The sequence below is a fragment of the Vibrio barjaei genome, from assembly GCF_001639065.2.
GTDB classification, from domain to species: Bacteria; Pseudomonadota; Gammaproteobacteria; order Enterobacterales; family Vibrionaceae; genus Vibrio; species Vibrio barjaei.
The window spans coordinates 1-57547 of record NZ_LQXO02000036.1 but is presented as its reverse complement, the minus strand read 5'-3'; the positions used below and the strand labels follow the sequence as shown (position 1 = coordinate 57547).

Annotated in this window: 59 protein-coding genes and 1 riboswitch (1 of these 60 cut by a window edge); of the genes, 36 read left to right on the top strand and 23 right to left on the bottom strand. The window is 45.9% G+C overall.

Features of this window, described 5'->3' with window-relative positions:
- The 9 genes in view from flgE to AWH66_RS17655 are tightly spaced (at most 40 nt apart) and all read left to right on the top strand, a layout consistent with a single transcriptional unit that may run on beyond the window.
- Positions 1–146, top strand: partial view of a flagellar hook protein FlgE gene (gene flgE / locus AWH66_RS17695; protein ID WP_038228686.1) — the final stretch only. It extends 1051 nt beyond the left edge of the window; the window shows 146 of its 1197 coding nt (coding positions 1052–1197); the start codon falls outside the window, past its left edge; it ends in the stop codon at positions 144–146.
- Positions 147–156: 10 nt separating this feature from the next.
- Positions 157–888, top strand: coding sequence for a flagellar basal body rod protein FlgF (locus tag AWH66_RS17690; protein ID WP_006072116.1), 732 nt, complete (start codon positions 157–159; stop codon positions 886–888).
- Between the two features lie 23 nt (positions 889–911).
- Positions 912–1697, top strand: a complete 786-nt coding sequence (gene flgG / locus AWH66_RS17685; RefSeq protein ID WP_006072118.1) for a flagellar basal-body rod protein FlgG — start codon at positions 912–914, stop codon at positions 1695–1697.
- Positions 1698–1737: 40 nt separating this feature from the next.
- Positions 1738–2412, top strand: coding sequence for a flagellar basal body L-ring protein FlgH (gene flgH / locus AWH66_RS17680; protein ID WP_006072121.1), 675 nt, complete (start codon positions 1738–1740; stop codon positions 2410–2412).
- Complete coding sequence (locus AWH66_RS17675; protein ID WP_063604213.1) at positions 2412–3533, top strand: flagellar basal body P-ring protein FlgI; 1122 nt, start codon at positions 2412–2414, stop codon at positions 3531–3533. Before flgH ends, AWH66_RS17675 begins: the two co-directional genes overlap by 1 nt.
- A 9-nt stretch (positions 3534–3542) precedes the next feature.
- Positions 3543–4097 (top strand): rod-binding protein, encoded by a 555-nt coding sequence (locus AWH66_RS17670; protein ID WP_063604214.1) that lies wholly within the window; start codon positions 3543–3545, stop codon positions 4095–4097.
- 2 nt (positions 4098–4099) lie between these two features.
- A complete protein-coding gene (gene flgK, locus AWH66_RS17665; RefSeq protein WP_063604215.1) occupies positions 4100–5473 on the top strand; it encodes a flagellar hook-associated protein FlgK in 1374 nt (457 codons plus the stop codon).
- 9 nt (positions 5474–5482) lie between these two features.
- Positions 5483–6382 (top strand): flagellar hook-associated protein FlgL, encoded by a 900-nt coding sequence (gene flgL / locus AWH66_RS17660; RefSeq protein WP_006072129.1) that lies wholly within the window; start codon positions 5483–5485, stop codon positions 6380–6382.
- Positions 6383–6413: 31 nt separating this feature from the next.
- Entirely contained in the window at positions 6414–7451 is a 1038-nt protein-coding gene (locus AWH66_RS17655) for a hypothetical protein (RefSeq protein WP_063604216.1), read from the top strand.
- A 293-nt stretch (positions 7452–7744) separates the two neighbouring features.
- Here AWH66_RS17655 and AWH66_RS17650 read toward each other — a convergent pair whose 3' ends face one another.
- The 18 genes from AWH66_RS17650 to AWH66_RS17565 all read right to left on the bottom strand — a co-directional run bounded on the left by AWH66_RS17650 (position 7745) and on the right by AWH66_RS17565 (position 22986).
- On the bottom strand, positions 7745–8038 hold the full coding sequence (locus AWH66_RS17650) for a hypothetical protein (RefSeq protein WP_063604217.1): 294 nt from the start codon (positions 8036–8038) through the stop codon (positions 7745–7747).
- Between the two features lie 90 nt (positions 8039–8128).
- Positions 8129–9118, bottom strand: coding sequence for a flagellar motor protein MotB (locus AWH66_RS17645; RefSeq protein ID WP_063604218.1), 990 nt, complete (start codon positions 9116–9118; stop codon positions 8129–8131).
- Positions 9118–9975 carry a flagellar motor stator protein MotA gene (motA, locus tag AWH66_RS17640; RefSeq protein ID WP_063604219.1) on the bottom strand — a complete coding sequence of 286 codons (858 nt, stop codon included), beginning with the start codon at positions 9973–9975 and terminating at the stop codon, positions 9118–9120. The genes AWH66_RS17645 and motA overlap by 1 nt, the downstream gene beginning before the upstream one ends.
- A 9-nt stretch (positions 9976–9984) precedes the next feature.
- Positions 9985–10713 (bottom strand): FliA/WhiG family RNA polymerase sigma factor, encoded by a 729-nt coding sequence (locus tag AWH66_RS17635; protein WP_006072137.1) that lies wholly within the window; start codon positions 10711–10713, stop codon positions 9985–9987.
- Between the two features lie 9 nt (positions 10714–10722).
- Positions 10723–11211, bottom strand: a complete 489-nt coding sequence (locus tag AWH66_RS17630) for a flagellar basal body-associated FliL family protein (protein ID WP_006072139.1) — start codon at positions 11209–11211, stop codon at positions 10723–10725.
- Positions 11212–11246: 35 nt separating this feature from the next.
- Positions 11247–12296: a flagellar hook-length control protein FliK gene (locus AWH66_RS17625; protein WP_063604220.1), complete on the bottom strand. Its 1050-nt coding sequence runs from the start codon at positions 12294–12296 to the stop codon at positions 11247–11249.
- Positions 12297–12300: 4 nt separating this feature from the next.
- Positions 12301–12612 (bottom strand): LafD, encoded by a 312-nt coding sequence (locus AWH66_RS17620; protein ID WP_083400066.1) that lies wholly within the window; start codon positions 12610–12612, stop codon positions 12301–12303.
- On the bottom strand, positions 12596–12982 hold the full coding sequence (fliS, locus tag AWH66_RS17615; RefSeq protein ID WP_006072145.1) for a flagellar export chaperone FliS: 387 nt from the start codon (positions 12980–12982) through the stop codon (positions 12596–12598). The genes AWH66_RS17620 and fliS overlap by 17 nt, the downstream gene beginning before the upstream one ends.
- Before the next feature lie 18 nt (positions 12983–13000).
- A complete protein-coding gene (gene fliD / locus AWH66_RS17610) occupies positions 13001–14338 on the bottom strand; it encodes a flagellar filament capping protein FliD (RefSeq protein ID WP_063604221.1) in 1338 nt (445 codons plus the stop codon).
- A gap of 457 nt (positions 14339–14795) precedes the next feature.
- Entirely contained in the window at positions 14796–15662 is an 867-nt protein-coding gene (lafA, locus tag AWH66_RS17605) for a lateral flagellin LafA (RefSeq protein WP_063604222.1), read from the bottom strand.
- A gap of 238 nt (positions 15663–15900) precedes the next feature.
- The gene (locus tag AWH66_RS17600; RefSeq protein ID WP_063604223.1) at positions 15901–16713 is read right to left on the bottom strand and encodes an EAL domain-containing protein; all 813 of its coding nucleotides are present in this window, start codon (positions 16711–16713) and stop codon (positions 15901–15903) included.
- Positions 16706–18799 (bottom strand): flagellar biosynthesis protein FlhA, encoded by a 2094-nt coding sequence (gene flhA / locus AWH66_RS17595; protein ID WP_006072152.1) that lies wholly within the window; start codon positions 18797–18799, stop codon positions 16706–16708. Before flhA ends, AWH66_RS17600 begins: the two co-directional genes overlap by 8 nt.
- A gap of 33 nt (positions 18800–18832) precedes the next feature.
- On the bottom strand, positions 18833–19960 hold the full coding sequence (gene flhB, locus AWH66_RS17590; protein ID WP_031493095.1) for a flagellar biosynthesis protein FlhB: 1128 nt from the start codon (positions 19958–19960) through the stop codon (positions 18833–18835).
- Positions 19957–20733, bottom strand: coding sequence for a flagellar biosynthetic protein FliR (gene fliR, locus AWH66_RS17585; protein WP_006072156.1), 777 nt, complete (start codon positions 20731–20733; stop codon positions 19957–19959). Before fliR ends, flhB begins: the two co-directional genes overlap by 4 nt.
- Entirely contained in the window at positions 20733–21002 is a 270-nt protein-coding gene (gene fliQ / locus AWH66_RS17580) for a flagellar biosynthesis protein FliQ (RefSeq protein ID WP_006072158.1), read from the bottom strand. Before fliQ ends, fliR begins: the two co-directional genes overlap by 1 nt.
- A gap of 11 nt (positions 21003–21013) precedes the next feature.
- Positions 21014–21727, bottom strand: a complete 714-nt coding sequence (gene fliP, locus AWH66_RS17575) for a flagellar type III secretion system pore protein FliP (RefSeq protein WP_050798619.1) — start codon at positions 21725–21727, stop codon at positions 21014–21016.
- Between the two features lie 75 nt (positions 21728–21802).
- Positions 21803–22171, bottom strand: a complete 369-nt coding sequence (fliN, locus tag AWH66_RS17570; RefSeq protein WP_038228711.1) for a flagellar motor switch protein FliN — start codon at positions 22169–22171, stop codon at positions 21803–21805.
- On the bottom strand, positions 22168–22986 hold the full coding sequence (locus AWH66_RS17565) for a FliM/FliN family flagellar motor switch protein (RefSeq protein WP_063604246.1): 819 nt from the start codon (positions 22984–22986) through the stop codon (positions 22168–22170). The genes fliN and AWH66_RS17565 overlap by 4 nt, the downstream gene beginning before the upstream one ends.
- A gap of 518 nt (positions 22987–23504) precedes the next feature.
- On the opposite strand from AWH66_RS17565, the gene AWH66_RS17560 reads away from it, so the two are divergent.
- From AWH66_RS17560 to tatC, 15 genes are all read left to right on the top strand, one after another.
- Positions 23505–24374, top strand: a complete 870-nt coding sequence (locus AWH66_RS17560) for a MotY family protein (protein ID WP_063604247.1) — start codon at positions 23505–23507, stop codon at positions 24372–24374.
- The gene (locus tag AWH66_RS17555; protein ID WP_063604224.1) at positions 24375–25703 is read left to right on the top strand and encodes a sigma-54-dependent transcriptional regulator; all 1329 of its coding nucleotides are present in this window, start codon (positions 24375–24377) and stop codon (positions 25701–25703) included. It abuts the gene before it with no gap.
- 12 nt (positions 25704–25715) lie between these two features.
- A complete protein-coding gene (fliE, locus tag AWH66_RS17550) occupies positions 25716–26072 on the top strand; it encodes a flagellar hook-basal body complex protein FliE (protein WP_063604225.1) in 357 nt (118 codons plus the stop codon).
- 3 nt (positions 26073–26075) lie between these two features.
- On the top strand, positions 26076–27824 hold the full coding sequence (gene fliF / locus AWH66_RS17545) for a flagellar basal-body MS-ring/collar protein FliF (RefSeq protein WP_063604226.1): 1749 nt from the start codon (positions 26076–26078) through the stop codon (positions 27822–27824).
- Complete coding sequence (locus AWH66_RS17540; RefSeq protein ID WP_006072174.1) at positions 27790–28806, top strand: flagellar motor switch protein FliG; 1017 nt, start codon at positions 27790–27792, stop codon at positions 28804–28806. Before fliF ends, AWH66_RS17540 begins: the two co-directional genes overlap by 35 nt.
- 3 nt (positions 28807–28809) lie before the next feature.
- A complete protein-coding gene (gene fliH, locus AWH66_RS17535) occupies positions 28810–29559 on the top strand; it encodes a flagellar assembly protein FliH (RefSeq protein WP_063604227.1) in 750 nt (249 codons plus the stop codon).
- Positions 29552–30898, top strand: coding sequence for a flagellar protein export ATPase FliI (gene fliI, locus AWH66_RS17530; RefSeq protein ID WP_063604228.1), 1347 nt, complete (start codon positions 29552–29554; stop codon positions 30896–30898). The genes fliH and fliI overlap by 8 nt, the downstream gene beginning before the upstream one ends.
- Before the next feature lie 28 nt (positions 30899–30926).
- Complete coding sequence (gene fliJ / locus AWH66_RS17525) at positions 30927–31358, top strand: flagellar export protein FliJ (protein ID WP_063604229.1); 432 nt, start codon at positions 30927–30929, stop codon at positions 31356–31358.
- 172 nt (positions 31359–31530) lie between these two features.
- Complete coding sequence (gene rmuC, locus AWH66_RS17520; protein WP_420882868.1) at positions 31531–32940, top strand: DNA recombination protein RmuC; 1410 nt, start codon at positions 31531–31533, stop codon at positions 32938–32940.
- Between the two features lie 45 nt (positions 32941–32985).
- Complete coding sequence (ubiE, locus tag AWH66_RS17515) at positions 32986–33768, top strand: bifunctional demethylmenaquinone methyltransferase/2-methoxy-6-polyprenyl-1,4-benzoquinol methylase UbiE (protein ID WP_063604231.1); 783 nt, start codon at positions 32986–32988, stop codon at positions 33766–33768.
- Between the two features lie 10 nt (positions 33769–33778).
- Positions 33779–34423 carry a ubiquinone biosynthesis accessory factor UbiJ gene (locus tag AWH66_RS17510; RefSeq protein ID WP_063604232.1) on the top strand — a complete coding sequence of 215 codons (645 nt, stop codon included), beginning with the start codon at positions 33779–33781 and terminating at the stop codon, positions 34421–34423.
- The gene (ubiB, locus tag AWH66_RS17505; RefSeq protein ID WP_063604233.1) at positions 34420–36054 is read left to right on the top strand and encodes a ubiquinone biosynthesis regulatory protein kinase UbiB; all 1635 of its coding nucleotides are present in this window, start codon (positions 34420–34422) and stop codon (positions 36052–36054) included. Before AWH66_RS17510 ends, ubiB begins: the two co-directional genes overlap by 4 nt.
- Before the next feature lie 54 nt (positions 36055–36108).
- Positions 36109–36363 (top strand): Sec-independent protein translocase subunit TatA, encoded by a 255-nt coding sequence (gene tatA, locus AWH66_RS17500; protein ID WP_006072188.1) that lies wholly within the window; start codon positions 36109–36111, stop codon positions 36361–36363.
- Positions 36364–36366: 3 nt separating this feature from the next.
- Positions 36367–36768 (top strand): Sec-independent protein translocase protein TatB, encoded by a 402-nt coding sequence (tatB, locus tag AWH66_RS17495; protein ID WP_063604234.1) that lies wholly within the window; start codon positions 36367–36369, stop codon positions 36766–36768.
- Positions 36769–36850: 82 nt separating this feature from the next.
- On the top strand, positions 36851–37606 hold the full coding sequence (gene tatC / locus AWH66_RS17490; protein WP_038228730.1) for a twin-arginine translocase subunit TatC: 756 nt from the start codon (positions 36851–36853) through the stop codon (positions 37604–37606).
- Positions 37607–37765: 159 nt separating this feature from the next.
- Here tatC and AWH66_RS17485 read toward each other — a convergent pair whose 3' ends face one another.
- Entirely contained in the window at positions 37766–38527 is a 762-nt protein-coding gene (locus tag AWH66_RS17485; RefSeq protein ID WP_063604235.1) for a TatD family hydrolase, read from the bottom strand.
- Between the two features lie 142 nt (positions 38528–38669).
- Between AWH66_RS17485 and hemB the strand changes: the two genes are divergently transcribed.
- From hemB to spfP, 4 genes are all read left to right on the top strand, one after another.
- Complete coding sequence (gene hemB / locus AWH66_RS17480) at positions 38670–39707, top strand: porphobilinogen synthase (protein WP_006072195.1); 1038 nt, start codon at positions 38670–38672, stop codon at positions 39705–39707.
- A 92-nt stretch (positions 39708–39799) separates the two neighbouring features.
- Positions 39800–40228 carry a GNAT family N-acetyltransferase gene (locus AWH66_RS17475; RefSeq protein ID WP_063604236.1) on the top strand — a complete coding sequence of 143 codons (429 nt, stop codon included), beginning with the start codon at positions 39800–39802 and terminating at the stop codon, positions 40226–40228.
- Between the two features lie 651 nt (positions 40229–40879).
- Positions 40880–43678, top strand: coding sequence for a DNA polymerase I (gene polA, locus AWH66_RS17470; RefSeq protein ID WP_063604237.1), 2799 nt, complete (start codon positions 40880–40882; stop codon positions 43676–43678).
- 193 nt (positions 43679–43871) lie between these two features.
- Positions 43872–43919 (top strand): small protein SpfP, encoded by a 48-nt coding sequence (gene spfP / locus AWH66_RS26350; protein ID WP_438356636.1) that lies wholly within the window; start codon positions 43872–43874, stop codon positions 43917–43919.
- Positions 43920–44320: 401 nt separating this feature from the next.
- On the opposite strand, the gene yihA is transcribed toward spfP, so the two are convergent.
- Complete coding sequence (gene yihA, locus AWH66_RS17465) at positions 44321–44980, bottom strand: ribosome biogenesis GTP-binding protein YihA/YsxC (RefSeq protein ID WP_206360058.1); 660 nt, start codon at positions 44978–44980, stop codon at positions 44321–44323.
- Positions 44981–45175: 195 nt separating this feature from the next.
- Between yihA and AWH66_RS17460 the strand changes: the two genes are divergently transcribed.
- From AWH66_RS17460 to dinF, 3 genes are all read left to right on the top strand, one after another.
- A complete protein-coding gene (locus AWH66_RS17460; protein ID WP_031493056.1) occupies positions 45176–45793 on the top strand; it encodes a c-type cytochrome in 618 nt (205 codons plus the stop codon).
- 752 nt (positions 45794–46545) lie between these two features.
- A complete protein-coding gene (locus AWH66_RS17455) occupies positions 46546–47358 on the top strand; it encodes a class I SAM-dependent methyltransferase (protein ID WP_038228738.1) in 813 nt (270 codons plus the stop codon).
- 95 nt (positions 47359–47453) lie between these two features.
- The gene (gene dinF / locus AWH66_RS17450; protein WP_063604238.1) at positions 47454–48800 is read left to right on the top strand and encodes an MATE family efflux transporter DinF; all 1347 of its coding nucleotides are present in this window, start codon (positions 47454–47456) and stop codon (positions 48798–48800) included.
- Positions 48801–48844: 44 nt separating this feature from the next.
- Here the strand turns inward: dinF and sthA are convergent, their stop codons facing one another.
- On the bottom strand, positions 48845–50245 hold the full coding sequence (gene sthA, locus AWH66_RS17445) for a Si-specific NAD(P)(+) transhydrogenase (protein ID WP_063604239.1): 1401 nt from the start codon (positions 50243–50245) through the stop codon (positions 48845–48847).
- 395 nt (positions 50246–50640) lie between these two features.
- Between sthA and fabR the strand changes: the two genes are divergently transcribed.
- Both fabR and AWH66_RS17435 read left to right on the top strand, forming a co-directional pair.
- Positions 50641–51282, top strand: a complete 642-nt coding sequence (fabR, locus tag AWH66_RS17440) for an HTH-type transcriptional repressor FabR (protein WP_006075522.1) — start codon at positions 50641–50643, stop codon at positions 51280–51282.
- The gene (locus AWH66_RS17435) at positions 51282–51653 is read left to right on the top strand and encodes a YijD family membrane protein (RefSeq protein ID WP_006075523.1); all 372 of its coding nucleotides are present in this window, start codon (positions 51282–51284) and stop codon (positions 51651–51653) included. Before fabR ends, AWH66_RS17435 begins: the two co-directional genes overlap by 1 nt.
- Before the next feature lie 72 nt (positions 51654–51725).
- On the opposite strand, the gene trmA is transcribed toward AWH66_RS17435, so the two are convergent.
- Positions 51726–52835 (bottom strand): tRNA (uridine(54)-C5)-methyltransferase TrmA, encoded by a 1110-nt coding sequence (gene trmA, locus AWH66_RS17430; protein WP_031493059.1) that lies wholly within the window; start codon positions 52833–52835, stop codon positions 51726–51728.
- Positions 52836–52989: 154 nt separating this feature from the next.
- Positions 52990–53199: riboswitch (cobalamin riboswitch) on the top strand.
- A 55-nt stretch (positions 53200–53254) separates the two neighbouring features.
- On the opposite strand from trmA, the gene AWH66_RS17425 reads away from it, so the two are divergent.
- The 3 genes from AWH66_RS17425 (at position 53255) to murI (ending at position 56697) form a co-directional block, all read left to right on the top strand.
- Positions 53255–55105, top strand: a complete 1851-nt coding sequence (locus AWH66_RS17425) for a TonB-dependent receptor domain-containing protein (RefSeq protein WP_063604240.1) — start codon at positions 53255–53257, stop codon at positions 55103–55105.
- Between the two features lie 49 nt (positions 55106–55154).
- Positions 55155–55826 carry a Dph6-related ATP pyrophosphatase gene (locus tag AWH66_RS17420; protein ID WP_063604241.1) on the top strand — a complete coding sequence of 224 codons (672 nt, stop codon included), beginning with the start codon at positions 55155–55157 and terminating at the stop codon, positions 55824–55826.
- Positions 55827–55896: 70 nt separating this feature from the next.
- On the top strand, positions 55897–56697 hold the full coding sequence (gene murI / locus AWH66_RS17415) for a glutamate racemase (protein ID WP_063604242.1): 801 nt from the start codon (positions 55897–55899) through the stop codon (positions 56695–56697).
- On the opposite strand, the gene AWH66_RS17410 is transcribed toward murI, so the two are convergent.
- Positions 56651–57106, bottom strand: coding sequence for an RNA recognition motif domain-containing protein (locus AWH66_RS17410; protein ID WP_006075693.1), 456 nt, complete (start codon positions 57104–57106; stop codon positions 56651–56653). The two genes, murI and AWH66_RS17410, sit on opposite strands and share 47 nt — an antisense overlap.
- Positions 57107–57547 lie beyond the last annotated feature (441 nt).

Sequence of the window (57547 nt, the reverse complement as noted above, 5' to 3'; positions counted from 1 at the left end):
TGACACCGGGTGCATTAGAAGGCTCGAACGTTGACCTGACCTCAGAGTTGGTGAACTTGATGACAGCACAGCGCAACTATCAAGCTAACGCCAAAACCATCTCAACCTCTGACAAGCTCACTCAAGCTCTGTTTAACGCAGTATAAGGTGTAGAGCATGGATAGCTTGTTATTCACAGCAACCACAGGGGCGAGCCGAGTACTCAAAGCGCAACACGTTCGCTCCAACAACTTATCGAACGCGGACACTGCAGGTTTTCGCGCCGATATGGAACGCGTTAAAAGCATTCCCCTACAAGGTTCTGGTTTTGATGGCCGCACTATGGTGGTCACCAACTCGGCTGCGACACGCTTTGATGCTGGCGATGTGGTGAAAACGGGTCGAGCGCTAGACATTGCCATCATGGGCGAAGGCTATATCAGTGTACAAACCCCTACCGGCAATGAGGCATACACTCGTGCCGGTAACATCAAAGTCGATGAACTGGGTGCGATGAGCATCAATGGTTTTGCCGTGGTTGGTGATAATGGCCCGATGGTGCTGCCTGAGTTCCAAAAGGTAGAGATCAGTGAACGTGGTCGTGTTTCGGTGATTCCTCCAGGTGGTGGTGCCGAAGTGGAAGTGGGCACATTGAAGTTGGTCAAACCGGATATGAATCAACTGCAAAAGGAAAGCGATAGCTTGCTGCATAGCCTTGATGGTCAACCTTTTGCTGCTGATCCAACGGTAAACCTCGCCCCTGAACATATCGAAGGCAGTAACGTGTCAGCCATTGATGAGCTGCTTAGCGTTATGTCACTTACCAGAAACTTTGAGATGCAAATCCGCATGATGAAAACAGCGGAAACCCTTGCGCAATCCGGCAACAAATTAATGAGCGCGAGCTAATCGCTCGCGCCAAGGAGTAAACCATGCATTCAGCATTATGGGTCAGTAAAACAGGGATGGCCGCCCAAGATACAAAAATGACGGCGATTTCCAATAACCTTGCCAACGTAAATACCGTAGGTTTCAAACGCGATCGAGTGGTGTTTGAAGACTTGTTTTATAGCATTCAGCGCCAGCCAGGCGCGCAAGTCGACCAAGTGAACCAACTGCCAACTGGGGTTCAGTTGGGTAGTGGTGTGCGAGTTGTGGGCACTCAAAAAGTCTTTACTCAAGGCAGTGCGCAAAATACGGGTCAAGATCTAGACCTTGCTGTGATGGGACAAGGCTTTTTCCAAATTGAAAACTCTGATGGCCAGATCATGTATACCCGAAATGGTCAGTTCCATGTCAACTCAGAAGGTCTGATGGTAAACAGCCAAGGTTTGCCATTGGAGCCACAAATTCAGATTCCCGATAACGCTTTGACACTCTCTGTTGGTGTGGATGGCACGGTGACGGCGACCACGGCTGACGGTCCTGCACCACAGGATCTAGGACAAATCACCCTAGCGAAATTTGTTAACCCCGCCGGCCTAGAGGCCATTGGTGGTAACTTGTTTAAAGAGACCGAAGCCAGTGGACAAGCGGAAGAGCTGATTGCTGGTGAAGAAGGGGCGGGCAGTATCAAGCAAGGCGCATTAGAAGGCTCAAACGTGCAAGTAGTTGAAGAGATGGTCGATATGATCACCACCCAACGTGCTTATGAAATGAACGCCAAGGTAGTCTCGGCTGCCGATGACATGCTGAAGTTCGTCGCACAAGCGGTGTAGGTCAGTAAAGTTGGGAATTAACGGAAAAGGGATAAGTGGTATGAAATGGCTTTCTCGCTGGGGAGTGGTAATTGGGCTACTCGTGCTTACTGGCTGTGCAGCTCGACCAGAGTTTGTACCGCCAGAGCCGGATGAACAAAAGTATGCGCCGCCTGAGCTCAATTACGCGCTGCCACAAGCAACGGGAGGAAGCCTCTATCGCCACCAATATAACTTAACCTTATTCCAAGACCGTCGAGCGTACCGAGTGGGTGATGTTCTGACGATTTTGCTGGTGGAAGAAACGCAATCGAGCAAGAAAGCGGATACCAAATTCGGCAAGACGTCTAAAGTGGATTTTGGTGCGGCAACCGTTGGTGGAAACACGTTTGACGAGACGGCGGTGGGCCTTAATGGCAGTCGGGCTTTTGATGGCAGTGCCGCTAGCTCCCAAGGTAATAAGTTAGAAGGTGCTATTACGGTCACGGTACATGAAGTGATGCCCAATGGCGTACTTAAAATTAGTGGTGAGAAATGGATTCGTCTTAACCAAGGCGATGAATTTATTCGCGTCACCGGCATTATTCGTGCCGACGACGTGGACCGTTACAACCAAGTGTTTTCCCATCGGATAGGGGATGCGCGTATCACCTACTCTGGACGTGGTGCTTTAGCTGACAGCAACTCTGCTGGCTGGCTCACTCAGTTCTTCACCAGCCCATGGATGCCGTTCTAATGACTCAACAACGCTATTTCTTTACTTCAATTCTACTGGCATTTTCTCTCGGTATGATGTCATCAGCCAGAGCCGAGGTGGAAATCCCAATTATGGATCTGGTGGACGTACAGGGCGTGCGTACTAACCAGCTTGTTGGTTATGGTTTGGTTGTGGGTCTCGACGGCCAAGGTGACCGCAACCAAGTGAAGTTTACCGCTCAGTCTATCACCAATATGCTGCGCCAATTTGGGGTACAAATCGGTGATGATGCGAATCCAAAATTGCGTAACGTCGCTTCGGTGAGTGTCACGGCTTCGGTGGATCCGATGGCAGGCCCTGGCCAAATGTTGGATATAGTGGTCTCGTCAATTGGTGATGCCAAAAGTTTACGTGGAGGCACGTTACTCTTAACGCCATTGCGAGGTGTGGATGGTGAAGTCTACGCAGTCGCCCAGGGCAATGTGGTGGTTGGTGGTGTGTCTGCGGAAGGACGCAGCGGTTCTAAAATTGCTGTGAATACTCCCACTGCGGGACGAGTGCCTAATGGCGCCACTTTGGAACGTGAGATCCCGTCGGACTTTAACTCTCGCTCTCAAATCACGTTGAACCTGCGTAAAGCCAGCTTCACCACGGCAAAAAATATCGCTCGTGAAATCAATGGTACGTTTGGTCCAGATGTGGCGATAGCGATTAACAAAGTGCGCGTCGATATGCGTGCGCCGAAAGACACTCAGCAGCGTGTGACCATGATGTCGATGCTAGAAGAAATGAGTGTAGTAGAGGGACGTAAACCTGCTCGAATCGTCTTTAACTCGCGTACCGGTACAGTTGTCGTCGGCCAAAACGTTAAGGTGACGGAAGCCGCGGTGAGTCATGGCAATCTAACGGTATCGATTACTGAGTCTCAACAAGTGAGTCAACCGAATGCTTTCGCTGACGGCGATACGGTTGTGGTCGATCAATCGAAAATTGATATCAGTGAGGACCAAGCGCAAATGGTGATTTGGCCCGAAGGCACGGAGCTCAACACCATCGTGAATGCTGTCAACAGTTTAGGGGCAACCCCAACCGATTTGATGTCCATTCTACAAGCCTTGCATGAAGCAGGTGCGCTCAATGCCGAGTTAGTAGTGATCTAGGAGAGTGTGATGAAAATCGACGCGATGAATGACAGCACGAGAATTAATAGCATGCTCTATCACGACAATGCCGCTCTGACCAACATTAAACACAGTGCCGATGATCAAGGCGCATTAAAAGAAGTCGCTGGGCAGTTCGAAGCCATGTTCTTGCAGATGGTACTGCGCCAAATGCGCAGCAGTAGTGACGTACTGGCAGATGAAGATAGCCCATTCTCTTCGCAACAACATGGTGTGTTTCGGGATATGCATGACGGACAATTGGCGATCGAACTTTCCAAAAAGCAGAATTCTGGCATTGCCGATATGCTGGTGAAACAGCTGAGTCCTACTCAAGCGTCGGCATCGAATCTCGAGGTGCAGTTCGACCCTAGTTTAACGCGTACCCTAGGTTCGGCTAACGATATGGAAGCAAGTTCACAGGTTAGCACAACAGCTTCGCTTCATAGTGACGATGTGATTAATGGCATCGACCATTCCGTCGCCCTCTCTATTCAGTCCCCAAGCGAGGCGGCCACGACCATGGCGTTTTCTCAGCCTCTTATTAGAACAACGGAGCTCTAGTTATGAACCTCGTCAATATTGCGCTTTCAGGCATGAATGCCAACCGAGTGGCATTGGATGTGACCGCTCAAAACGTCGCCAATATTAATACGCCGGGATACAGCCGTCAGCAAGCGGTGATGGCGTCGTTGGCTGGGGGGAAATACGATAAAACCAGCCCAGGTATGGGGGTGGAAGTGACCAGTATTCGCCGAGTGACCGATCAATATTTGGTGAAGCAAACGTGGTCAACGGCCAGTGCCGCTAACTATGCGTCGGGTTATACCAGCGCCATGAGTCAGTTGGAAAACATGTTAGGGGCTGATGGGTTTAGCTTGTCGGCGGGCTTAGATTCTCTGTTTGCAGCTCTAAACGATGCGACGACAAAGCCGGAATCAACCCCACTGCGTCAACAGGTGATTAATGAGTCAGAGGCCTTAGCTCGCCGCTTCAATACATTGACCGAATCGCTGCACAATCAACATAAAGATGTACATGACCAGCGTAACGCCGCTATTTCTCATGCAAACAGCTTGATGTCCAATATCGCGGAAGTGAATAAGCAAATTGTCGAAATGCAAGGTACGGGCGGTAACCCTGCGCAGTTGATGGACACGCGTGACGCGCTTGTCGGAGAGCTTTCCAAAGTGATGGAAGTGAAGACCACCGATCAAGCGGATGGCAGTATTCAAGTCTCATTGGCTTCAGGGCAGCCCTTGGTAATGGGCAGCGATGCCAGTGTGATTAAGGCGATTCCTGACCCAAGCGATCCCTATCTTGCCGACATCCATATTGAGTTTGGTAACCAAACCTTTGCCGCTAAAGGAGATCTTGGTGGTAAGTTAGGCTCACTTCATGACTATCAAGTGGACGTACTCAAACCTTATCAAGATGCCATCGATGATATGGCGCGTAGTTTAGCGGATGAAATGAATGCGGTCTTGGCGGCTGGTCAGGACCTTAATGGCAATGCGGGTAAGGCCCTATTTAGCTACGACCCAGCGAACCCAGCAGCCAGCTTAACCATCACCGACATTAAGGCAGATGAGTTAGCGTTTTCGAGCGATGGCAACCCAGGTAACAGTGATAACCTCAAAGACTTGATTGCCATCAGTAATAAACCAGTGACCATCACTGGCTTTGGTTCCCTATCGCTGAATGACGCGTTTACTGCGATGGTCGGCGAAACGGCAATCAAAGCTCGCCAAGCGGAATCAGATTACCAAGCGAAACAGTCAATGTTTGAACAGTCGGTGGCAGCGCGCGATAACGTCAGTGCCGTCAACAGTGATGAAGAAGCCGCAAACCTAATGACCTTTGCTAATGCGCACAATGCCAATATGAAGGTGATCAGCACAGCTAACCAACTGTTTGATTCCGTTTTGCAGTTATTTTAAGGAGTTAGTATGAGAATCAGTGATACTCAATTTAGCCAGATGATGCTGCAAAGCTTGCAGACCAATAATGCTGGGCTTGGCAAAGTGCTACAACAAATGGCGACGGGTGATCGGCTGACTAAATTGTCTGACGACCCAATGGCTTCGATTCAGTTGTTGAACCTCGACCGTGAAGGCAGCGCGATTAATCAATATCAACGCAACATCGCCAATGTGAAAACCACGCTATCAAGCCAAGAGGTTTATCTCGATTCGGTTAATGAGAGCCTAAAAAGTATGCGCGAATTGGTGCTGTGGGGTTCCAATGGCACGCTGACGGACGAAGACCGCGACGGCATGATCACCGAGCTGGAAAGTCTGCGTGATTCCATCGAGTCTTCGTTTAATGCTCAGGATGAAGAAGGGCACTATTTGTTCTCGGGCACCAAAACTGATACGCCAGCACTATCAAACTCTGGGGCAGGTTATGTCGTCGATGGTAACAGCGATAAGCGAGTGGTGACGGTTGCGAAAGGTGTCACCATGGAGTCGAACATGACGGCCAAGGATATTCTTGAGCTTGGCGGAGGAAACAACGTACTTAATCAAATCGACGCGTTGATTGTCGAATTTAAGAACCCGAGTCCAAATTTCCAAGCTGAAGTTGATGCTAGCCTGAACGCCATAGATGATACCTTGGGTAACGTGCTTGGGGCGATGACAGAGATTGGTGGTCGACACAATAACCTTGATTTGATGGATGGCGCACACGGTGAAAACAAGTTATTCGTTGATAAAGTGACCAGTGATATTTCTGCGTTGGATTACGGCGAAGCATCTGTTCGTCTCAGCAACTACATGGCGGCATTACAAGCGACTCAAGCCAGCTATGTAAAAATTAACGATCTCTCGCTTTTCGACCGTATTTAGGTCTAAGAATTAGGTAACAAGGAAAGGTGTTATGGCAGTAAGTACGGTTGAAGTTAGACCGCGTAGTATCAAGCTAACAGGACAAGAAGCGGCCAGCATCGCGCCCTCACAAGCGTCCACTGATACCAGTACCTCACTGTCAAAGCGCCTGCTAAGACCTCAAGCTGACATTACGTCAGCTTATTCACTTTCAGGCGTGTTGCTGACACAAGGTCAGCAACACGCTACTTCAGTGCAGATTGCCACTAAGGCACTGCAAGGTGTCGGTAAAGAGCTCACCCAAGCTAAACGCCAACTGACCCAAGCGCTTTCGCATGGTGTTAACAATACCATGCCTGATTCGTTGGCGCGCTCTAAAGCCACGATTGAGGCGACATTGAATCAAGCGCGGTTTGATGGCAAGCGAGTGGTGGATAATGAGCTGAACCTTAAGCTCGATACCGCCGATGTGCGCCGTTTCTCTATTCCAGGACTCAATGTCCATCGCATGAGCGAAAGAGCCGAGCAAGTTCGACTTGATTTCCCAAGTGGTGGTTCGGTTGTGCTGCAGTTTGATGGCCAATCTGACGGTGTTCGAACCGTGAAACAGCTCGATCGCAGCTTAATTCCCATGGGCATGCGTGCCTCTTTATCGCAGGATGGCAGCATTTTATTTGATGTTCATGAATCCGCATATGCGGCCATGCAGCAACAAGTGTTGGTTACTGGGCAAGGACACCGTTTCCCTGCCGGACAAGCGAACGCATTCAATATTCAGGCAGAGCCTGATGGCATGGCGGAGCTAAAATTCGATTTAACGTCTCGAGATGGCATCAAGCAGTCCATTGCTAAGGTCAATCAACATTTACAGCAAGCACAAGTAAGCTTAAATGAAGCCAGACAATTTCAATCTCAATTGAATACCCAAATGACGCGCATTCAAAGCCAGTCTAATGTGCCATCTTCAGAACAAGTTTCCCAAAAGCTCAATGACTTCACTCAGCTCTCTCAAGACTTCACCACTACATTTAAAGCTCTCAACGCTCAAGCGAATGTTCGTCGTCATACTGTAGTTGCGTTGCTTAAATAATCCCTTCGAAAACCTCGGAAACAAATCATTATCCTCACGGATGTGAGGATTTGCAGCTGCCCGTGAAAACAGAATGGTCACGGCGGCATCCTGTCTCTTGCAATCTCAAATAGACCGTCATCTTCGTGACAACGAAGAACTTATAAAGCTCGTAGATAACTGAAAATTAAAGAGTAAGTCATGTTATTTAGGTTTACGATGCGCTGTATGAGATTCCCTTTTTCAAGGGAATGACGAACGTTTTTTTGGGGGGATGACACCTGAGGTAAATGACTTACTAAATAGGGTTCAAGTCATACCAAAAAGAAAAAATACAAAAAGCAGATAAATGCCAACAACATGGCGGAAAGCGTGGGGTAGATGATATAGGCATCGCGCTTATTGGTGCGTCGGAAGCAGAGGAAGGTCAGTAGGCCGTTGTAGACCACCAGCAGTAAGCTGATCCCCGTTCCTCCTTTTAAAGACAGCGTGGATAACTGACTTAAAAACAGAGCAAGCAACGCGTAATCAATAATGATCAGCCACAAAAATGCTTTTTGAAGCGGGTCAGATTTGCTGTCTGCAATGTGAGGATGAGTTTGACGCATAACACGCTCTACTTCGATGAAATCAATAAGAAATTATTAGCATATTTAGGTGTTCTACCTAAGCATAGAACACCTTATTAAGCGCGCAAGCTAAAGTGCTTGTGGCTCTACGGAAGAGGTGCCTTCCGACTCAAAGCGAATGGTATCGGTTCGGAACACAGGTTGATTAAACTGAGCCTTCTCACGTGCCTTTTCGACCTCGTTAGTTGGCTGTTCGCCAAATAAGGTGCTGATCACTTCGGCAGCTGGAGTGGTCAAGATAAACAGTTCAATACGGCGGTTCTCACTCGATTTAGGATCCTGTTGATTGAGCAGCGCTCGGTCAGACATTCCGGTGACCTGTAACACTCTCAGCTCTGGCATACCGCCAGCGACCAAGGTCTGTCGGGCGCTGTTGGCTCGAGACGAGGACAGTTCCCAGTTAGAGGAGCTACTGAACGCTTTACGGTATTGCGTTGCATCTGTGTGCCCACTGATGATCATCGGGTTTTCAACGCGCTGGAATACCGGCGCTAATGCCAATAACAGGTCTTCAAAGAAAGGGGTAAGTGTTGAACCACCTCGTCGGAACATGTTCTGCTTATAGTCATCTTGCAGCACGATTCTTAAGCCTTGCGGGGTGACCGTGACGTCAACGTTCCCATCTGCATTAATCTGGCGCATCATTTCATTGACCACTTTAGCCAAGGCTTCCAAGCGCTCCTGGGTATCAAAGGTGCCGTTGATCAGTGAGTCAGATTCTGGTCCGTCGCGATCTCCTTGGAAAAAAGAGGTCACGGTATGCACTGAATCATGACGGCTAGTCACCGATGATTCGGAGGCAAGATCAATAGGGGAGATACTTTGTGAAGTATCGAAAAGACTGCCAGTGCTCTTATCAAATACACTGGCCATTTGTAGGTGGGCGACAATCGCTTTGCGCTCTTCTTTGTCGACCACTTGCATGACCCATAACACGAGGAACAGAGCCATTAACGCGATCATAAAGTCGGCTAGGGCGACTTTCCAAGCACCGCCATGGTACTCATGGTCATGGCGGCGTCCTGAACGCTTAAAGACGACTTGCTCTTGTTTTTGCATTATCCCTCCTGTTCAGCTAGCCACCTCTCCATTTGATTAAAGGTAGGTTTGATGTCGAGCTGAATGTGTTTGCGGCCAGCATCAATCGCAAGCAACGTCGGCTTTTTCGCTACATAGGCGACCAGTGTCGCGCGGATGCAATCGAAGGCTGACATATCACGCTTAACGCGCTGAGCCATGGCATTACTAGCTGGGTCTAAACAGCAGTAACATCCGAAAATACCTAAAAATGTACCTACTAGAGCGGCGGCAACGTGATAGCCAATCAAGGCAATGGAACCATCAATAGCTTGCATGGTAATGATGATGCCGCCAACGGCTGCCAATATTCCAAAACCGGGTAGAGCTTCTGCCGTACGTTGCATTGAGCGAGATGGAAGCAGCAGGTCCGATTCAATCGCTTCAATCTCTTGCTCTAGTAGTCCCTCTAATTCATGAGGCGACATTTGTCCCATTGCCATTAAACGCAAATTGTCGGTAATGAAAGAAACAAGACGATAATCACGGCTAACCAGTGGGTAACGGTTGAAAATCGGGCTTTGTTCTGGGTTCTCGATGTGTTTATCGAGTGCTTTGAAGCCACCACTGCGAACGGTTTCCAACAAGACTTGTAGTAATGCCATTAATTCCATGTAGAACGCTTGCTCGTCCTTATGAGGTGACATAATAGAGCGAAGCTGGCTGCGCATTTCTTTCAAGACTTGCGGAGGGTTACCTATGATCAATGAGCCGACTGTGGCACCGATGATGATCAGAAATTCGGCTGGCTGCCAAATGGCCATCATGCTTCCCCCGGCCCAAACGTAACCGCCGAAGACACATATCAGAATAATGATTGCGCCCATAAACTTTTGCATATGTGACTCCTAAGAAGATAGTAATTGGTTGAGTTGTTTTAGCGCTTGTTTGTGGAGCTGACAGATCCGTGGTGGTGTCAGTTCGAGTACCAAGGCGATTTCATGTAGGTTGAGTTCGTGCTGATAAAACAGTGTCATCAGCAGTTGTTCTCGTTTTGGCAACTTTGCGAGAGCGACCTCTAGACTGCGGCGAATATGCTCATGGCTCATGCCTTCATAGGCACTATCCACCTGACCTTCCAGCCCTTTTTCTATCAACTGATCGAGACTTTGCATCTCGCCAGCCATTGAGGCGCTGAGCCGAGTGTGATAATCCGCTTGATCGGTGCCGAGGGCTTTAATGATCTCTTGCTCCGTCGGCATTCGTTTTAGTGCTTTGGTGAGATCGCGGGTGATATCGTTGAGCTCATGGGCTTGCTGGCGTGTTTTACGTGAACGCCAATCAAGTCGACGTAGCTCATCCAAAATAGAGCCTCGAATACGACACACAGCAAATGCTGGGAAGTTGGGGTCGTCGATATTGCCATAGCGACGCCCTGCTTCCAGTAACCCTATCAAACCTATTTGCTGCATGTCTTCGATGCTGCAATGGGTAGTAGCATGGTTACGCAGTTGATTGACCACTCGTTTCACCAAAATCTGGTGTTGGCTCAGAAGACGATTTTCATCAATAGGTGTCGTTGGCGAATTCACTTCGTCGGCGACACCATAACTGTCCGTGTAATTCATATCCAACATAGGCGGCCTCTACTGCACGACGTATTTGGTAAGCAGTACATCGTCGATATCGCGTATCACCTCAGTTTTAGCAAACGCCATCATCACGGTGTTTTTTACTTCGTCTTGTAGCGATGCAAGGGCTTGTTCGCCGTGAAGGTCTTCATAAGTTTTTTGGCTGAACAAGTTGAGCATGGCATTGCGGACAATGGGCATGTAGTCATTGATGTTCTGTAGTCGATCTGGACGGCGAGTTTCTACCGCTAGCTCTATCATTACAAAGTGAGTTTGCTTCTTGCCTCTGACACTCAGTACAACCTTGTCCAATGATTGAAAGCTTGGGCCTTGGCTACTTTGGTTGTCTTGGGTCAAAAACGACAGCGGAGTGTCTTCAATCATGCTGCGGTCATCGCCTGCTTGCTTTAAATACCAGGCTGCGCCAAACACAGTAGCAGCAGAGACCAAGGCACTGGTCACTATCATGGCGATGAACATGGCGAAGAGTTGCGGTTTAGTCATAATTTATTTCCCTATGAGGTACTTAGTGCAAAGCACTAGGCTTGCGTACTTAGCCAGTGTTCAGCAGTGGTAAATGTGGATTGAAATGAAGAGTCATCATCAAAGCGACGAGAGGCGAGAACCGTCGACTCTTCCTCCTGACTATGCTGCGGTGATTCGTGTTGGCCTTCTCCAGTACCGACCTGAACGTCAACATGCATAAAGTTCTGGTTTTGCAGTTCAAATCGAAGACGTTCTGAGACCTGCATTAATGCCTCGCGTGTAGCAGCAGCGTTCGCATTGATTTGCACACTTAAACGATCGCCTTCAACACGAACCATAAGATCCAATTTGCCAAGATCAGGCGGATCTAATCTGATCCGAGCCTCTTGCAAATTTTGTTGAGCTTGTAGGGTGACTCGATCGTTGAGCACCTGCAGCATTTGCTCTCCCCATTTGCCCGCTTGAGTGTCTACGCGTACCGGTGCCCATTCTGTTGTGGGTGGTGTGGTGGACACTGATGCAGGAGTGGCTTGATGACCATGAGTTTGTTGGGCTGACGAGGTCTGGCTACTTACGTTTGTTAGTAAGTTAGCTATCTCTGCATTAATGGGGCGAGAGACGGTGTTGTCTGGCGCTGTTTGTGCTATCAACTGAGTAGGGTTGAGCGAGCTACGTGGTGAGCTTTCTTTGCCTATCGCTAATGATGGGTGAGCGACATTTGCCTCAACTTGAGGTGCTGCGGAATGGCGAGTATTGGCATTGACCACAAACTGACTAAGTAGCTCGGAAGCTTGTTGCTGCAGTGAGGTTGCAGGCGTTTGGCTTGTTGCAACGGCAGAACCTTGAGGCAACTCTGGCTCGGTAATCAGGGTTGCCAGTGTAGCGTGCACAGCACTTTCGTCCGCGTTATCTGCCTCGTTGGTTAACAGAGGGTCATCAACCGAGGATTGATCGTGTTGTTTTGGCACTTTGACGAGTTGGCCAAAAGGGACAGCAGCGTCCTTAGGTGATGAGGTACTTGCCGCATTAATGTTCTGGTTTGATGAACCATCACTAACACGCGCCGAACTGTCACCACTTTGAATATTGGTCATGGTTAGCATGGGGTTACTCCAATGTCATCGCAAGTTGATAAGCCACCGTTCGCTCTTTTTCCTCGCTCACACTGTGGAGGCGTTTTTTGAGCTCACTGGTTGCAACGGACAAAGCTTCGTATGCCGCTAAATGAGTCAGTCTAGCGTGGCGAATTTCGGGTGCTAACCTAGGGTCCTTTAAGTAAGGTCTATGGGTGTCCAAAAGCTCACGAAGTTGTACGTCGTAGCGTTTTAGTGCGTGCCAATCTTCCGTTTTTGTCGCGATTTCAATAAGTTTACTGAGGTGTCGGAATCGCTCAGGGGACACCTTATGCTTGATTGCCAAAATTCAACCATCCTTCTCTGATATTGCCCATCACACGCTCTACACTGGCGAGCTTTTCCACGTCATTGTGAATACTGGCTTGATAGAGTTCGATTTGGCAGAAGTCATAAAGTTGGTGCAAGTTCTCGGCGATTTCGCCACCATTTTCATCATCAAGTGCGCTATCGAGGCCGACAAGAATGTTCATACACTTGCTGATACCATCGCCTTTTTCCGCTAAGCGCCCTGCGCCTATATGACCGCGCACACGTTCAATCTCATTAAGTAAACCGTCGATCAGCATCACCACGAGTTGATGTGGGTTTGCGGCGGCGGCTTGGGCATCTAAATCGACCTGCTGATATGAGTCGTAGCCTGAATCCATTAGCATAATTTTGTCCTCCTAGCCCTAACCAAACATGCTCATGGTTTGGTTCATTTGTGTCATTAAGGTGTTCATTTGAGTGAATTGTTTGAGGTAGCGGCTGTACGCCATGTCGTACTTGCGCTCTAACGTCGCTTGTTTGTCGTCAATGCGCGAAATGTTCTGTTGTAGGGAGTCTTTACGGGTTTTGAAAAGACCGGTGGTCGACTTCAAAAATGGGTCAACCATGGTGTCGATGGAATCCAGAAGATTACCGTCGCCGTTAAACATGGCTTCTAGCGCGGCACTGTTATTTTTCTGCGCCTCTTCGAACTTGGTGGCATCCAGTGTCATCTTGCCGCTGCGATCAATCTCAATACCCACTTCACTTAGGCGCATTCCGTTGTATTCACCACGAATAATGCTGGTGAGTTGGCTTTCAATAGAGCGAAGTGTTGGATCACTCGCTAACACGCCACGTGCTTTATCTTCCCCGCCTATACCAGTGTATTCGTCCATGGTAGACATCAGAGTGTTGTAAGCGTCAATGAAGGCGTTAACTTGTTCTTTTGTCGCTTCATCATCGGCACCAATGGTCAGCGTCAGCGGTTGCTCTCCCGAGACCTGCGCCTTGCTGACCGTCAGGTCAACACCATCAATAACGCCAGTAAAGGTATTGCTACTGTTGGTGAGTTTTAGACCGCTACCCTCAGCGCCTAGCCAAATGACGGCATCTTGCGGTGTACTGATGTCGCTGGTGTTAGTAAAGGCATCTTCAAACCACGTTGCCCCAGTGCCTGAAGCAGACACGTTTACAGTATTGGCAACACCCGTTTCAGTACTCGACAACATAAAGTGCGTCTGACCATTGGAACGAACCAGAGTGGCATTGACGCCTGGGTTATCAGGGTCATTATTAATAGCGGAAACCAAATCGGCCATGGTTGCTTTGCCATCGCCGTCGGTATCAACTGTTGATAGGTCGAGTGATAAGGTTTTACCGTCAACCGTTAAATCGAGCGTGCCTGTTGTTGGAATCTCAGTGTTGGCATCTAGGTCGGCTGGCATACCCGTTGAGAGTTGGTGTGCGGTGGCAACTTGTTCTACAAACACCTGATAGCTGCCCGCCATGGCGCTGGCATTGGCCGTTGCAGAAAGGAAACCTTCTTGTGAAACCGTTGCCGTATTCTTAATGATGTTCGAGCTACTACTGTTCATGTTCGTTACGGCAGTTCGGAACTCACGTAATGCCGATTCCACTTTACCTAGTGCAGTAATTTGAGCCTGATACTTATCCGCTTGCATTTGATAACGCTGCTGAAATGGCTGCACATCATAAGTGGCAAGGTTGGTCGCCATAGTGATTGGGTCAAACGAACTCATTGGAGTGCTCCTTAGTTTTGCTGCTCGCCGTGCAATAGGGATGGACAGCACAGTATTCTTAGTGGGTTAAATCAAGATGTATGCCATGATTTAAAACATTAAAATTCAATTGGTTAGAATAGTTTTATTTCGTGGGCGGAAGCGGGGTTTCCATTGTGCTAGTTCCGCTTTTCCACCAGTAAACTGCCTATTACTCAGAGGGTTAAGGCGACTTGATGCTGAGAGGTATTAATCGCTGGTGATAAGATAAGTGGAAATATGAGATCTGGGTTCAGAGTTAGTTCTGTTCTCATCTCTTTACATCCCATCAAGCACCACCTAGTAATGAAAAAACCTCCCGAGGGAGGTTAAAAGGACGGATGAATAGTTAACGAAGGAAAATTCATCATATCCAAAAATAACCGATGCGGTTGGCTGGTAGCGATCACCGCACCAATTATTAAGGATGCTTGCTTTATTAGCGAAGTAGTGACATCGCCATACCAGGTAGCTGGTTAGTTTGCGATAGAACTGTTGTACCCGCTTGCATTAGCATTTGGTTCTTCGTCATGTTTGAAGACTCAACCGCGAAGTCAGCGTCAGTGATACGACCTTTCGCAGCCGATGTGTTCTCAACCATGTTGCCAAGGTTAACGATGGTGTGCTCTAGACGGTTGATGTTCGCACCAAAGCTTGAACGTGTAGTACCGATATCAGCAAGAAGACCTGCGTCACCTGTTGCACCTGTTAGAGTAGTAAGTGCAGTTTGAGCACCAGCTTCTGTCGAGATATCACCCAGAGCAAAGCCACCAGCTGCACCGATTGCTGTGTTTAGCGCTGTGATGTCTGTAGATACGTCAACTGCTAGTTGCTCACCAGCATTAGTACCGATTTGTAGGTTAACTGCACCCGCTGCAAAACCTGTTGTGTTAAACAGCTTCTGACCACCGAAGTTAGTTGAATCCATGATGTTCACTAGCTCTTCGTTAAGCTGTTGGAATTCTTTGTTCAGTGCCGTTTTGTCAGCAGTAGAAGCAGAACCGTTTGATGCCTGAGTTGCTAGGTCGTTCATGCGGTAAACGATGTTTGTCATCTCGTCCATCGCACCTTCAGCAGTTTGCATCATTGAGATACCGTCTTGTGCATTACGCATTGCAACGTTCATACCGCGGGTTTGAGATTCTAAACGAGTAGAGATTTGAAGACCTGCTGCATCATCTGCTGCAGAGTTAATGCGGTAACCTGTGCTCAAACGCTCCATCGCTGTGTTTAGCAGACCGTTTGTGTTGTTCAGTGTGTTTTGTGTAACTAGCGAAGCGTAGTTAGTGTGCATCGATAAAGCCATTGTCATTCTCCTTGAATCTATATCAATGTGGGACATTCGCCCCGCTCACTAACAAGAGGCGGTCGGTTAATTTCTAGGATTAATTGGAAAATGAAAAAAACTTGGAAATTATTGATTTTGGGTGGGAAAGTGTGAGGCTTATTCCGAAAAATAGCGATTTTGTTAGGGAAATCGGCCTCTCTTTTCATCAAGAAAGAGTGAAAGGAGAGGCGCCGATGTGGTTTAAATAAGCGCTTGGTTAGTACTCATCATTACCGGCATCACCGAATGACTTAAATGACATTGAGGTTGGAATATCACTAAAGTAGCCAAAATAATGACTGGCTCCAAGGCGCTTAAATTGAGTGAGTTCATCTTGATTACTGATTCGTCCTGCCACCCAAGCTAACTTATGATTACGACAGAATTTCACCAAAGGTAATAACCGTGTTCGGTCTTGTTTGTTTTCTAACGTTGCCGCTACTTTGAGTGCATCGGGCTCGAAGGGCAGTAACTGTTCGAACATACCTTGGCTCGGGTCAACGTCGAACCATAATGCGAAAGCTTGTTCTTTGAGGGTTTCGGTTAATGGATGAACCCGCTCATGCAAAGGGGTGGTCTCACTCAGTTGCAGTGATGGGATAATATGGTAGAACGCGCCTGCGTGGTATCGAATCACTTGTTTGAGAAAGTGCTCGCCTGGTTCCCACAGCAGGGCATCACTGCTAACAGGCACCACGACATTACTGGTGAGATCTGGGTGAAAGGTCTCTATTTGGAATTTGGTTTGGCGCAAGGCGAGATACAAACTGTACAAGTCTAGACAAAAGCGCATCGTATCAGAAAGGTCAAACTGGTAGACGCTTTGCTCACTTTGGCTGCCGAATCGTAGCGTCAAATGCTGAAACTCGACTTCCCCGTTTTTGGTGTCGCGAATGGCCTGGCAGGCATGGCGAATGTCATTTTTTTCAAAAGCGTCAAAAATAATCTGGTCGTCTTCCGTAACGACATGCTGCTCCACTAGCTGATGTAGGTAGCGATACAGCGCTTGGTTTGAAGTTAAGTTATCCAAGGTTTCCTACCACGTTTATCTGTTTGTTTTCTGGGATTTCGTTATAAGACAGTACCGCCAATCCTTGCGAGAAGGTGCGGGCATATCGAGCGATTAAGGGTCTTAGCTGTGGCATGACCAATAAGATAGGTGCAAGCCCTTGTTGCTTAAGCTGCTGTTTTATCAGCGGCAAGTTTTGCTGGAATTGACTTAGGATATTCGGCTCAATTGGGAAGCTATCTAACATGACGCTGCCATTGGCTTGAGCTTGTTGTAGTGAGGTCATCAGCATCTGTTCGAGCTCATCAGAAAGCGCGTACACGCTTAGCTCTTTACGCTGCCCAGCTACAAGATTAACTAAGGTTCGGCGCAGTGCACAACGTACGTCGGCAGCAATAAGAATAGGGTCTTTAGTATTTTCTGCCGATTCCAGCATGGTATTAGCAATGGTGCGAATATCCTTAAGAGGCACCTGATCGAGCAGTAGTTGCCTGTACACCTTTAACTGTTGTGCTGGGTTTAAAGCTGCACCGAGCGCTTCGGAAAGCTTAGGTGCTTGTTGGGTTAAGCGCAGATTCATTGCATCCACGTCATCATGAGTAAACAACTCCGCTAAATGCGACTTCATCACCTTACTAATGTGTGTGGCGATAACGGTGCCATCATCGACGACTTGATAGCCCATATTAAGCGCTTTGGCTTTGTCTTTATGTTCGATCCAAACCGCCGGTAAATGATAAGCAGGGTCACTGCCTAAGATGCCATCCACCTCGCCATAAGTTTCACCGACAGCGATCGCCATCAGACGATCGGGTTCGATAAAACCTTCTTCGATGATTTCACCATTAAGCGATAAGGTGTATTGGTTAGGTTTTAGACTCAGGTTGTCACGAATACTCACCTCTGGAACTAAGAAGCCCACTTGTTCTGAGAGATTTTTACGTACACCTCGAATACGCTGTGTCAGCGGCGCACCTTGCTCTTTATTCACTAGGTGCACCAATCGATAACCCAAGGCTAGCGATAAGCTATGTACATGCGGGATATCATCCCAAGATAGTGGTTGCTCATTGTCTGCTTGCATAGCAGCAGAAATCGCTTCAACTTCATCAAGCTGCGGATCGCTCACAGGAGCTTTGGATTGACGCCAGCCTGCGAACGCTAGTACACCAGAAAACGTGAAGAAAGCGAGATGTGGCATGCCTGGCACTAGACCAATAATCAGCATAATGGCAGCAACCGTGTATAAGGTTGCTGGCGTCGCCAATAACTGCTTATGCATGGTATCGGTCATATCGTTATCGCTGTCATTGATGCGAGTAACAATGATGGCCGCTGCCGTTGCCAGTAACAGTGATGGAATCTGTGCCACTAAGCCATCACCGATGGTCAGTAGTGCATAGGTCTTGAAAGCTTCAGAAGCGGGTAAGCCGTGTTCAAACACACCGATACTGATACCGCCGATAATGTTGATAAACAGAATCATTAAACCTGCGATAGCATCGCCACGCACAAACTTAGAGGCACCATCCATCGAACCGTGGAAATCAGCTTCGTTGGCGACTTCTTTACGTCTTTGTCTTGCCGCTTCTTGATCAATCAGTCCCGCGTTTAAGTCCGCATCGATCGCCATCTGTTTGCCTGGTAGCGCATCAAGGGTAAATCGAGCCGAGACTTCAGAAATACGTTCACCACCTTTGGTGATCACCACAAAGTTAATGATCATCAAGATGATGAAGACCACCATACCTACGACGTAGTTACCACCAATCACGACTTCACCGAAGGCTTGGATAACTTTACCAGCCGCGTCTCCACCATTATGGCCTTCGAGTAGAACGATACGAGTCGAGGCCACGTTCAAGGTGAGTCGCATTAGGGTTGCTATAAGCAAAATGGTTGGGAAGATGGAAAAGTCGAGCGGTCTTTTGGCGGTGGTACTGACCAGTAACACCAAAATAGCCAGAACAATATTGAACGTGAACAACGCATCGAGTAGCAAAGGCGGCAATGGCAAAATCACCATAGCCAAAATCATCAGCAACACAATAGGGATGCCAATATAGCCTTTTCCTGAGCGTCTAAATTGTTTAAGACGATTCAACATGAGAGTTCCTTTGTTACTTGTTCTAATTATCCGTTAGTGCTGCAAATGTTTAGGTATTGAGAACACGGGAAGAGGTAGCGGTTTGTCTCCCGAGCCTTGGCGAAACGCCTTTAATTGCATCACGTAAGTTAAAATATGTGCCACGGCGATATAGAGCTGGCTAGGGATCGCTTGCTCTATGGCAGTGGTGTAGTAGATAGAGCGCGTTAACGGCGGCGAGTGTAAGATTTCCACCTGATTTTCACGAGCAATGCGTTGAATGTGCATCGCCGTTTCATCGATACCTTTTGCCACTACAAACGGGGCATCTGACAAAGAGGTGTCGTATTTTAGAGCGACAGCGTAGTGAGTTGGGTTGGTGATCACCACATCGGCCTTGGGGACGGCTTTGTCGATTTTTCGGCGCGCAAACTGCTGTTGAATCTGACGAATACGCTGTTTTACTTCCGGACGCCCTTCGTTATTTTTGTACTCTTCTTTCAGCTCTTGCTTGGTCATTTTAAGCTGCTTGAGGTGCTCCCAACGTTGGTAAGGAATATCAATCACGCCAAAGATAAGCAGAGCCACGCCCATCAGTAACAAACCTTCAAATAATATCGTCATCACCATAGTGATGCCTTGCGATAGGGTGAGCTTTTGCATGCCAAGTAGCTGAGAAAAGTTGCTATCCAAATAGGTATAAAGCAAGGCAAAAATCACCGTGACCTTGAGCGACGACTTCAGCAGTTCAACCAATGAACGTGTTGAAAACATACGTCCAACACCGGAAATGGGGTTGAGCTTACTCAACTTGGGTTGGATATTCGCTGGGCGAAACATCCAACCGCCAAGTATCATGCTACTGCCGATAGCGGCAATGACGATGACCATAAACATGGGTAGCAGTAATTCGATGATGATGCCAAGGCTTTGACCCAGTTGCTCAATCATTTGTTTAGGGTTCTCTAGGTCCTGACGTGTCAGTGCCATATTGAAGCGAAATACACCAGAAATGTGCTCCCAAATACGACCTATTTGGCTATAAAAATAGATGGCAACAATCAGAAAAAGCACCGCAGTAGTGAACTCTTTGGCGCGAGGAATTTGACCTTCCTGCCTCGCCTTTTTGATCTTCTGAGGTGAGGCCTTTTCGGTTTTATCTTGGCTGGACTGCTCGCTCATGCGCCCCCCACCATAAACAGGTTAAGTTGACTCAATGTTTCGTGTACCAGCGCGGTATAGCGGCTAGGAATGCCACTAACGGTCAGCAAGATACTAAACAAACCAAGCAACATGGTCATTGGGAAGCCAAGGGCGTAAACGTTTAGGCTGGGTGCCGCTCGGTTCATGACACCAAAACTGATGTTCGCCAATAGCATGGAGACGATGGCTGGCAACGCCAAAGCTAAGGCTGAAGCAAACATCCAACCAAACAAAGAAACAATATTGTCTAAAGAGGCGATGGTGATGCCAGAGCCGACCGGCCATACCACAAAGCTCTGCACCAAAATATCAATGACCAGAAGATGCCCTTCGAGTGCAAGGAATAATAGCGTACACAGTAGCAAGAAAATTCGTCCCAAAATGGCAACGGAGAGTCCATTGACCGGGTCGTTCATGATCGCCATACCAAGCCCCATTTGTAGCGAGACGATTTGCCCTAGCATGGTGAAGATGGTGAAAAAAAGGTGCAGTATGAGTCCGAAAAAAAGTCCCCACATAGCCTGTTCAAAGGCCAAAAATAGTGAGGTCATCGACAGCAAATCAACGGCAGGCATTGCAGGCATAAGTGGTGCCGTGATCACCACAATTGATAAGGCAAGTAGGGCTCTGACCCATACTGGAATTAACGCATCACCGAAAAATGGCATGGCCAGAAAGGCAGCCCCAATCCTGAAAAAGGGCCACCATAACTGACCTAACCATTGAGATATTTCGGCGAACGTAATCTGCATTAACCAATCATCCCTGGAATGTTATGGAACAAGAAGTCGAACAGCTCCATGATTTTGCGTAGCATCCAATGCCCGGCAAAAATGACCATCAACAGGGTGGCCAATAATTTAGGTAAAAAGCTAAGTGTTTGTTCTTGGATTTGAGTCGCAGCTTGAAAAACCGCGATAACCAAACCCACAAGCAGTCCTGGCACTACCAGTACCATCACGATACTGATGATGAGCCAGACGGCGTTTGAAAACAGAGTAACGGTCAGTTCTGGAGTCATGATTCACGCTCTCATCCACTGCCAAAGCTGGCGGATAGGGTTCCGACTGTCATCGCCCAACCATCAACCAAAACGAACACCACCAATTTGAATGGTAATGAGACAATCAATGGCGAAAGCATCATCATACCCATTGCCATCAAGACACTTGCGACTACCAAATCTATGATTAAAAAAGGAATAAACAGCATGAAGCCGATCTGAAAAGCGGTTTTCAGCTCGCTGATCACAAAGGCTGGAAGAACAATAGCAAAGGAAATATCCTCCACCTTTGAATCCACCGGTTCGTTGGCAATGCGCAGCATTTGTTCGAGTGAATTACGTTGAGTTTGTGCGAGCATAAAATTGCGTACCGGCTTTTCTGCGGTAGCAAAAGCTTGCATCAAAGTGATTTCGCCTTGGTCATAAGGAACGAAAGCGTGCTCATACACATCACTCCAAACGGGACGCATGATGAGGATGCTCAGACTGAGTGCTATACCAATCAATACTCGGTTGGGGGGACTTTGCTGTAAGCCCAAAGCCTGACGCAAAATCGCTAACACGACAATGATGCGAGTAAAACTGGTGGCCATCAAAATGAACGCAGGCAGAAAGCTCAAAGCAGTCATCAAGAGCAAGATTTGCAGCTTGACGCTGTATTCTTGTTCTGATTGACCATCGTTAACGGTCAGAAATGTCAGTCCATTATCCGCCAAAGCAGGATGAGCAAACAAACCGAGCATGACGATGACCAGGCCTATGAGGAGCAGGCGTAGGTTCGAAGGATAAGCGATACCAGCTAAACGCAGTTTCACGAGCTACTTACCCATAGAGGTGAGAGCAGAATCAACAACATCAATCAGTCTCAGGCCGTACTTTTCGTTGACGACGACGACTTCGGCATGCCCCATAAGAGAACCATTAACCTTTACATCCAAAGGTTCGCCGTTTAGCTTATCAAGTTCGATAATACTGCCTTCACCAGCAGACATTAGATCGCCTAGCGCAACCTCTTTGCTGGCGACTTCAAGAGTCACGGTGACGGGGATATTTTTGAAGAAACTAAGATCTCGCTCTGATTGAACTGGAGCAGCCATAGGGGCGTCGGTATCAAAGTCCTCAAGTTGAAAGTCATCGAAGCGCAGTTCGTCACCGTCGAAGACACTTTGTTCTGGCGAATCGCTCATCGGTTGGTTTCCTTATCATCATTTAAAATTAAAACGAGTTGCCCCTCTTGCTCTGCCACACGTCCAGTGAATAGGGTCTCTTTACCTATATTTACCGGAGCGTTATTGAGCAGTTCAATAGGGAGAATGTCGTCAGCTTTGAGTTTGAGTACTTGTGTTAAAGGCAACACGGTCTTACTCAGTTGGACGTTCAAGCGGACCGGGGTTTTATGCAAGGCATGATTGAAGTCACTTGCCATGTGTGGGTTGGGTGTTAATTCCAGTTCATCAATCAGCGTCTGAATCAGTGCGCTATCTAATGTGACGGCCAACAGAGCTTGTTGGTTACGCACGTGAATGGATAGGGTGGCAGTAATGCCAATACCTGGAATTACCTCAAATTCATTTTGTTTCCATGCGGTTTCTGGCGCTATCCACTGCGAGGCGCACTTGGCAATACGCTGCAATAGTCGTAAGTCGCTATTGGTGAGTTCCCCACCACTTCGTTCCATACTAGTGCCATAAAATTGGTCAGATAAGCGCATTAGCATAGTGGGTTCCATCGACACATAGAGCATGCCGTCATCGCTGTGTTTGAGCACTGAAACACTAGTTGAGTTTACGTTGGTTTGCGGTAGGTCAGTAAGCGAAACATGGTCTAATTCGACTAACACTTGTTGTGTTTTTAACCAAGCTTGTAGCTCAAGGCTTAACTGTTGGCATGAGTTAATCAATAACTCTTCGAGCTTATTGCGAATGATATGAATGGGTTTACCTAATAATTCCACATTAAGAGTTTGCACCTGTTCAGGCATCTCTGTTTTTTGCATATCCATATCTTTACCAAACGTAATCTGAGTGGGTTTCATTTGTAATTATGTGTTGCCATTTAATAACAAAGCGTCATTTTTCGTCAGTCTACTCTGGTTTTTTTATTTATTTTTAGCCCTCTTATGTAAATTTGTGAACTTGGTTCATATGTTTGTTTTCGCTATATAAAGCACCTTTAAATATAAAATAAATACAGGTAGCTTAATTAAATAATAATTATATTTGATGGGTAAAGTAGCGGTTAAATATTGCACGCAGCCCATATATAGCAACAATCAGAGTGAGTATTTTATCTAAATTTATGTTTTATAACGTCTATCAAGGGATTTTATAAAACGTCTCTCTCATATGAAAGTAGGCTTCTATGTATTATGTGAAAGAGATATAGATGGACAGCAATATGATCTATGGCTTAGTTAAAAAATATTATTTCTCATTATGTCGAGATTTTTCTCGGTCAAGAGAATGTAAAATACAAATTTACACTTTCACTGTTAATAAGATGTATCCATTAGCGTTATTAATGGGGATATTTTTTGGGATTAAGATCTCACACGCAGCGGAAGTAAATATTCCGATGGATTTGGTTAATTGGCAATTTGTAGAGGGAGAATTTGAGTGCCAGCTTGTTCAGACCTTGCCAAATAATAGGGGGAAGTTTTACTTCCATGCGGAACCTAATAATCAACTGTCGGCAGTTCTGCATTTACCTAACAATAACATCAAACAAGCACAGCTATTCCAATTGTCTGCACCATGGCATACCCCTGTGCAACACACCATGATTGATGACGCCGCGAAAACAACGCGTGGCTACGCCATCTTTGATGTCGATATTGACGCTTTATTAGCTGCCATCACTCGTGGATCTTGGATCAGAGTGAGCTCTGTGCAAGCTGCTAATCAAGTGGGTGACGCCTTTGTTTTGCCCTCCACTCGAATTGAATCGGCGTACTTTAGCTTCAATCAGTGTCGCTCCAAATTACCTGAAATGAACTACAGCCAAGCGAGAGATGTGGTGCTGAAGTTTGATTTTGGCCAGCGAGTGGTCACCAGTGAACAACGCCAAACACTGCAATCATTAGCCAGCTATATCAAAGCAGATGGTTACATATCAAAAGTGCTGGTGGATGGACACACGGATAATGTCGGTTCGTCATTGAGCAACCTTCAGGTGTCTCGAGTACGTGCCGATGACGTAGCCAGTGTACTCACTGAGTTAGGGACGCCAGCCAAGCTGATAGAAGTACGAGCCCATGGTGCTCGTTACCCAGTCAGCAGTAATGAGACTGAGTTTGGTCAAGCAAAGAACCGCCGAGTCACTGTTCGAGTGGTTCGTCACCCTTCCACCAACACAGCGTCTTCAACGGATCTGAAGACGGAGGTTCAGTAAATGAAAAAGGATATTCTCTACGTTGAGCCTTGTGAGCAAAACGCTCAACCTATTATCGACCTATTAACGGAGCAGGGCTTTAGCGTAAAGCATGTTCGAACTGGTCGTTCGGCGCTGTTAACCGCTTCAAGTTCCATCAGTTTAGTCAGCTCTAATCTGCCCGATATGAGTATTCGTGAGTGGATTGCCTGTCATCAGCGAAAAACTAATCCTGGCGTGGCCATTGCCATTGTTGAGCAAGACCAAGGCCTAGTCGCCGCTGAAGCGATGAAAGCGGGAGCGACGGATTACTTGCTGCGTCCATTTGAAGCAGCGCAACTGGTCAACTTGATTCGCCGAGTAGAGGCACTTGAGAAGCCAATGGCCAATATTGTGGCGGAGTCTTGGCGTAGCAAACAAGTCTTGCAACTGGCGCATCGCGCGGCGTGCACCAGTGCTAGTGTGTTGATTACAGGGGAATCGGGTACAGGTAAAGAAGTGCTCGCTCGTTACGTCCACGATCAATCGCCTCGTACACAGCAGCCTTTTGTGGCTGTTAACTGTGCCGCTATTCCTGAATCCATGCTAGAAGCCGTATTGTTTGGTCATGTGAAAGGTGCATTTACCGGTGCGACGGGTTCGCAAACTGGTAAATTTGAAGAAGCTAACGGTGGCACAATTTTGTTGGATGAAATTGGCGAAATGTCGCCAGCCGTTCAAGCTAAGTTATTGCGAGTGCTTCAGGAGAGAGAAGTGGAGCGCGTGGGTAGCCATAAGTCGATTGCTTTAGATATTCGAGTGATTGCGGCTACCAATAAAGATCTTCGCGAAGAGGTTCAAAAAGGGACGTTTAGAGAAGACTTATATTACCGCTTAGACGTATTGCCGCTGCATTGGCCGCCACTTCGTGATCGCAAAGATGACATCCTACCTATTAGCCAATTCTTTATTAATAAATACAAAGAGCAAGCCAATTGCTACTTATCTGAGGATGCGCAGCAAGCGCTTAGTCAATACCACTGGCCTGGCAATATTCGTGAATTGGAGAACGTGATTCAACGTTCGCTCGTCATGCGCCACGGCGACTATATTACGGCTCACGACTTGATGTTGCCGATTGAGATCCCTGCTTTCAATCCTGTGGTGTCCAATGAAAACCTAATGGGACACGTGGAAGTCAAAAAGCAGGCGGAATTCCAATTTATCTTAGAAAAACTACGTCAATTTGGCGGAAACCGAACTAAAACGGCGGACGCTCTAGGGGTTTCTACACGAGCACTGCGCTACAAATTAGCCGCGATGCGAGAGCAAGGAATCGATCTACAGTCAGCCATTGGCTCGGCTGCGTAAAGGAGAAATTTGATGGCGATGCAACCTATAAATAACGCGTTATCCGCAGAGCAATTAATGCTGACAAAAATGCAGGTAATGCAGCAGCACGTGCAGCCTGATTTTGTGGTGTCCAATAACCAAATCGATGTGAATAAGGTTAATGAACCGATGGCATTTTCCGGGGCAATGAAAAATGTGCTCGATATGGTGAACCAGCATCAATCTACGGCATCACAGAAAATTACGGCAGTAGAGACCGGAGAGAGTGATGACCTTGTTGGAGCCATGATTGCTAGCCAGAAAGCGAGCTTATCGTTTTCTGCTCTAATGCAAGTTCGCAACAAGGTGGTTGCGTCCTTTGAAGATATTATGAAGATGCCGGTGTAGAACATGTCAGAATTAGCACCTCAAACTGTGGCGGCAACGGGATCAATTGATATTGCCCCAAAAACAGCAAACTCCTCAAATATGAACGATATCAACGCCAAGGTGAAGCAGCTGTGGTCAAGCTCGCAGCGTAACTTGGTATTGTCAGCAGTACTGGCCGCTATTGTTGCAGCCATTATTGTGGTGGCGCTGTGGAGCTCTTCGCAAAGTTATCGTCCGCTATACAGCCAGCAAGAACGTTTTGATATTGGTGAAATTGTATCAGTATTGGAGTCCGAAGGTATTGCCTATCGACTGCAAGAGCAAAACGGTCAAGTGTTAGTCGCAGAAGGTCAAGTGGCGAAAATCCGTATGTTATTGGCAGCAAAGGGCGTTAAAGCTCAACTGCCAACCGGATTGGACTCACTCAAAGAAGACAGTTCTTTGGGAACGAGTCAGTTTATGGAAAATGCTCGTTATCGTCATGGACTCGAAGGTGAGTTAGTACGCACCATCATCTCTCTTAATGCTATCTCTAATGCCCGTGTTCACTTAGCCATTCCGAGACAGACGTTGTTTGTTCGCCAGCAAGGTGAAGAGCCGTCGGCGTCGGTGATGATTGAGCTTAAGCCGGGCGAAGACCTGAAACCTGACCAAGTCGAAGCCATCATCAACTTGGTGGTGGGTAGCGTAACGGGAATGAAACCAGAGTTTGTTTCGGTTATTGACCAATATGGCCGTTTGTTGAGTGCTGATGTCGGTTCGGCAGAAGCGGGCAAGGTCAATGCGAAATATCTGGAATATCAAAAGAACGTTGAAAAGCAGATTATTCAACGTGCGGCAGATATGCTTACGCCGATTGTAGGCCCGAGTAACTATCGTGTTCAGGTTGCGGCGGATATGGACTTCAGTCGAGTGGAAGAAACACAAGAAATCCTCGACACCAACCCGGTGGTGCGCAACGAGCACAGCATTCAGAACAATACCATTGATAAAATAGCACTTGGTATTCCGGGCTCTCTGAGTAATCAGCCGCCAGTGACAGGTGAAGTGCCAACTAATGATAGCCAAAATACCAATGCGCGCAGTGAGCTAAATCGTCAATACGCGGTAGGCAGCAGCGTACGTCGTACCCAATATCAGCAAGGTCAAATTTCTAAGCTCAGTGTCTCTGTACTACTTAATGAAAGTGCAGCGCCAAATGGTACGGCATGGACACCAGCCGAACGCGCACAAATATCAACTATGATCACCGATGCTGTAGGTATCTCCGCCGATCGTGGAGACAGCTTGAGTTTAATGAGCTTTAACTTCACCCCAATCGAAATCGAAGCGCCACCGGCTATGCCGTGGTGGCAAGACCCAACAGTGCAACAGCCTCTGCGTTATGTCATTGGCGGTATGCTCGGAATGGCGATGATCTTCTTTGTACTTCGTCCATTGATTATGCACCTAACGGGAGCGGATAAGCGTGGCAACGAACTTGAATTCGCTGAGCCTCAAGAAGAGGAATACCAAGAGAATATTCAGACTCGTGAAGAGCGCGAACGTGAAGAGATGCTGAATCGTCGATTGTCTGAGAAAGGCATTGAATCCACCTCTTCAGGCCTTGATGCTAGCAGTGACATGCTGCCCCCTCCAGGGTCGCCGTTGGAAATTCAACTTAAACATCTACAGCTTATTGCCAATGAAGAGCCTGAGCGCGTAGCGGAAGTACTTAAACAATGGGTAAATGTGAATGAAAACAGCACAGTCAACGCCAGCAACGCTTAGTCATGTTGAGAAAACCGCTCTTGTGCTTTTAGGTATGGGGGAGGATGCCGCGGCTCAGGTGCTGCGTCATTTCTCTCGCGATGAAACACAGCGTGTCACCCGAGCGATGGCGCGCCTAAGTGGCATCAAAAGTGATAATGCCAAAGGGGTGATTCAACATTTCTTCGAGGACTTTAGGCAGCACAGCGGTATTCGTGGTGCCTCAAAAGAATACCTGTCAAACACATTGCGTAAAGCTCTGGGTAATGATTTAGCTAAGGGATTACTTAACAACCTGTATGGTGATGAAATTCGCAATAACATGCAGCGGCTGCAATGGGTTGATGCGGAGATCTTGTCGAGATTTGTAGCGAAAGAGCACCCTCAGATGCAGGCTATATTCTTAGCCTATTTACCACCAGAGACCTCTTCTGCAGTACTTAGTTACCTTCCTGCGGATTATCACGATGAGTTGCTGTATCGCATTGCTCGCTTACAAGATATTGACCATCAAGTGGCAGCGGATCTTAACGAATTAATAGAACGCTGTATTGAGCAGGTCTCAGTAAGTCAAAGTGCACCTATGTCTGGCGTTAAACAAGTAGCCGACATTATCAACCGTTTCTCGGGTGACCGAGCAATGTTAATGGAAATGCTCAAACTGCATGATGAAGACGTCGTCAGTGAGATTGAAGAGAACATGTTCGACTTTATGGTGTTAGGTAGGCAGCGTGAAGACACCATGGATACGTTGGTTCAGCAAGTACCAATTGAGCTTTGGGCTGTGGCGTTAAAAGGGGCGGAAATTACTCTACAACAGGCAATTAAGCGCTCGATGCCACAACGTATGGTAAAAGCATTGGAAGACGATATGCAATTGCGCGGCGCAGTGCCTGTTAGTGCGGTTGAGCGTGCTCGCAATGACATTATGCAGATCATCAAAGAGCTATCGGAAGCGGGTGAAATCGAGTTGTCACTGTACCAAGAGCAGACGGTGGAGTAAGCCATGAAGGAAAAAGCGATTTTTACCTTGCCGCCAAGTGGCTATAGACAACACCGCTTCCCACCATTGGCACAGCCTTCGGCTGTGGATGAGTTTACTGCTGAACTCAGTTGGGATGACGCACCGACACAAATCGATGTGCAAGAACGCCTTGAAGAAGGCTTTCAACAAGGGCTAGAGCGTGGTCATCGAGAAGGCTTAAACCAAGGAATTGAGCAAGGTAAGCTACAGGGTTTATTGGAAGGTCAAAAAGAGGGCTTTCAAAAAGGTTTTGTCTCGGGTGAACAGTCGGGAAAGCAAGCGTTCCTTGATGCCGTTAAACCCGTTAATGACATCTACGTTTCACTGTCTCGCTGGCAGGAAGAAAAAGAACAGCAACAACGCCATATCATTTGTGAGTTGGTACAAAAAGTGGCGCAGCAAGTCATTCGTGCTGAGCTGACGCTGATGCCGCAGCAAATTCTGGCATTAGTCGATGAGACACTGGAAGCCATGCCGGGTAAAACCGAAAAGGTCACGGTACACCTAAACCCACAAGACCTAGAGCGTATTACCCAGATTAATCCTGAGTTAGCAGATGGTTGGAAGTTGGTCGCTAAGCCAGAGCTGCCCGTTGGTGGTTGTCATTTGGTGACGGAAGATGCCGAAGCTGACGCCAGTTGCGACTCTCGATTGGAGTCGTGTATGGATGCAGTGAAAGAGCACCTCTTGGATGAAGTGACACCGATTGATTTAGCGAGTGACGATGACTAGTGCTTCCTCCCCTCTACTCCATGACCGCTTAAACGATGCGATTGCGTCACTTAACTTAGTTCCTGTTGCGCGAGTCACGGGAAGGTTAGTGAAGGTGAACGGTTTAATGCTGCAAGCGGTTGGGTGTCGATTTAAGCTTGAGCAACGATGTCTGGTTGAGACTGATGAAGGCGGTATGATTGAAGCGCAAGTGGTGGGCTTTGACCATAATATTGCCTACCTGATGCCCGTTCGTCAGTTGGGAGGATTATTTGCTGGTGCCAAAGTCATACCGCTTGATGGTGATAGCTCGGTTAATTTGGGCAGTCATTGGTTAGGGCGTGTGGTGAATGGGCTTGGTGAAGCATTGGATGATGGTGCGGTGCTAAAAGGGGGCGATCGTGTCTCTTTAGAGCCGAAACCAATAAACCCATTAAAACGCCGTCCCGTTGATACGCCGTTGGATGTGGGCGTACGAGCGATCAATGGATTGCTTACCGTCGGCAAAGGGCAGCGCATTGGTTTAATGGCAGGCAGCGGTGTGGGTAAAAGTGTGTTGATGGGGATGATTACTCAAAACACCGAAGCCGATGTCATTGTGGTTGGCTTGATTGGTGAACGTGGTCGTGAAGTGCGGGAGTTTATTGAACGTAATTTGACGCCAGAAGCGCGTAAGAAAGCCATTATTATTGCGGCTCCTGCGGATGAGTCGCCATTAATGCGTTTACGGGCCACATTACTTTGTCATCGAGTTGCCGAGTATTTTCGAGACAAAGGCAACGATGTGTTGTTGCTGATGGATTCTTTAACTCGCTATGCCATGGCGCAGCGCGAAATTGCGTTAGCATTAGGTGAGCCTCCGGCATCAAGAGGGTATCCACCTTCGGTATTTAGTGTGCTGCCTCAGCTGTTGGAACGTGCGGGTAACAGTGAGCATCCCGATGGCAGTTTGACGGCCATTTACACGGTTTTAGCAGAAGGAGATGACCAACAAGATCCTGTGGTGGATTCTGCGCGCGCGATTCTAGATGGTCATGTGGTGCTATCTCGCTCACTGGCCGAGCAAGGGCACTATCCGGCAATTGATATTAATGCGTCGATCAGCCGTTGTATGTCAGGATGTACTCCTGAAGTGCACAGTACGCTTGCCAATCAATTTCGTCAGCTTTATTCCAACTATTTGCAAGTGAAAGAGCTGCTTCCTTTAGGCGGTTATCAGCCAGGCCAAGACCCTGAACTCGACCAAGCGGTGGCGATGCACCCCCAACTTAAAAACTATCTATTGCAAGCGGCCAATGACGCGGTGGATTTTCAGACATCGTTAACGGAACTGGCGCAGCTATTTCAAAACCCTAATTAAGCAGGAAGCCAAACGCTAGCCACAAACTATGGACAGTAAAATTCGTGCAGTCGGTAAAATAACCCAAGTTGAGGAATTACGACGTGATCAGATTGGCGCACGCTTGGAGTCAATGCGTAACCAAAATGAGCATTTGGCGAAGCAGCTACTGGCGCTGTCTGAACTGAAAACGTTAAATCACAGTGGCTCAAATCAAACCAACAGCATGGGGCTGATGAACCTTAACCTTGTCGACCAAATGCTGCAAAAAATGCTGAATCATCAAAAGCATGAGCAAGCCGTAATGGAAGCGCAGTGTCAGTCGGTTCAGAAACAGCTGCAACAAAAAGCGGCAAGAGTACATGGATTAGAGCAAGTGCTGGATCGTTGGAGTAAAAAACAAAACTACGAAAAAGCAAAGCGTGAACAGAAGCTTATCGAAGATATCATCAACTCACGTATCAAGCGGCGTGCCTTGTAAATATCTGGACATTTATCCAGTATAAATTACCATTAGCTATAGAACCTAGGCTGATGGCACGTATACAATGCAATGGATAATTGATAACCAAACCCTCCTACTTTCAATCACTTCTATTTCAACTTGTCTCGGATTTTCCGTCGCTGCAATTCTGTACTTTAAATCACGTCAGATGGAGCAGATGTTTGAGCAAAAAGCACAATTAGAAAAGACCGCTTTAGAGCAAGAAATTGAACGCTTACGCCACGACCTTCAAGACGCCAAGCAAGAGCTTGATGAACTGGATGACGAACGAGATAAATCGGCGTTTGAGCTTAAGCAAGCGCATGGCAAAGTCATGGCGGCAATGGAAAAGCTGCGTTACTTTGAAGCGGTGAAGCAAGAACGTCAGCAGTATGCGACTGACCTTGAATATGTGAAGCAGCAGCGGGCTCAGTCTGAAGCTGAGCTGCGTGAACAGTTAGCGACCTATCAGCAACAACAGCGCTCTGACCAAGAAAAGCTCGAGCTACTACAGCAATCTGAACTGCGTTTAAAAGAGCAGTTTGAACGCCTAGCCAACCAAGTGTTTGAAGCCAAAACGGCCAAGGTTGACGCACAAAACCGACAAAGTTTAGAAGGCATCCTGTCGCCACTCAAAGAGCAGTTAGAAGGGTTTAAAAAGCAAGTAAACGACAGTTTCAGCCAGGAAGCCAAAGAACGACATACCTTGGTTCATGAACTAAAGAACCTACAACGCCTTAACGATCAGATGACCAAAGAGGCGATGAACCTCACCCAAGCGCTAAAAGGTGATAATAAACAGCAAGGCAACTGGGGTGAGGTGGTGCTGGCACGCGTGCTGGCTGAATCAGGACTACGAGAAGGTCACGAGTATCAAACCCAAGTCAGCCTGCAAAATGAAGCGGGTAAACGATATCAGCCGGATGTGATTGTTTATCTTCCCCAAGAGAAGCAAGTGGTTATCGACTCGAAAATGGTGCTGGTGGCTTATGAGCGCTACTTTAATGCTGAGACAGACGCCGAACGCGATCGTGCATTGAGTGATCATCTGATTGCGCTACGTAATCATATTCGAGGGTTGTCGCAAAAAGATTACCATCAACTAAAAGGTATCCGTTCGCTCGATTACGTCTTGATGTTTATCCCGGTAGAGCCTGCATTCCAAGTGGCGATTCAAGCCGATCCGAGTTTGGTGAAAGAGGCGATGGAGAGCAACATCATTTTGGTCAGCCCAACGACCTTGCTGGTAGCGCTGCGTACTATTGATAACCTTTGGCGCAATGACCGCCAGAATCAGAATGCACAGGTGATTGCTGACAAGGCGAGCAAGCTTTACGACAAGTTGCGTTTGTTTGTTGATGATATGGAAGGGCTGGGCGGCGCACTCGATAAAGCGAACCAAAGTTATCAAGGTGCAATGAACAAATTGGCCACCGGAAGGGGCAATGCGATCCGTCAAGCGGAGAGTTTTAAGCAACTCGGTGTGGAAGTGAAACGCTCCATTTCTTCTTCTCTGACAGAAATTGCACAAAATGATGCGTTGGTGGAAAGACAACCAGACATGGATAAAGTAAACTGACCGTCTGCGGCGTAGGTGATGTTGCGCCGCCTAAGAGGAAGAATAATGACGGATAGTAACGTGCAATCAAATCAGCTTAATCAACAAGACGAAACCACACACTTTGGTTTCACAACAGTCGCAAAAGAAGAAAAAGTGACAAAAGTTGCTGAGGTATTTCACTCGGTAGCGGCAAAATACGACATCATGAACGATTTGATGTCTGGTGGTGTTCACCGCTTATGGAAGCGCTTTACTATTGATTGCAGTGGTGCGAGACCGGGCCAACGTATCCTTGACCTTGGTGGTGGTACTGGTGACCTGACGGCTAAGTTTTCTCGTATTGTTGGTGACAAAGGCCATGTGATTCTCGCTGACATCAACAACTCCATGTTGAATGTGGGTCGCGACAAATTACGTGATACTGGTATTGTCGGTAACGTTCATTACGTTCAGGCTAATGCTGAAGAGCTGCCATTCCCAGATAATTACTTTGACTGTATTACTATCAGTTTCTGTCTACGTAACGTGACCGATAAAGACAAGGCGCTGCGTTCTATGTATCGCGTACTGAAGCCGGGTGGTCGCTTGCTGGTACTTGAGTTTTCAAAACCTATCCTTGATCCTCTTTCTAAAGTTTACGATGCGTATTCTTTCCATCTGTTGCCGAAAATGGGTGAACTGGTGGCGAACGATGCAGAAAGTTATCGTTATCTTGCTGAATCTATTCGTATGCATCCAGATCAAGAGACTCTGGAAGGCATGATGAAAGACGCTGGCTTTGAGCAGACTAAATACTTCAACCTAACGGGTGGTATTGTTGCGCTGCATCGTGGATACAAATTCTAAGGACTGAGCTATGCCCTTTGACCCATTAGTCACCGCGGTGGTGGAAACCACGCTCAATACCTTAATCAAAGACGACGATGCGTTGGTCAAGCGCGTTGCACGTCTTAAAGGTCAGATTATCCAAGTTCATCTGCGTGAATTTAATAAGTCACTCACTTTTGTGTTTAGTCATCAGTTGGATGTCCTTTCCAATTATGAGGGTGAGCCGGACTGTTATTTGTCTTTGAACCTTTCGGTACTTCCTGAACTAAAAGAGCAGGCGAATATCACCAAGCTTATCAAACAGGATAAGTTGCAGTTGGAAGGTGACATTCAGCTGGCTCAGAAGTTTTCTGCTCTGCTAACCGATTGCAAACCAGATCTAGAAGAGTGGTTATCCCGTGTAACTGGTGATGTGGTGGCACATACTGCGGTTCAAGGAGCGAAAGGGCTCTTTTCCTTTTTCGCTTCACAAGCGGCAAAGCACCAAGACCATTTTGGTCAAGTATTAACGGAAGAGTGGAAAATTGCTCCGCCACCGTTAGCGGTGGCAGCATTTTGTGACGACGTTGATGAAGTGCGTAGCCAAGCAGATAGACTGAGTGTGCGTTTGGAGCGTTTAATTGAAGCGACATCAAGCGGTGATTCTAATGATGCATCGGCGGAGCGCGCATGACTCCAAGTGAAATCAAACGTCTTTATCGAATCATAAAGGTTCAGCTAGAGTACGGCTTAGATGAGTTGATGCCTACGCATCAGCTCACCAAAGCACCGTTGTTAGCGCGCAAATCCTTGTTCTGGATGAAGAATAAACATCCAGACAAACCGCTTGGTGAAAGGCTTAGGTTGGCACTGCAAGAGCTGGGTCCAGTATGGATTAAGTTTGGTCAAATGATGTCGACGCGTCGGGATCTATTCCCTCCGCATATTGCTGATCAACTTGCGCTACTTCAAGACCAAGTGTCGCCATTTGATGGACACTTAGCCAAGTCGCAAATGGAACTGGCTCTCGGTGGCCCTATTGAACAATGGTTTGATGATTTTGATATTGAACCTTTGGCATCGGCCTCAATTGCTCAAGTTCACACTGCTAAGCTGAAAGACACTGGGCAAGAAGTAGTCTTGAAAGTGATTCGTCCAGATATTCGTCCTGTCATTGATGCAGATCTTAAGCTGATGTATCGCATGGCTAGGATAGTGTCGAAAGCTCTGCCGGACGCTCGCAGGTTAAAACCTGTTGAAGTGGTGCGCGAATACGAAAAGACCTTATTGGATGAGCTTGATTTAAGACGTGAAGCGGCCAATGCAATTCAATTGCGTCGCAACTTCGAAGGCAGTGAAGAGCTTTATGTTCCTGAGGTTATGCCGGACTTTAGTAGCGAAAGCTTAATGGTCTCTGAGCGAATCTACGGTATTCAAGTGTCTGATATTCCGACACTTGAAGCGAATGGCACCAATATGAAGCTGTTAGCGGAACGTGGTGTGAGCGTATTCTTTACTCAGGTGTTTCGTGACAGTTTTTTCCATGCCGATATGCATCCAGGCAATGTGTTTGTTAGCTATGAGCACCCAGAGAATCCGCTTTGGATTGGCTTAGATTGCGGCATTGTTGGCACGTTAAATAGCGAAGATAAACGTTATCTGGCGGAAAACTTCCTTGCTTTCTTTAACCGTGACTATCGTAAGGTAGCTGAGCTGCATGTCGACTCCGGTTGGGTGCCAACCGATACTAACGTCGATGAATTCGAGTTTGCTATTCGCATGGTGTGTGAGCCAATTTTTGCCAAACCTTTGTGCGAAATCTCTTTCGGCCATGTGTTACTGAATCTGTTTAATACCGCGCGCCGGTTCAATATGGAAGTACAGCCCCAGCTTGTCTTACTGCAAAAGACCTTGCTCTATGTTGAGGGGTTAGGCAGACAGCTCTATCCGCAGCTAGACTTATGGGAGACGGCGAAACCATTTTTAGAAAAATGGATGGCGAACCAGGTAGGGCCGCAAGCTGTTATAAACGGAATTAAAGAACGCGCTCCGTTTTGGGCAGAAAAGTTACCGGAACTACCAGAGTTGCTGTACGATAGCCTTAAACAAGGTAAGGCTATGAATCAACGCATGGACATGCTGTATCAAGGATACCGTGAAACAAAACGGCAACAAGGTACAGGTAAATTTTTGTTTGGCGTTGGTGCAACTTTAATCGTATGCTCTGCCATATTACTGGGAGGGCCATATCAGCAGTTATCTGCATTGTCAGGCGCTGTTGGTATCACATTTTGGCTGTTAAGTTGGCGTACTTACAGACGTTAAGCGATAAACTCGTATTAATTTTTTATTTGTTAATCAAGACCCGAGGTAGAAAGAATGGGTGGTATTAGTATTTGGCAACTTCTTATTATTGCCGTGATCGTTGTTTTGCTGTTTGGTACTAAGAAATTACGCGGTATCGGTGGCGATCTTGGTGGTGCGGTGAAAGGCTTTAAGAAAGCCATGAGTGAAGATGACAACACAACGGCGAAATCAGACACGAAAGATGCTGATTTTGAGCCAAAGAACATCGAGCAAAAGCAAACAGCAGACGCATCGACAGAAGCGAAGAAAGATAAAGAGCAGGCATAATTCGTGTTTGATATCGGTTTTTGGGAACTGGTACTCATTTCAGTAGTTGGTCTAGTTGTTCTAGGACCAGAACGCCTACCAACTGCAATCCGAAGTGTTTCTCGTTTTATCAGCTCTGCGAAAGCTATGGCAAATAATGTCAAAGATGAGCTTTCACACGAACTCAAGGTGCAAGAGCTTCAAGAGAACCTGAAAAAAGCTGAGAAAATGGGCATGGAAGACCTCTCTCCTGAACTGAAAAGTTCGGTGGAGGAACTGAAACAGGCCGCGCAAGAGGTGACTCGTCCTTATGCGAGTGACAAACTAAAAGCGTCGACATCGGAAGCCAGTGCAGAAGCACCTGCTGCTGAAGTGGCAAAGCCTGTTGAGAATGAGTCTCCAGAAAAAGATCTTAATAAGGGCTGAGCTTCAGCCCTTATCGTTTTCATTCCGAAAGTGCCAATGAGATTAACCTTCTCTTAGCACTTTTATTTTATTCGAGGTTTTCATGTCTAGCGTCGAACAGACACAGCCTTTGATCAGTCACCTGCTTGAGCTAAGAAATCGACTACTGCGAGCGATTGCGGCTGTGTTAGTGGTTTTTCTGGCTTTGGTTTATTTCTCCGGCGATATATACGATTTCGTTTCTAAGCCTTTGGTAGAACGACTACCTGAAGGTGCAACGATGATAGCAACTGACGTTGCTTCGCCATTTTTTACGCCACTAAAATTGACACTCATTGCGTCCATCTTTATTGCTGTTCCTTTCATCCTTTATCAAGTATGGGCGTTTGTTGCCCCCGGTTTGTATAAGCATGAAAGACGGCTGGTGATGCCATTGATGTTCTCAAGCTCGCTGCTGTTTTACTGTGGCGTGGCATTTGCGTACTTTGTCGTATTCCCATTAGTGTTTGGCTTCTTTACTGCCATTTCCTTAGGAGGGGTGGAATTTGCGACGGACATTTCGAGCTATCTCGACTTTGTACTCGCACTCTTCTTGGCGTTTGGTATCGCGTTTGAAGTGCCTGTCGCGATTATCTTATTGTGTTGGACAGGTGCGACGTCGGTAGAGAGTCTCAAGCAGAAGCGACCATACATTGTTGTTGGTGCGTTTGTTGTCGGTATGATGCTGACGCCACCAGATATGATTTCTCAAACCTTGCTCGCCATACCAATGTGTTTGCTGTTTGAGGTAGGGTTGTTCTTTGCAAGATTTTATACTCGCAAAGATGACGAGGAAGAGTCTGAAGCAGAAGACGCATAACCATTCAAAAACAATAAAAAATAGCGGCTACTTTGGCCGCTATTTTTTTATTGTTAACTCGTTGACATATTGTACGGTCACGTACTCTATTCTTGGAGATGCAACTGTGCCATGTCAAAGTTGAAGCAATGGCACGGTTTGAGATGAACAAACGAAAGCTTATAATCTAAATAGTGATTTAGCATTTTGTGTCGTGATGTCCAAAATCTGCTGCTCGCTCATCGCTCGAACGTCTGCAATACGCTTTAAGACTAACTCAGTGTAAGCCGGTTCATTTCGTTTACCACGATGTGGGACGGGCGCTAGGTAAGGACAATCTGTCTCAAGAATTACCCAGTTCAGATCTAACTCTGGAATCACTTTGTCCATGCCGGAGTTTTTGAATGTTGATACGCCACCAAGACCAAGATGAAAGCCTAGGTCATTAATGGCTTTGGCTTCATCCAAGTTACCACCAAAACAGTGGAATACGCCAGAAAGGTTGCCATCTTGCTCACCTTTTAGCAGAGCTAGGGTTTCTTCAATTGAGTCTCGGGTATGAATAACAACCGGCAAGTTGAGTTCTTTCGCCCAGTTTAGCTGGGTAATGAAGGCGTGTTCTTGTTCCGCTCGATAGGTCTTGTCCCAATATAGATCTATGCCTATCTCACCAACGGCGATAAAGTTGTGTTTATCAAACCAAGAGTAAATGGTTTTTAAGGTTTGCTCGACGTCGCCATCCACGTAGCAAGGGTGAAGCCCCATCATTGAGCGGCACATCTCTGGGTAGGCGGCTTCAGTGGCTAGCATAGGCTCAATAGACTCTAAATCAATGTTGGGTAGCAGGATGTGTTCGATGCCCGCAGCGCGAGCTCGTTGTACGACTTCGTCGCGATCGTTATCAAATTCTGTAGCGTAGATGTGAGCGTGTGTATCTATCATAGTCGCGTCATTGTAGTTTCACTGATCAAATAATAGGTTGAGTATATCGTTTCTGATTTAGCATTTTCCAATTTTACTACTAGCATGATGAAACAAGAGTGATATGCTTGGTTTTCGCATTTGTCCAGACAAGGAGAGAAAGGTGTCTGTATCGATTCAAGGTCAATTCCCAGCACGACGTATGCGCCGTATGCGCAAGCATGATTTCAGCCGACGTTTGATGGCGGAGAATAAAGTGTCGGTGGATGATTTGATCTATCCAATGTTTATTCTTATGGGGAAAAACCGCAGAGAGACGGTAGATTCTATGCCGGGTATCGAGCGTCTATCTATAGACTTGATGCTGGAAGAAGCGGAATATTTGGCTCAGCTTGGCGTTCCTGCCATTGCTCTTTTCCCAGTCGTCACCCAAGACGCGAAAAGTCTTTGCGCAGCTGAAGCACATAACCCAGAAGGTTTGGTGCAACGTGCAGTGCGCTTACTAAAACAGAATGTACCCCAAATGGGTGTGATTACCGATGTGGCGCTCGATCCGTTTACCACGCATGGTCAAGATGGCATCATCGATGAAGACGGCTATGTGCAAAATGATGAGACGACAGAGGTACTAGTTAAACAGGCGTTATCTCATGCAGAAGCTGGTGCGGACGTGGTTGCTCCGTCTGACATGATGGATGGGCGTATTGGCCGAATTCGTGAAGCGCTTGAAGAAGCTGGCTATATTCACACACAAATCATGGCTTACTCTGCAAAATACGCGTCAAATTACTATGGTCCATTCCGAGATGCTGTTGGTTCCGCATCGAACTTGAAGGGCGGTAATAAGAAAAATTACCAAATGGATCCAGCCAACAGTGATGAAGCCTTGCATGAAGTAGCAATGGACATCAATGAAGGCGCAGATATGGTGATGGTGAAGCCAGGTATGCCTTATTTGGATGTGGTGCGTCGCGTACGAAGTGAGCTACAAGTGCCGACTTTTGCTTATCAAGTGTCCGGTGAATATGCGATGCACAAAGCTGCAATTCAAAATGGCTGGTTGAAAGAGCGCGAGACAGTCTTAGAGTCTTTGCTTTGCTTCAAGCGTGCTGGCGCAGATGGTATTCTTACTTACTTTGCTAAAGATGTCGCGGAGTGGTTAGCTGAAGAAAATGGTCAAGCAAAGACCTTCTTGAAATAGTTAACTTTGATTAGCGACATTCTTGAGTGTGAAAAGCCGGTTGTATCAACCGGCTTTTTTAGTTTTGCCGATAATAGTTAGGAGTGAATGATATGTTGGTTCGTGAAGGAACGCTTGAAGAGGTGGTGAGTATCGTTGAACTTATCGAGGAATTTGCTCACAAAGAAACCATCGCAAGCCTGCAAGCACGTTTGAATGGCCACAAGCATCTGATATTAGTGGCAGAAAAAGCAGGAGTCTTATTGGGCTTTAAAATTGGTTATCAGATTGATGAGGCTAATTTTTACAGCTGGTTCGGCGGAGTCTCTCCTGTGGCAAGAAAACAGGGTGTTGCTCAAGTGCTGATGGAGTACCAAGAACGCTGGGCGAAGCAACAAGGTTACCAACACATTACGGTTAAATCGCGTAATCAGTTTCCATCCATGTTAAGGCTGCTGATAAAAAATGGATACTTTATCTATGATTGTGAGCCCAAGCCGTTAGTGATTGAAACCAGAATTAAGTTTATTAAGTATCTGTAAAATATAAATAAATGGAAGATGGGTGATGGTGATAAAAATTTAATGAGAGAAATTCTCAATTAGTTGTTGACGACTTAAATGAGAATGATTACTATTAACTCGTCCTAAGGAAAAAGGTTCTGATTACTTCAGTCGCACTAGTGACCAGATTTCAATCAAGCTTGGTTCTTTTTGACACGACATTGCTCACATTGCTTCCAGTGTATTTATAGCTTTTTGGTCGGTTAGATGTACTCAGATAATGAGATAACTTCCTCCTATTTTTGCTAGGCGACATCCATGATGTCGCTTTTTTTCTGTCTGGTGGTTGAGTATTATTTGAGCGGTTATAAATAGAACATAATTCTGCAACGATTGCTTTCTGTAAAAGAAGGTTTTCCACATGGCTTGATCCTGAAAGGATCATAGTTATACATGTAGATCTGAATATATTTACATATAAAACAATGACTTAATTTAAAGTTTTTGTTCTTTTTCAGTTATCCACTTCGATTTAAAATAACTATATAAACAGACTTATCCACAGAAGATGATACCATAATCGCCAATATTATTCTTAAGCTGTGTATATAGCCAGTGAAAGGTCGTGGCATAGTGCCATGAGACGTGGCATTCTTATAGCTTATAACCTGCAATCTTGGATACTTAGACATGGCTCATATACCAGACAACCCACTGATTCTCATTGATGGATCTTCCTATCTTTACCGAGCTTTCCACGCCTACCCAGAAACGATGAGCAATGGTGAAATACCAACCAATGCGGTTTACGGTGTAGTGAACATGCTGAGAAGCATGATGCGTCAATTTGCTTCTGAGCGAATTGCGGTGGTGTTTGATGCGAAAGGTAAAACTTTCCGTGATGATATGTATCCGGAATACAAGGCAAACCGTCCTCCAATGCCTGATGATTTGAGATGTCAGATTGAGCCTCTGCATAATGTGATTAAAGCAATGGGTCTGCCATTGATCTGTGTACCTGGCGTGGAAGCGGATGACGTTATCGGTACGCTGGCACATCAAGCATCGCAAGCAGGTATGCCTGTGCTTATTAGTACGGGTGATAAAGATATGGCTCAGCTTGTGGATGATAATGTTACGCTGATCAATACCATGACTAACGTAGTGATGGATCGAGAAGGTGTGGTAGAGAAGTTTGGTATTCCTCCAGAGCTTATCATCGATTATCTCGCTCTAATGGGCGATAAAGTGGATAACATTCCAGGTGTCCCTGGCGTCGGCGATAAAACCGCGACGGCATTGCTTCAAGGCATTGGTGGGATCAAAGATCTTTACGAACGCTTAGATGATATCGCACCGCTTGGTTTCCGTGGTTCTAAAACCATGGCTAAGAAACTTACAGAGCATAAAGATAATGCAGTTTTGTCTTATGAGTTAGCGACGATTAAGCTTGATGTCGAGTTAGACTGCACACCAGAGTCTCTTCTAAAGCAGCAACCGAACGTGGATGAACTGACAAAATTGTACGGTCAGCTTACCTTTAAGTCGTGGTTAAATGAGCTACTTGAAGGCGGTACTGGTGAAGTTGTAGCGGTGGAGAGCGCAGCAAGAAAAACCACCAGTGCATCTCAAAGTGACGAACAATCTGAGATGGACACGTCACAAGTCACTATTGATCGCAGTGCCTATGAAACCATCCTCACCGAAGAGAGCTTCAACAGCTGGTTAGAGAAACTGAAGTCTGCTCCTGTTATCGCTTTTGATACTGAAACCGACAGTCTAGATTATATGGTGGCGAACCTTGTTGGTCTGTCATTTGCGATTGAAGAAGGGGTGGCGGCATATGTCCCTGTAGCTCACGACTATATTGGTGCGCCTGAGCAGCTTGATCGTCAGTGGGTTTTAGAGCAGTTGAAGCCGCTATTAGAAGATGATGAGATTGCTAAGGTTGGGCAAAACCTAAAATACGATGCCAGCGTATTAGCTCGCTACGATATTGAGCTTAAAGGCATCAAATTTGACACTATGTTGGCGTCTTACGTCTACAACAGTGTTGGTGGTAAGCATGATATGGATAGCCTTGCTTTGCGTTTCTTGCAACATAGCTGTATCTCTTTCGAACAAATTGCAGGTAAAGGTAAAGCGCAGCTCACCTTTAACCAGATCGATCTTGAGCAAGCATCGCCTTATGCTGCTGAAGATGCTGACGTGACCTTCCGACTCCATCAGCGTTTGAATGCAGAGCTTGAGAAAAATGAAGCGCTGAATCGTATTTACCAAGATATTGAAGTACCACTGGTGCCAGTTTTGTCTCGTATTGAACGTACGGGGGTATTGATTGATGATATGTTGCTAGGCGCGCAATCTCAGGAAATTGCAGCAAGACTGGATGAGCTGGAGCAAAAGGCGTTTGAGATTGCCGGACAAGAGTTCAACTTAAGCTCGCCAAAACAGCTTCAAACCATTTTCTTTGAGAAGATGGGCTTACCTGTAATCAAGAAGACACCATCCGGTGCGCCTTCTACCAATGAAGAAGTGCTACAAGAGCTAGCGCTAGACTATCCATTACCAAAGCTGATTTTGGAATATCGTGGGTTAGCTAAGCTGAAGTCGACTTATACTGACAAGCTTCCTAAGATGATCAATCCAGAAACAGGCCGTGTTCATACGTCATACCACCAAGCCGTAACGGCGACTGGCCGTTTGTCGTCGACTGATCCAAACTTGCAGAATATTCCAATTCGTAATGAAGAAGGACGCCGTATTCGACAAGCGTTTATTGCGCCGCATGGATGGAAGATTCTTGCTGTCGACTATTCTCAAATTGAACTGCGAATCATGGCCCATCTGTCTGGTGACAAAGCGCTATTGGATGCGTTCAAAAATGGTAAAGATATCCACGCGGCAACGGCGGCAGAGATCATTGGTGTCGATATTGATCAGGTGACCAGTGAACAACGTCGCCGTGCAAAAGCGATTAACTTTGGTCTTATCTATGGCATGAGTGCATTTGGCTTATCTAAGCAGTTGGGTATTCCTCGTGGTGAAGCACAACAATATATGGATACCTATTTTGAGCGTTATCCAGGTGTGATGCAGTACATGGAAGACACGCGCTCGTTGGCGGCTGAAAAAGGTTACGTGGAAACCATCTTTGGTCGTCGCCTACATCTACCAGAAATCAAATCGCGTAATGGTATGCGTCGTAAAGCAGCGGAGCGAGCGGCGATCAACGCGCCTATGCAAGGTACTGCTGCAGATATCATCAAGAAAGCGATGTTACTCGTTGATGAGTGGGTGCAAGCGGAAGGCGAGGGTAAGGTTAAGCTTCTTATGCAAGTACACGATGAGCTGGTATTTGAAGTGGAATCGTCATCTTTGAGCGAAATTGAAAGTAAAATACAAAAATTGATGGAATCAGCAGCAGAGCTTGAGGTTCCATTGGTTGCTGAAGCTGGTCATGGTGACAACTGGGATCAGGCTCACTAGACAATTTTTGAGCAATTTGAGCAAGTTAACATGAGCCAGCGCACAGTCGTTGGCTTTTTTTTGTCATTAAAAAAGTTTTTATATCTAAAACAGTTATGTCTATTAACAAAACTTTCATGAAAAAAAACTACAAAAACGGTTTCATTTTCTGATCAGTTGTTGTACATTAGAACGCGTAGGGTACAGAGGTAAGATGTTCTATCTTTCAGACCTTTTGTTTCACGTTATTGGATTAGGCTGATTCAGCCGCCCCAGTCAGTATTTGACTGGGGCGTTTTTTCTTGTGGCAAAGAAAATTTCCCTATCGCATCATCTCTTAGACGCCTTGTCATTTTTCTTCTGTTTTGACGCCCATTTCCCATCCAATTTGTAATTTAACGACCTTCACAGTATTGATAATTTACACATAGAACTAAGCCATCTTTAGAGGTTCATAATTTAGGCGTAACTATATGAAAAGTAAAGATTAGGATGGGTTTTGCTACGAGAGGAATTTGGGGTGGTAGAGAAGACTAGCTCACATTTTGCGTGGTAGGCAATTGAATTATCAACGGACTTGATAGATTCTTTTTGCAAACAATAACTAAATCTTCTCTCTCCCATTGCCCTGCCAGGATGGCGGGGCGTTTTGTTTCTGGGGGCTTACTCTTCGATATCGTCGCTGATATCGTCTTCTAACATTTCAAATGCTGGAGCAAACCAAGTATCAAGTTTGCTGCGCAGTTGATCGACACCAATTCCTTTCAAAGAAGAGAACGCATCTACTTGAACATCGCCACCAAAGGCCAGTGCAGCTTCACGAATTTTAAGAACCTGCGCTTTACGAGCACCGCTCTTTAGTTTGTCTGCTTTAGTCAGTAGCACTTGTACCGGAATATGAGATTCTACCGCCCATTGAATAAGCTGTTGGTCGAGATCTTTCATTGGGTGTCTGATGTCCATTAGGACCACAAGACCTTTTAAACATTTGCGCTTCTGTAAGTACTCACCCAGTGACTTTTGCCATTTCTTTTTCATTTCTAGGGGGACTTGAGCAAAGCCGTATCCTGGTAAGTCAACGATATGACAACCTTCATCAACCTTAAATAAGTTAATAAGTTGAGTACGGCCTGGAGTTTTACTGGTTTTAGCCAGAGCTCTTTGGTTCGTTAGACGGTTTAGTGAACTCGATTTACCTGCATTGGAGCGTCCTGCAAACGCGATTTCGATTCCTTCATCTTCTGGCAAGTGACGAATATCAGGTGCACTTGTTATGAAATGCGTGTTTTGATAATGAATTTTTACGCTCACTGTTAACTCCATCTCGACTTTGTGTAGTCGATTGATTACTTTTTTGTGAAATTGTGTAAAATAACCGTGCTCGGCATATGGCCACACATTGTACCATGAACGGTATTAATTGCCCGTGTTACCTCACTTTGTCCTTTTGGCACCATTCTGTTGGGTTTCGCGAGGCGTGTAGTGGTACTGGAAGCTTGATAATTATAATGGAATGTCATGAAAAAATTAGCGCTAATCTTGAGTCTTGTAGTCAGCTGCTCAGTATGGGCCCAAGGCGATATTGAAGCTGGTAAAGCAAAATCCCAAACCTGTGTTGCGTGTCACGGAGCTGATGGTAACAGTCAGTTAACCATGTACCCTAGTATTGCTGGTCAACACGCCAAATATATTGAAAAACAACTAAAAGATCTGAAGCTCGGTATGACGAGTAGTGGTAAACAAGGTCGTTACGATCCTGTGATGAGTGGTATGGCAATGCCGCTATCTGAGCAAGATATGGCGGATCTTGCTGCGTATTACTCGTCAATGCCTCTAGCACCAAACAGTACTCCAGAGAATGTCGTTGACCAAGGTAAAGTACTTTACATGGCTGGTGATGCAGAACGTGGTATTACGGCTTGTATTGCTTGTCACGGCCCTCGTGGTAACGGTACGGAACTTTCTGGTTTCCCTAAAATTTCTGGTCAACACGCTGAATATGTTAAAGCTCAGCTAGAGAAATTCCGTAGTGGTGACCGTGCTAACGATATGAACGCTATGATGCGTGATATCGCTAAGAAGCTGAATGATGACGATATCGACACCCTATCTAAGTATGTAGGCGGTCTACACTAATCCAATTCAACGTTGCAACAACTTAGCAGCCCAACAATAGTTTCTTTACGCCAAACCGAGTGAACAATGCCCCTTCGAATGAAGGGGCATTGTTGTTTTTGGTGACTTATCTCACTAGTTGCTTGTTAAGCGTGTTGCTCTCATTGTTCTACTTGGCTGATGAGGTTGTGAGATATTTGCCATACTTGCTGTCACTAAATTGCCATTAATTAAGCATAAGTTTTTGAAATTAATGTTTTTTATTAATTTTTCTGTAAAAGAAACATGAAAAAAGCGCTCTGCAGGTTGTTTTCAATCCTCCCTCGGGTAAATTGTTCCTTGTCGACAGGAAGTAGGCACAGGGATTTCAGACCAAGATGGTTTTCAAGGATGTCTAACTAGGAAGGTTAGAGGAAACACAACGGATTGGCTTGTACTAGGAGTGCAGGCGGATAGGGATGGTCAGCTTTTCTCAGGATGAGAACTTAAACGGACAGGGTTTAGGAAGAACTCGCGCAAATGGCTTTGCTAGGGAACGCGAAAACGCATCAGGATGATGACAAACAAGAATTAGCAGTGGAAGCACAAATAACAAACGGATATTTGTGAAGCATCAAAAGATGCTAACAGTTTCGCCGTATGGCGATAGAAAGCGACAGGTCTTCCTGTCGCTTTTTTTACGTCTGCTCACAAGATAAATGACATTAGTTATCATTTGTCTTGTGAAGTTAATTGATATCGATTATCATTTGCACTCTTTCGGAGGGTGGGAAATGAAAAATCAAACGAGTCGTGAGTCAGAGCATTTTGATGTGCCAACTAAGTTGCTTCGACCTCTTTGGTTTCGAAGTCGTGAAAGCCTATTAGATGATGGCATTATTTATGACCCTATTGCAGCTCATGCTTGTCGTCGTTGCCATCTCGCTCCCGATTGCCTCACGGGTAATGTAGATCAAAGTCAGCTTCTCCATGCCACTCTGACACAAATTTGTGACCTTCAAGTAAAACGTTTTCTCGAAACCAACCCTGATGGTTGGGTTATCAACGTTGGAGCTCGGCTCGATACCCGATTCTATCGCCTTGATAATGGTCGTTGCCATTGGGTTGAAGTCGATACCAATGAACACCTTGTTTGGCGACAACGATTGTTCCATAAAAGTGAACGTTATCAATTAAGGTGCGGATCTATTGATGATATGAGCTGGCTACAATCTTTATCGGTTCCAAATGACAGACCTGTACTGGTGGTTTGTGAGCAAGCACTACTTGAAAGAAGAGAAAATCGCATTGCGCACTTTATCCAATCGATCGGTTGCTATTTTCAACATGCTCAGGCGTGTGTGGTGTTGGCCGGTGATTTGACGACCTCGCGGTTGGGGAAAAGGATGGGAGGCGAGCGTTATCAACATGGTCTGCGCCGCCCAACTCAGAAATTGCTGAATTGGTTGCCGTGGATTCATAAAGTGTCACTCCTTTCACCCATCGACCAACATTGTCAGCGCTGGTCTAAGTGGCAACGTATTATCGCCAAGCTGCCACTTTATAAGCACCGATTAACACCGAACGTGATCAATGTTGAATGGTAGGAGTAGGAACCTAAGGTCAATTAACGCTACTATAGCCCCAACTATTTTTTAACCACCACCATAGTTTCTATGGTGGTGTTGTTTTTGGGGTCAGTGTGTTTCGACAATATTTCTCTATTCTGTCTAATATTGAACTTCATCGCCGTGTCTTGCTATTAGCCATTCCCATGGTGCTTTCGAATATTACCGTGCCGCTTCTGGGGTTAGTGGATGCCGCAGTTATTGGTCATTTAGAGCATTCTTGGTATCTCGGTGGCGTGGCACTCGGTAGTACGATGATCAGTGTGACCTTTTGGCTACTCGGCTTTCTTAGAATGTCGACAACTGGACTGACTGCTCAATCTTTTGGTGCTCAGGATAATCGACAGCTCGCCTTAGTATTTTTGCAGGGCACACTGATGGCGTTGGGCTTTGCGTTGGTATTCTTATTATTGCACAGCGTTATCGCCGACCTTGTTTTTTCATTGAGCAGCGCCAGTGATGATGTGAAATACTATGGTCACCAGTATTTTTCGATCCGTGCTTGGAGTGCGCCTGCGTCACTACTCAACTTTGTACTACTAGGTTGGTTACTAGGCACACAAAATGCCAAAGCACCGATGTGGATGGTAATCATCACCAATGTTGTCAATATTGTGCTTGATGTTCTATTTGTTATCGGCTTGGGCTGGAAAGTTGAAGGGGCGGCGTTAGCATCTGTGATCGCCGATTACTCGGGTTGTGCTTTCGGACTCTGGTGTGTATGGCGCACTTGGAGTCACCGCAAGTTGCCTGCTATACGCTCTTTGCTGTCCGATGTCGCAAGTGATATTGGTCGTTTTGTAAAACTGAACCGAGATATTTTCTTACGCTCTCTTTGCCTACAAGCGACGTTTAGCTTTATGACCTTCCAAGGTGCGGCTTTTGGTGATGACATTGTGGCTGCTAACGCTGTGTTGATGAGCTTTTTAATGATCATCTCTTATGGCATGGATGGTTTTGCTTATGCGATGGAAGCCATGGTCGGTAAGGCGATCGGTGCAAAGAGTCGAACGGCGCTGACCGAGTCGCTGCTTGCTACCTTCTTCTGGAGCTTGATTATTTGTAGTGGTCTGACGGTGGTCTTTATGGTGTGGGGCAGTAATTTGATTGGTTCAATTACCAGTATTCCCGATGTCCAGCAACAAGCGATGGTGTTCTTACCTTGGTTGGTTGCTATGCCTTTGGTGTCGATGTGGTGTTTCTTGTTTGATGGCATCTTTATTGGAGCTACCAAAGGTCGAGATATGAGAAACAGCATGTTTGTTGCGACCTGTAGTTTCTTTGCCATTTTCTATATAACAAGTGGAATGGGTAACCATGCACTTTGGTTAGCTATGCTGAGTTTTATGGGAATAAGAGGCTTTGGGTTAGCCATGATCTTTTTGCATCAATGGCGTAGCAAAACCTTCCTCGAAGCATAAAAAAGGCGGCTATCAAGCCGCCTTTTTTATACATTCGTTAAACACTAGAATAAGCGATTCAAACCATTAAGCGCCGCTACGCGGTAGGCTTCAGCCATGGTTGGATAGTTAAAGGTAGTGTTAACAAAGTACTCGATGGTATTAGCTTCACCTTTTTGCTCCATTATCGCTTGGCCGATGTGGATGATTTCCGCAGCACGCTCACCGAAACAATGGATACCTAAGATTTCTTTGGTTTCGCGATGGAACAAAATCTTCAAGCTTCCCACGTCTTTACCAGCAATCTGAGCTCGAGCAAGATGTTTAAACGATGAACGTCCCACTTCATAAGGGACTTTTGCTTCGGTAAGTTCTTGCTCTGTTTTACCGACTGAACTGATTTCTGGAATGGTGTAGATACCTGTTGGAATGTCTTCAATCAGCTTACCGTCCGCTTCACCTTGAGTGATGGCTTGGGCGACGAAACGGCCTTGATCATAAGCAGCACTAGCCAAACTAGGGTAACCAATCACATCACCCACGGCATACACGTGGTCAACGTCGGTTTGATAGTTACTATCGACTTTCAGTTGTCCACGAGAATCAGCACTTAGGCTCACCGCAGATAAGTTCAACGCATCAGTATTACCCGTTCGGCCATTCGCATACAGTATGCAGTCAGCGCGCATTTTCTTCCCAGAGTTCAGATGAATGATGACGCCGTCTTCGGTCCCTTCAATTTTAGCGTAGGTTTCATCATTACGAATCATCATGCCGCTGTTCCAGAAGTGGTACGACAGTGAGTCAGACATTTCATTATCTAAAAATGCCAGCAGACGCTCACGAGTATTGATAAGGTCTGTTTTGACATCTAAGCCACGGAAGATAGAGGCGTATTCACAACCAATAACCCCCGCACCGTAAATAATGATGTGCCTTGGGTCATGTTCTAGTGACAAAATAGAGTCACTGTCGTAGATACGAGGATGGCTAAAGTCAACATCGTCTGGGCGATAAGGTCTAGAGCCTGTCGCGATAACAAATTTATCGGCTGTGTAGGTATCGACGGTACCGTCGGTTTTCGTGACTTCCAGTGTATTTGAATCGACGAAGCGAGCTGTGCCAAACAGTAACGTACACTCATTACGGTCATAGAACCCTTGGCGCAATCGAGTTTGCTTATCTATCACGGTTTTGGCATGACCAAGAATATTAGAGAAGGTAGAGTGGAGACTGGTGTTATTGCCACAGAACAGTGGGTTGCTGTTGAACTCGATAATACGGCTAACCGCATGTCTGAGTGCCTTTGATGGGATAGTGCCCCAGTGAGTACATCCACCACCAACGCTGCTTTCTTTTTCTATGATGGCAACGTTCAGTCCTGCTTTAGTCAGTCCCATAGCAGCACCTTCACCACCGGGTCCACTTCCTATCACGATGGCATCAAAATGTTTGGAGCGACTCATAGTGTATATCCTCGTTGTACCTAACTGCATCACGCAAAAGACCTCCAGTTGGGCTTGCCTATTTGGGCATAACAGCAGGTATTGCGGCGTTAACATTACTTAAATTCTTGTTAGCGAGATTCTAACGGATTATTAACCTTGGTAAACCAAGTTGCCGTGATAGGGTGTGAAAGATCACGAGATTTGTCTTAAGTTGCCATACCTTACGTGGTTTAGCCTTTGTATGCTGCCAATTTTATAGAATGTGTTGAGTTGTAAAGTGAAGTGAGACTTACAAAGTGTTTTATTAAAAATCCTTTTGCATAGGCTTATACAAACAGGCTATTCGCGCTATATTACCAGCACTCCCTCAATTACCGTATGAATGGTAGTCAACAAGTAAACCTAGGTAAAACATGAAATCAATGGGTATCCGTGCACAACAAAAAGAGAAAACGCGTCGTTCATTGATCGATGCTGCTTTTAGCCAGTTAAGTGCTGATCGCAGCTTTTCAAATTTGAGTTTACGCGAAGTGGCACGAGAGGCTGGTATTGCACCAACGTCTTTTTATCGTCACTTCAAAGACATGGATGAATTGGGACTCACCATGGTAGATGAAGGAGGCTTGTTGCTCAGACAATTGATGCGACAAGCACGCCAACGTATTGTCAAAGAAGGCAGTGTGATTCGTACTTCGGTTGAAACCTTTATGGAGTTCATTGAAAGTAGTCCTAACGTTTTTCGCTTATTGTTGCGAGAGCGTTCGGGTACGTCATTTGACTTTCGAGCCGCAGTCGCTCGTGAGATCCAGCATTTTTCAGCAGAATTAACCGAATACCTTGTGAGTACGGGCATGGACCGTGATGAAGCTATCGCTCAGGCTGAGGCTTCGGTTATCTTGGTATTCAGTTCTGGTGCTGAAGCACTCGATCTTAATAAGAAAGAAAGATATGAACTGGCAGAAAGGTTAATTGTCCAACTTAGGATAGTTGCCAAAGGCGCACACTGGTATCGCAAAGAACGTGAAAGAAACCGTCAAAAAGAAGGGTTGAACTAATGTCCAATGAAGTATCCTCCGAAAGCCGTAATAGCGGTAAGAAAACCCTAGTGCTAGCGCTTATCGCTGGTATGTGTGGTAATGCAATGTTGTCTTGGCTAACCGTTAGCGAAGTTGCATTCTCTATTTTCCCTCTGATAGCTCTTGTTCTATCTGTTCAAGCGCTATATCAAGAGTATCTAAAGAACCCAATTCCAGAAGACTTCCCGATGGTAGGTTTGGCTGCGTTTTTTGTTGGCGCATTTGGTCATTCGGCTTTCACTAAAGCCCAGTACCCAGATGCCGGCTCCAACTTCTTCGCGATCATCGTTGTATTGGTTCTGCTGTTCTGGATTGGTAAGAAACTTGGCTACATTATGAAAGAAGCCTAATAGGCATTATTAATGTACGCGAATAAAAAACGAGCCGCTATGGGCTCGTTTTTTTGTCTACGCTGTGGCGGATTACGCTTTACGTTCTAACAACACACCGGCTTCGATGTGATGAGTAAACGGGAACTGATCAAATAGCGCAAATCGAGTGATAGTGTGAGTTTCACTCAATACATCCAAATTGTCTTTCAGTGTTTCTGGGTTACACGAAATATACAGAATACGTTGGTAACCTTGCACCATTTTACACGTATCAATATCCATGCCCGCACGCGGTGGGTCGACAAAAATCGTGTTGCAGTTGTAGCTCTTCAAATCGACATTCTGTTGCTGTAGACGGCGGAATTCACGCTTTCCTTCCATCGCTTCAGTGAACTCTTCAGCAGACATGCGAATAATTTGTACATTATCAATCTTGTTTTCAGCGATATTGAATTGTGCCGAGTCAACTGAAGGCTTCGCTAACTCTGTCGCGAGAACGCGTTCAAAGTTTTGCGCCAATGCAAGTGAAAAGTTGCCATTACCGCAGTAAAGCTCCAGCAAGTCACCTTTGCTTTCTTGAGTGCAGTCCACCGCCCACTCCAGCATTTTCTGAGCTACGGGACCATTTGGCTGGGTGAAGCTATTTTCTACTTGCTGGTAATGGTAAGGCTGACCATTTACATGCAAGGTTTCTAGCACATAGTCTTGGTCTAAGACGATTTTCATTTTACGAGCTCGGCCAATGAGGTTGAGTTTGAACCCCTCATCATTAAGGCGTTGCTTAAGGGCTTTTGCTTCTGCTTTCCAAGCATCATCTAATTGACGGTGATACAGCAACGAAACCAAAATTTCACCGCTGAGTGTAGAAAGAAAGTCAACTTGGAATAGCTTCTTACGCAGAACGTCATTACCTTTCATTGCATCCATAAGCAATGGCATCAAATCGTTGATGAGGCGGCTTGCTGCTGGAAATTGGTCCACGCGGTACTTTTCACGAGTTTCTTGATTGAACATGATGTAATACATGTCCTCTCCTTCGTGCCAAACGCGGAATTCTGCACGCATGCGATAGTGCTTCTCTGGAGAAGTAAATACTTCGAGTTCAGGAGCAGAATAAGGCGCCATCATATCGATCAATCGTTGAGATTTTTCGTCGAGCTGAATTTGGTAGCCTTCTGGTGTGAAGTCGAGATTTGCCATTGTGGTCGCCTATCGTCGGTAATGAGTTTTTAAAAGGAGGGCAGATTTTATTCAATCTCCCGTCGTTGTCCAGTTTTTCCCAGAATTGTCTCTCAATATGGCTGGATATCTATAGCTTAGTTCAATCTGTTATAGACAAATTACCATGTTGTTAATACCATTCCGCCTAGCTGGTGTGAGAATGACAATGGAATCTCACTGAAAAGGGAATCTGGTGTAAATCCAGAACTGACGCGCAGCGGTAAAAGAGAACGACCCCTCAAATGACACTGTACGAGTTACGGGAAGTCGAGGCAGTAGGTTTAGGTTCACTGTGATCCTTAAGCTCTTGAGTCCGAATACCTGCCAGCAGCCAAGCTTCGTTAACCAATGACAACGGTAGCTTGGTAGGACTTACGCGATTTAGGACAACATAACAAATGAACAAATCATTTTTGGCGATAGCAGTGGCTGCATCGCTCTCTTCTTATGCTTCTTTTTCACTGGCAGAAGCAACGAACCCAAGTGAACAAAGTAAACTCGCAAATGAAACCATGGTCGTAACAGCGAACCGTGTTGAACAGCAACTGAAAGATGTTCTTGCTCCAATTGAAGTTGTTGATCGTGAGCAAATTGACGCTATTCAAGCCAAATCAGTTTCTGAGATATTACGACGTTTACCCGGCGTACAGATCGCAAACCAAGGTGGTATTGGTCAAAATGCTGAACTGTACATTCGAGGTCGCTCTAGTAAGAACACTTTGGTATTAATCAACGGTGTTCGAATTGGTAGTGCAACAACAGGCGCTGCGAATCTGTCAGCCATTCCTCTTGATGGTGTGCAACGTATCGAAATTATCCGTGGTGCCCGTGCTGCGGTATATGGTTCTGATGCGGTAAGTGGTGTGGTTAATATTATCACCACTAATAAAAACGGCTCTCCAAGTAGAGTTAAAGCTGGAGCGGGAAGCTTTGGAAGTTATAACCTTGGTGGCACATTATCGTTAGGTGATGCGGAGAATGGATGGCTCAATCTGACAGCTACTCATCAGTCTAGTAATGGCTACAATGTCCAACCGACCAGCACTAATCCAATAGATGCGGATGACGATGGCTATACCAGTCAATATCTAGTCCTCGATATGGGTAAACGATTGGATCAAAATTGGCAACTAAAGGCCAATGGTTATTACCAAAAACACAATATTGAATTTGATAACCCTTGGACTGGCGTAGATAAGTCGGATAGTGACTTGTACAGCTTTAGTGTTGCTGGTGACTATATGCGCAATAACTTTGATTCGTCGCTGACACTGACTACGAATCAAGATAAAGCGAAATCTTATGGTCAAGGAGCTCCTGAAGGGACCATTTCGACCAATCGCGTTGCAGTGAACTGGAATAACAACGTAAAAGTAAATGATGAATTGAGTTTCTTGGGCGGCATTGATTGGTACAAAGATAAAGTTGATAACACAACTAAAGCCATGACTAAAGACACCCGAGACAATGGAGCCATCTTTTTAGGTGCGCTCTATAATCAAGAGCGCCTATCACTAGAGGCTAATGTTCGACATGATGACAATAGTGCTTATGGAAACTACACCACTTACCAGTTAGGTGGTGGTGTGAACGTCACGGAGCAATTAAAGGTTGTAGCCATGCATGGAACAGCATTTAAGGCGCCTACTTTTAATGAACTGTATTGGCCTAAAGAGTGTGGTCCATGGGGCTGCTATGAAGGTAATCCAAATCTAGTTCCTGAAGAGTCAGCAACCTCTGAAATTGCTTTAGAAGGTGAGTTTGCTTTATTAGGATTTAGATTAGGTGCTTATCGCAGTAATGTGGATAAGATGATTGCCAGTAATGGTTCTACGAACGTTAATATCAACAAAGCTAAGATTGAAGGTATTGAACTAGTAACTCGTTTTGATACCGGAGCGATTGAGCATGAGGTGTCGTACGACTATCTAGATGCTAAAGACGAAAGCACAGGTAAGGACTTAGTAAGACGCGCTCGCAATAGCGGAAAGTGGAATGCCTCATATAACATCGCTTCTTGGAGATTCGAGCTGAGCTACTTATATCAAGGGAAACGCTATAATGATGCAGCCAATACTCAAGTACTAGACCCTTATTCGTTAGTTGATATTGCCGGCACCTACTACTTTGATAACGGCCTAAGTCTAGGTGCGAAAGTTGGCAACTTATTCAATGAAGAGTATGAAACGGTGAGTGGCTATAAGACACCAGAACGTAATTACTACGTGAATGCCATGTACCAGTTCTAATAGCAAACAGCGCCTCCAATTAGGAGGCGTTTTTAATAGGTAATCCTAAATGAAAAACATCATCATCAGTTGGTCATCTGGCAAAGATTCAACCCTTACTTTCGAACGATTAATGGAATCTCCGGATTATAATGTCGTTGGTCTCTACACAACTCATGTCAACGGTGAGGTTCCATTTCAAGTGACCCCATTAGAAGTCGTTCAATTGCAAGCAGATAGATTGGGGATGCCATTAGTAACGATAGAGCTACCTGCCGTTTTCCCACCTAACGATGTTTACCAATCGCTCGTTATTGAGGGGGTAAAGTCTTCTGGCTTGGCAGTAGATGGGATAGCATTTGGTGACATGTTCTGTAATGGAATTGTTGAATATAGAAAAAGCTATGTCCAACCTGCGGGGCTAGAAGCGGTTTTTCCTTTGGTTGGTGAAAGCAGCGCAAAGCTTGCACAGGAGATCATTGCCAGAGGGATTGAGACGGTGTTGGTTACCGTAGATAGAAATGTACTTTCGGAAACATTGTGTGGGAAAGTTTATACCGATGAGCTTATTCAAGAATTACCTAATAACGTTGACCCTTGCGGAGAAGATGGGGAATTCCATACCTTAGTCTGTAACTCGAACTATTTTAGTCACCCTATTTCTATTCAACAGGTTGAAATTGAATCTGCGCCGAGATTCAGTCATCTAAGATACAGCGTTGAGTCAGAACTTCGCGGATAAGTTTACCGACAATAGGGTTATGAGTATTATGTTGGCGAACAGGTTAGTAGTGAGCGTGATACGTTAATCAATGAATCGAAAAAATATACTAATATTTGACTCTGGTGTGGGTGGACTTTCTGTATTTAAAGAAATAGTCCAACGCTTACCTAAAGAAAACTATATCTATCTATTCGACAATGAGGCATATCCCTACGGTGAATTGGCACCTGAAACACTAGTAAACCGCACCTGTACACTGATACAACAAATGATGCAGCGCAAAGTGGTCGATATTGTTGTTATTGCTTGCAATACGGCCAGTACCATTGTGCTCCCTCATTTAAGAAAACGAATAGACATTCCTGTGGTAGGCGTCGTCCCTGCCATTAAACCAGCTTCACTACTCTCTAAAACAGCAGTTGGCTTGATTGCTACACCAGCAACGATTACTCGCCAATATACTCATGACTTAATTCGTAACTTTGCTACTGATAAAGAAGTAAAGCTGATAGGTGATAGTCGATTAGTTGAAATGGCAGAGCAGAAGCTGAGGAATGAGCGGGTCGATCTTCAAGAGCTGGAACTCATACTTTCTCCTATTAAAGGAAAAATTGATGTAGCAGTATTAGGTTGTACCCATTTTCCTCTTATTAGGGAAGAAATAGCATTGGTATTGGGAAACTGTGTTGAGTTAGTTGATTCAGGGGCCGCAATTGCAAGAAGAGTAGAAAGTCTATTGGAGATAGAAGAGGCATCTTTGGGGCAGGGAACCATGGAGGTGTTTAGTAGTGCTCCTCCTTTTGAAGAAGAAGCACTAAATAAAACGTTACGACAACTCTGTTTTACTCCTGTTCAGTTGTTGCCGATTCAGGGTGCTTCGGATCATTAGCAATACGTACTTTTAAAGTCCGCTGCATATAATCCTTTTCATTTAGAGCTTTGATTGCCGCTTTTGCGTCGGAGCTCGCCATCACAACAAAACCAAACCCACGTCGTTTACCCGTGCGCTTGTCCTTCATTAATCTAACGGCAAATACCTCACCGTGCTCAGCAAAGAGCTCCTTTACGTGAGATTCATTTGCTTTATAAGGAAGATTGCCGACGTAGAGAGTTTTGGTCGACTTTGTAGTTTCGGCAGATGGTGTAGGTGAAGCAGTAGAAAACTTAACAACAAAAAAGGTGGCTACTACACCGATGACAAAAGCAACAGCTGGTGGCACGTCAGCGAATTGAGAAAATACAATACCGCCTAATATAGCAATCGCTACTACCAGAAAAAGAGATTTATTGGAGTCCATATTAAAGTACTACTTTTTTATTTACGAATAATGGCATCTATCGTTAACAAATAGATATAAGAATATTACGTAGTTGAGTGTGATTTTTCCAATTAATTGGTGTGATGTATTTCAAATGTTGAATTTTTATCGAAAAAACACCGTATCGATGGCTTTTTGTGCGAACGGAAAATAAATTCAAAAAAACACTTGTCATAGTTTGAGTGATCTCTATAATGCCGCCTCACCGACACGGAGTGAGACGAAAGTCACAAAGCAGCGTCGGTTGAGAGAGAAAAGAAAGTTTGAAAAAAACGCTTGACTCTCAAAACGGGAAGCGTAAGATACGCACCCCTAACGACGAGACGCAAAGCGGCTTGAGAGTTAGAAAATGTTCTTTAAAAATATAGACCTATCAATCTGTGTGGGCACTCGTTGATGATAATCAAATTAGATACCTCG

Excerpts from the sequence above, each read along its gene's own strand:
- yihA (WP_206360058.1), bottom strand. The coding sequence starts at position 44,980 with ATGGAGTTAACAGTGAGCGTAAAAATTCATTATCAAAACACGCATTTC.
- fliQ (WP_006072158.1), bottom strand. The coding sequence starts at position 21,002 with ATGACTCCAGAACTGACCGTTACTCTGTTTTCAAACGCCGTCTGGCTC.
- flgK (WP_063604215.1), top strand. The coding sequence starts at position 4,100 with ATGAACCTCGTCAATATTGCGCTTTCAGGCATGAATGCCAACCGAGTG.
- AWH66_RS17420 (WP_063604241.1), top strand. The coding sequence starts at position 55,155 with ATGAAAAACATCATCATCAGTTGGTCATCTGGCAAAGATTCAACCCTT.
- flhB (WP_031493095.1), bottom strand. The coding sequence starts at position 19,960 with ATGAGCGAGCAGTCCAGCCAAGATAAAACCGAAAAGGCCTCACCTCAG.
- AWH66_RS17625 (WP_063604220.1), bottom strand. The coding sequence starts at position 12,296 with ATGCTAACCATGACCAATATTCAAAGTGGTGACAGTTCGGCGCGTGTT.
- AWH66_RS17645 (WP_063604218.1), bottom strand. The coding sequence starts at position 9,118 with ATGCAAAAACAAGAGCAAGTCGTCTTTAAGCGTTCAGGACGCCGCCAT.
- fliD (WP_063604221.1), bottom strand. The coding sequence starts at position 14,338 with ATGAGTTCGTTTGACCCAATCACTATGGCGACCAACCTTGCCACTTAT.
- fliP (WP_050798619.1), bottom strand. The coding sequence starts at position 21,727 with ATGCTCGGTTTGTTTGCTCATCCTGCTTTGGCGGATAATGGACTGACA.
- AWH66_RS17485 (WP_063604235.1), bottom strand. The coding sequence starts at position 38,527 with ATGATAGATACACACGCTCACATCTACGCTACAGAATTTGATAACGAT.
- fliI (WP_063604228.1), top strand. The coding sequence starts at position 29,552 with ATGACTAGTGCTTCCTCCCCTCTACTCCATGACCGCTTAAACGATGCG.
- AWH66_RS17475 (WP_063604236.1), top strand. The coding sequence starts at position 39,800 with ATGTTGGTTCGTGAAGGAACGCTTGAAGAGGTGGTGAGTATCGTTGAA.
- ubiB (WP_063604233.1), top strand. The coding sequence starts at position 34,420 with ATGACTCCAAGTGAAATCAAACGTCTTTATCGAATCATAAAGGTTCAG.
- fliR (WP_006072156.1), bottom strand. The coding sequence starts at position 20,733 with ATGCAGATTACGTTCGCCGAAATATCTCAATGGTTAGGTCAGTTATGG.
- fabR (WP_006075522.1), top strand. The coding sequence starts at position 50,641 with ATGAAATCAATGGGTATCCGTGCACAACAAAAAGAGAAAACGCGTCGT.
- lafA (WP_063604222.1), bottom strand. The coding sequence starts at position 15,662 with ATGGCTTTATCGATGCACACTAACTACGCTTCGCTAGTTACACAAAAC.
- AWH66_RS17655 (WP_063604216.1), top strand. The coding sequence starts at position 6,414 with ATGGCAGTAAGTACGGTTGAAGTTAGACCGCGTAGTATCAAGCTAACA.
- AWH66_RS17425 (WP_063604240.1), top strand. The coding sequence starts at position 53,255 with ATGAACAAATCATTTTTGGCGATAGCAGTGGCTGCATCGCTCTCTTCT.
- fliF (WP_063604226.1), top strand. The coding sequence starts at position 26,076 with ATGTCAGAATTAGCACCTCAAACTGTGGCGGCAACGGGATCAATTGAT.
- murI (WP_063604242.1), top strand. The coding sequence starts at position 55,897 with ATGAATCGAAAAAATATACTAATATTTGACTCTGGTGTGGGTGGACTT.
- AWH66_RS17670 (WP_063604214.1), top strand. The coding sequence starts at position 3,543 with ATGAAAATCGACGCGATGAATGACAGCACGAGAATTAATAGCATGCTC.
- AWH66_RS17460 (WP_031493056.1), top strand. The coding sequence starts at position 45,176 with ATGAAAAAATTAGCGCTAATCTTGAGTCTTGTAGTCAGCTGCTCAGTA.
- AWH66_RS17435 (WP_006075523.1), top strand. The coding sequence starts at position 51,282 with ATGTCCAATGAAGTATCCTCCGAAAGCCGTAATAGCGGTAAGAAAACC.
- AWH66_RS17455 (WP_038228738.1), top strand. The coding sequence starts at position 46,546 with ATGAAAAATCAAACGAGTCGTGAGTCAGAGCATTTTGATGTGCCAACT.
- AWH66_RS17630 (WP_006072139.1), bottom strand. The coding sequence starts at position 11,211 with ATGACTAAACCGCAACTCTTCGCCATGTTCATCGCCATGATAGTGACC.
- tatA (WP_006072188.1), top strand. The coding sequence starts at position 36,109 with ATGGGTGGTATTAGTATTTGGCAACTTCTTATTATTGCCGTGATCGTT.
- flhA (WP_006072152.1), bottom strand. The coding sequence starts at position 18,799 with ATGTTGAATCGTCTTAAACAATTTAGACGCTCAGGAAAAGGCTATATT.
- motA (WP_063604219.1), bottom strand. The coding sequence starts at position 9,975 with ATGCAAAAGTTTATGGGCGCAATCATTATTCTGATATGTGTCTTCGGC.
- tatC (WP_038228730.1), top strand. The coding sequence starts at position 36,851 with ATGTCTAGCGTCGAACAGACACAGCCTTTGATCAGTCACCTGCTTGAG.
- trmA (WP_031493059.1), bottom strand. The coding sequence starts at position 52,835 with ATGGCAAATCTCGACTTCACACCAGAAGGCTACCAAATTCAGCTCGAC.
- AWH66_RS17675 (WP_063604213.1), top strand. The coding sequence starts at position 2,412 with ATGACTCAACAACGCTATTTCTTTACTTCAATTCTACTGGCATTTTCT.
- fliE (WP_063604225.1), top strand. The coding sequence starts at position 25,716 with ATGGCGATGCAACCTATAAATAACGCGTTATCCGCAGAGCAATTAATG.
- AWH66_RS17650 (WP_063604217.1), bottom strand. The coding sequence starts at position 8,038 with ATGCGTCAAACTCATCCTCACATTGCAGACAGCAAATCTGACCCGCTT.
- flgG (WP_006072118.1), top strand. The coding sequence starts at position 912 with ATGCATTCAGCATTATGGGTCAGTAAAACAGGGATGGCCGCCCAAGAT.
- AWH66_RS17690 (WP_006072116.1), top strand. The coding sequence starts at position 157 with ATGGATAGCTTGTTATTCACAGCAACCACAGGGGCGAGCCGAGTACTC.
- fliS (WP_006072145.1), bottom strand. The coding sequence starts at position 12,982 with ATGCTAATGGATTCAGGCTACGACTCATATCAGCAGGTCGATTTAGAT.
- rmuC (WP_420882868.1), top strand. The coding sequence starts at position 31,531 with ATGGAGCAGATGTTTGAGCAAAAAGCACAATTAGAAAAGACCGCTTTA.
- AWH66_RS17560 (WP_063604247.1), top strand. The coding sequence starts at position 23,505 with ATGGGGATATTTTTTGGGATTAAGATCTCACACGCAGCGGAAGTAAAT.
- fliJ (WP_063604229.1), top strand. The coding sequence starts at position 30,927 with ATGGACAGTAAAATTCGTGCAGTCGGTAAAATAACCCAAGTTGAGGAA.
- AWH66_RS17565 (WP_063604246.1), bottom strand. The coding sequence starts at position 22,986 with ATGGATATGCAAAAAACAGAGATGCCTGAACAGGTGCAAACTCTTAAT.
- AWH66_RS17410 (WP_006075693.1), bottom strand. The coding sequence starts at position 57,106 with ATGGACTCCAATAAATCTCTTTTTCTGGTAGTAGCGATTGCTATATTA.
- AWH66_RS17635 (WP_006072137.1), bottom strand. The coding sequence starts at position 10,713 with ATGTTGGATATGAATTACACGGACAGTTATGGTGTCGCCGACGAAGTG.
- flgH (WP_006072121.1), top strand. The coding sequence starts at position 1,738 with ATGAAATGGCTTTCTCGCTGGGGAGTGGTAATTGGGCTACTCGTGCTT.
- sthA (WP_063604239.1), bottom strand. The coding sequence starts at position 50,245 with ATGAGTCGCTCCAAACATTTTGATGCCATCGTGATAGGAAGTGGACCC.
- AWH66_RS17555 (WP_063604224.1), top strand. The coding sequence starts at position 24,375 with ATGAAAAAGGATATTCTCTACGTTGAGCCTTGTGAGCAAAACGCTCAA.
- AWH66_RS17540 (WP_006072174.1), top strand. The coding sequence starts at position 27,790 with ATGAAAACAGCACAGTCAACGCCAGCAACGCTTAGTCATGTTGAGAAA.
- fliN (WP_038228711.1), bottom strand. The coding sequence starts at position 22,171 with ATGAGCGATTCGCCAGAACAAAGTGTCTTCGACGGTGACGAACTGCGC.
- flgL (WP_006072129.1), top strand. The coding sequence starts at position 5,483 with ATGAGAATCAGTGATACTCAATTTAGCCAGATGATGCTGCAAAGCTTG.
- polA (WP_063604237.1), top strand. The coding sequence starts at position 40,880 with ATGGCTCATATACCAGACAACCCACTGATTCTCATTGATGGATCTTCC.
- AWH66_RS17510 (WP_063604232.1), top strand. The coding sequence starts at position 33,779 with ATGCCCTTTGACCCATTAGTCACCGCGGTGGTGGAAACCACGCTCAAT.
- ubiE (WP_063604231.1), top strand. The coding sequence starts at position 32,986 with ATGACGGATAGTAACGTGCAATCAAATCAGCTTAATCAACAAGACGAA.
- fliH (WP_063604227.1), top strand. The coding sequence starts at position 28,810 with ATGAAGGAAAAAGCGATTTTTACCTTGCCGCCAAGTGGCTATAGACAA.